A 57,259-nucleotide genomic window follows, 5' to 3' on the forward strand; every position below is an offset into this window, starting at 1 on the left:
TTGGACGTTCTTCTCACTTTATTTTAAGTCGTCTTGGACGTGGAAGTACGCTCCCAGGAAAACTTGCCCTTCAATTTGATAAAGATATTTTACAGCATCTAGCAAAAAACTATGAGATTGTCGTGGTAACTGGTACGAATGGTAAAACCTTGACAACAGCCCTTACTGTCGGGATTTTAAAAGAAGTCTATGGCCAAGTATTAACCAATCCAAGTGGCGCCAACATGATTTCAGGAATCACCACTACTTTTTTGAATGCAAAATCCTCTAAAACAGGTAAAAATATAGCCGTCCTAGAAATCGACGAAGCCAGTCTCTCGCGTATCTGTGACTACATCCAACCTAGTCTCTTTGTTATCACTAATATTTTCCGTGACCAGATGGACCGCTACGGTGAGATTTACACTACCTATAAGATGATTCTGGATGCCATCCGAAAGGTTCCTACTGCTACGGTTCTTCTTAATGGAGATAGTCCACTTTTCTACAAGCCAGCTATTCCTAATCCTATTCAATATTTTGGCTTTGACTTAGAAAAAGGGCCAGCTCAGTTGGCACACTACAATACCGAGGGTATCCTATGTCCTAATTGCCACAGCATTCTCAAGTATGAACTTAATACTTATGCTAACTTAGGGGCTTATATCTGCGAGAATTGCGGATGCAAACGCCCTGATTTAGACTATCGAGTGACAGAACTGGTCGAGTTAACCAACAATCGCTCTCGCTTTGTTATCGACGACCAAGAATACGGTATTCAAATCGGTGGACTCTACAATATCTACAATGCCCTTGCCGCTGTTGCTATTGCTCGCTTCCTTGGAGCTCAACCACAACTTATCAAGCAAGGATTTGATAAGAGCCGTGCTGTCTTTGGACGACAAGAAACTTTCCAAATCGGAGATAAGGAATGCACACTCGTCCTTATCAAGAACCCTGTAGGAGCTACTCAAGCGATAGAGATGATTAAATTGGCTCCATATCCGTTTAGTTTATCAGTTCTTCTCAATGCGTTCTATGCAGATGGTATTGATACCAGTTGGATTTGGGATGCTGACTTTGAACAAATTACTGATATGGACATTCCAGAAATCAATGCTGGAGGAGTTCGCCATTCTGAAATTGCTCGTCGTCTTCGTGTTACTGGTTATCCAGCTGATAAAATCACTGAAACGAGCAGCTTGGAACAAGTTCTTAAAACGATTGAAAATCAAGACTGCAAGCATGCCTATATCCTTGCGACATACACAGCTATGCTTGAATTTCGAGAATTACTAGCTAATCGTCAGATTGTTAGAAAGGAGATGAACTAATGGTTTATACTTCACTTTCATCAACAGACGGCAACTATCCATACCAACTAAATATAGCCCATCTCTATGGAAACCTTATGAATACATACGGAGATAATGGAAATATCCTCATGCTCAAGTATGTAGCTGAAAAGCTTGGTGCCCATGTTACAGTTGACATCGTTTCTCTCCATGATGATTTTGATGAGAACTACTATGATATTGCCTTCTTTGGTGGTGGTCAAGACTTTGAACAAAGCATCATTGCTGGTGATCTACCTGCTAAAAAAGATAATATTGATAACTTTATCCAAAATGATGGTGTCGTTCTTGCTATCTGTGGTGGTTTCCAACTATTAGGCCAATATTATATTGAAGCTTCTGGCAAGCGTATCGAAGGATTGGGTGTTATGGGACACTACACACTCAACCAAACCAATAACCGCTTCATCGGTGACATTAAAATTCATAATGAAGAATTCGATGAAACCTACTATGGATTTGAAAATCACCAAGGTCGCACCTTCCTCTCAGATGAGCAAAAACCACTCGGTCAGGTTGTATACGGAAATGGAAATAATGAAGAAAAAATCGGTGAAGGTGTTCACTATAAAAATGTTTTCGGTTCTTATTTCCACGGACCTATCTTATCTCGAAATGCAAATCTAGCCTATCGCTTGGTCACTACTGCCCTTAAGAAAAAATATGGTCAGGACATCGTTTTACCAACTTACGAGGATATTCTCAGCCAAGAAGTTGCTGAAGAATATGGCGATGTTAAGAGCAAGGCTGACTTTACTTAAAATTCTAATTCCAAGGAGCCTAGCTTTCTTGGAATTTTTTTGTATCCTTTTCTCCTTCTCCCTTGCTTTTTCTCCTATTTTTTGCCAAAATAGAGGGGTAGAAAGAAGGTAGCTTATGTCTAAATTACAACAAATCCTAACATATCTTGAAACAGAAAAACTAGACGTCGCTGTCGTATCTGACCCCGTCACTATCAATTATCTAACTGGATTCTACAGTGATCCACACGAACGTCAAATGTTCCTTTTTGTCCTTGCAGATCAGGAACCGCTTCTCTTCGTTCCAGCACTTGAGGTTGAACGTGCGACTAGCACTGTCTCTTTCCCAGTAGTTGGCTACGTGGACTCTGAAAACCCTTGGAAGAAAATCCAAAATGCCTTGCCGCAGCTTGATTTCAAACGTGTAGCAGTTGAGTTTGATAATCTCATCTTAACTAAATATCACGGTTTGAAAACTGTCTTTGAAAGTGCTGAGTTTGAGAACTTAACTCCATTGATCCAACGCATGCGCCTCATCAAATCAGCAGACGAAGTGCAAAAGATGATGGTTGCAGGTGTTTACGCCGACAAGTCTGTTAAAGTTGGTTTTGATAATATCTCTCTTGATAATACGGAAACTGATATCATTGCGCAGATTGACTTTGCTATGAAACGTGAAGGCTATGAAATGAGCTTTGATACCATGGTCTTGACTGGTGATAATGCTGCAAATCCACATGGTATTCCTGGAGCTAACAAGGTTGAAAACAATGCCCTTCTCCTCTTTGACCTCGGTGTGATGGTGAATGGTTATGCATCAGATATGACTCGTACAGTCGCTGTTGGTAAACCTGACCAGTTCAAGATAGATATTTACAACTTGACTCTAGAAGCTCAACAAGCTGCCCTTGACTTTATCAAACCTGGTGTAACAGCTCATGAGGTTGACCGTGCGGCTCGTGAGGTTATCGAAAAAGCCGGCTACGGTGAGTACTTCAATCACCGTCTCGGTCACGGTATCGGTATGGATGTCCACGAATTCCCTTCAATCATGGAAGGAAACGACATGGTCATCGAAGAGGGTATGTGCTTCTCAGTTGAACCTGGTATCTATATTCCTGGTAAAGTCGGTGTCCGCATCGAAGACTGTGGAGTTGTGACCAAAGATGGCTTTGACCTCTTTACAAGTACCAGCAAAGATTTGCTTTATTTTGATTAAATAGTATTTTATAAAAAATAAGATGGAAAAGTGAGACTTTTCCATCTTATTTTTTGATTTGATAATAAATTTTATCAGCTATATAACCTTTTCGTTCAACTGCATTTGGAATCGTCTTCCAAAAAGTCATTCCAGCATTTTCCATGACACAACCAGAGGCAGGATTTAAACTTGCATAGCAAGCATCTACCTGGTCAAAACCAATCTCATCCAAACAGTATGATAAAACAGCCTTCAAGGCTTCTGTCATGATCCCTCGTCCCCAATAGTCCATCCCTAAGATATATCCAATCTCACAGCTAGATTTTTCTTCATCCATACTGACCAGACTAATATCTCCAATGACATATTCTGAATTATCTTTGAGACAAATAGCCCATTTGTAATAGTTAGGATTGTCATAGGATGCTACCCAATTGCCAATAGAGTTTCGAGTCTGTTCAACATTCAGGTGTGGATCCCAAGTAACATAGGTTAGATTATCTAGACGAGAAGCCCAATTCTCAAACATAGCTTGAGCATCACCTTCACAAAAGCGTCTCAATATCAACCGTTCGGTATGTAGTGTCTTTGTACCAATAGACTTCATAATACAACCTCACTTTCCTATTTCATGTCAATATGAGAAAAAGGTCCCCCGGACCTTCCTCGTTCTCCTGTTTCTAGACTCGGGGTAAAAACCTCCCCCGGAGGTTTTTACTCCCAAAACGTATCAAACACTGTGATTGGTAGGTGACGTTTGTGTTGACCTTTATACCACCATTTTTCAATGATTGCTTGAGCTTCTGGACTGATCTGTTTACCTTCAAGATAGTCATCAATCTCTGCGTAAGTTACACCTAGTGCAACTTCATCTGCCAAGCCTGGTTTTTCTTCTTCCAGATCTGCGATTGGTACTTTTTCATAGAGTGCCGGATCAGCTCCAAGCTCAATCAATAGTTGTTTTCCTTGACGTTTGTTGAGACGATAAAGAGGAAGAATATCCGCTCCGCCGTCACCGAACTTAGTAAAGAAACCTGTGACATTTTCGGCGGCATGGTCAGTACCAATAACGGCTCCACTATAAGAACCTGCTATGGCATATTGAGCAATCATACGACTTCGAGCCTTGATATTTCCTTTGTTAAAGTCTGTCATCGAACTTCCAGTAACCTCTACTGCCGCTACCATCGCATCTACAGACTCTTTAATATTCACTACTAAACTGACATCTGGTTGGATGAAAGCCAAAGCTTTTTGAGCATCATCCTCGTCGGCTTGAATGCCATAAGGTAAGCGAACTGCGATAAATTTATAAGAATCATCACCGGTTTCAGCTCTCATTTCTTCCATAGCTAGTTGGGCAAGGCGACCAGCTAGAGTTGAGTCTTGTCCTCCAGAAATTCCCAATACAAAACTTTTAAGGAAAGGATGTTTTTTTAGGTATCTCTTTAGAAAATCGATCGAACGACGAATCTCCTCTTGCGGATCAATGACAGGTTTAACACCCAGTTGCTGGATAATACTTTCTTGTAGAGTCATTACTCTTCTCCTTGTCCTAATGCTGCCTTACGCATCTTGTCAATCAAGTCCATCTTGTCTTGCCAAATATCATGTGCTAAGTCTACTGGATAATGTTGTGGATTAAGAACACGTTTGTACTCGTCCCAGAGTTTATCAAATTCTTTACGAGCGTAGGCTTGAATTTCAGGTAAAGTCGGTAAATCATAAACTAGCTTACCATCCTTGAAAATATTAACCAAGAGAGGAACTGCATCGAAATTACGGACAGTTTTATTGATATAGGTATAGGTTGGGTGGAACATCTTGAGTTCAGTCATACTAGACACATCAACTCCGTTATAGGTGATATAATCACCCTCAGATTTTCCTTTTTCTCGACTGGTAATACGCCAAACTTGCTTCTTACCTGGGGTTGAAACTTTTTCAGCATTACTAGAGAGTTTGATGGTGTTACGCATGTGACCATCTTGATCCTCAATCGCCACAATCTTATATACTGCTCCAAGTGCAGGTTGATCATAGGCAGTGATTAGTTTAGTCCCAACACCCCAAACATCAATCTTAGCCCTCTGCATTTTAAGGTTAAGAATGGTATTTTCATCAAGGTCATTTGATGCATAGATTTTCGCATCAGGGAATCCTGCCTCGTCTAATTGATGACGAACCTTCTTAGAAATATAGGCGATATCTCCTGAATCGATACGGACACCCTTAAAGTTAATCTTATCTCCCAATTCTCTTGCAACCTGAATGGCAGCAGGAACACCGATACGAAGAGTATCATAAGTATCTACAAGAAATACACAATCACGATGCGTTGAGGCATAAGCTTTAAAGGCCTCATAATCATTACCATATACCTGTACCAAGGAATGAGCGTGAGTGCCTAGAACAGGAATTCCAAAGAGTTTACCTGCACGCACATTACTGGTTCCATTTGCACCACCGATTACAGCAGCACGCGTTCCCCAAATCGCTGCATCCATTTCTTGGGCACGACGTGTTCCAAATTCCATCAAAGGCTCATCTTCAATGACAGAACGAATACGAGCAGCCTTTGTCGCTATCAAAGTTTGAAAGTTGACGATGTTCAAGAGAGCTGTTTCAACCAATTGGCATTGGGCTAGAGGACCTTCTACCTGAACGATTGGCTCGTTGGCAAAAACCAAATCTCCTTCCCGAGCAGAACGAACCGTCAACTCCAATTTGAGATTACGGAGATAGTCTAAAAATGCACCATGATAACCAAGTGATTCTAGATAATCAATATCACTATCTGAAAAGCGTAAGTTTTCTAGGTATTTTACTATTCTCTCTAACCCTGCAAAAACAGCATAGCCGTTATTAAACGGTTGTTGGCGGAAATAAACCTCAAAAACAGCTTTCTTATTATGAATGCCTTGGTCAAAGTAGACCTGCATCATGTTAATCTGATACAAATCCGTGTGTAAAGTTAAGCTATCATCTTTGTACATATGAGTCCTTCTTTCCTGTTTCTAAAAAAGGAAACAGATTCTTTATAAATTAGTACCATTATAGCATAATTTAGGAGGTTTGGCTTAAGCTTAATAACCTTTTAGCTTCTTTCTAACTTATCTAAGTCTTCTTCATATTTTTTCTGGGCCCATTGACCATAACTTTTCAATCCTAAGTTCCCGATAAAGACCCAAGGAAGATAAAGGAGATATGTAATGACCCAAGCAGACAAATATTTAAAGTTTAGAGGATTATGCTCATAAATTTCTAAATTGAATTGATAGTTTTGTAGCATTAAAATAGTTGTGATGAGTAGTGTTACTAACAGGCATCCTAAAATTGTAAAATGAAAACGACTATAGTAGTTCACACCCAAATCTCGAGCACGGCCGAAAAAGTAAGAAGTTCCAATAATGATAATGATGAGAATCATTCTCGGATTAAAAAGACTTGGTGCTAATACTGCAATCATATAAGATAAAAGCAAGAAAGCTATAGAGATATAGAAACTTTCAGCCCCCGCTTTATTCATCAGTTGTTCTTCTCTTTCATCCAGTAATTGATAATAAAATAATCTATTTTTCATCTTCTTCCTCCCAAAATAATTGATCTAGAGTTTTCCCTAAACATCTGCAAATAGACTGACAAAGGGATAGACTAGGATTATATTTGCCAGCTTCTATCAAACCGATAGTCTGCCTAGTGACACCCACAGCTTCTGCCAAATCACCTTGTGTCATGTCAAGCTCCACTCGAGCTAACTTTAATTTTAAATTCTTAACCACTTGTTACCTCCTCTAAAATTTTAAAAAGTCGCGCTTCTTTTCTCAACTTTATTATATCATATATTTTACATTATGCAACATATATCTGTCATTTTGTTAATTTTTTTTAACAAAAATCTCTACCACTTACATGATAGAGAGTTCTGTGCTTACAAATCTTTTTGATAATAGTGTCTTTGTCCAGTGTATGGATAATCCTTCAATGTAAAAACTTCCTTATAGCCATGCTTTTGATAAAAGGCTGGTGCTTGAAACTGATAAGTATTGACAAAAGCAAAGCAACAGTTTCTCTTTTTAGCTTCACTTTCTGCTTGCTGCAATAGTTGAGAGCCGATTCCTTGTCCCCGCAAATTCTCTGTCACAAATAAATACTCTATTTCTAACCAATTCCCGAAAGTCTCTGCTACTAAGCCAGCCAGGAGTTGACCATTATCATCTTCGATATAAATATTAAGAGGCTCGCTTTCCACTGGTTCTCTCTTGGAACGATTATAAGAGCGAATCAAATTCCCTATTTCAAGTGCTTTCTGGGACACTTTATTTTCCAATCTTATCTTCATTAAAACCTCCTTAAGACACTTATAGCTTGATTATAAGCATATTTTGATAGACTGTCAAACTAAAAAACTCATCAACTACCTTGATGAGTTTTTTTAGTTCATAAATTTCCACTTAAACCGTTTTTTCAACTTTTAAGATTTTAACATCGTAGCTACCAACTGGTGTTTCAATAGTAGCTGTATCACCTTTTTTCTTACCAATCAAGGCTTGACCAATTGGGCTTTCATTTGAAACTTTTCCTGCAAAGGCATCTGCCCCAGCTGAACCAACGATGATGTATACTTCTTCATCTTCTTCGCCAATTTCTTGAATAGTAACTGTACGACCAATGGCAACCTCATCCTGAGCAACGGCATCGCTGTTGACAATTTCAGCATAACGGATTTTAGTTTCCAAACTAGAGATTTGACCTTCAACAAAGGCTTGCTCATCTTTTGCTGCTTCGTACTCACTGTTCTCTGACAAGTCACCATATGAGCGTGCAATCTTAATACGTTCAACAACTTCTGGACGACGAACAAGTTTCAACTCTTCTAATTCTTTTTCGAGTTTTTCTTTTTCTTCAATCGTCATTGGGTATGTTTTTTCTACCATTTTTCTCAACTTTCTTTTACTTATCTATAGTATTTTATTCGTTAAAGCAAAATTATGTGGAAAACCACATAATTTTAGTTTGCATTATTTGATTGTTTTAATTTACTGTTGATGTGCTCTTCAACGTTTTTATCATGCTCTTCTTTCGTTGCTGCAAAGTAGACTTTTCCATCTTGAACATTCGCAACAAAGAAGAGATTATCACTCTTAGTTTGATTGATACTTGATTCGATGGCATCCAAGCTTGGGCTATCAACTGGACCAGGCATTAGGCCAATATTCGTATAAACGTTATAAGGTGAGTTGATTTCTGTGTTAATAGCCACATCATCAGCAAGACTGATCTTTTGACCAAGTTTACCCTCTGCATAAAGGATAGCGATATTGCTTTGAAGTGGCATACCTAGATTCAAACGGTTATAGAAGACTCCAGCGATAAGCTTACGATCTTCCGTTTTTGCCCCTTCCTTCTCTACAAGTGAAGCAATAGTTAAGAGTTCATTTACTGTTAGGTTCTTTTCCTTGATAGTAGCATAATGTGGAGAGAGGTTTTTGTCCATTGTAGCAAGCATTTCATCAATCAAGCTTTCAATAGTTGTGCTCTCTTTAATTGTATATGTTGCTGGGAATAGATAACCTTCTAAGCGATAACGAACACCACTATCTTTTGCAGGTAAACTTTCAAGAAGTTTTGGATATTTTGCAACCTCTTGAGCAATAAAGTTTTCATCTTGAACTTTAGCCATAAAAGCTTCAGCAGTCAAAGCTTCTTTAAAGTCACCTTGTAGTTGACCAACAGCTTGGGAAATCTGTTCAAGAGTGTAGCCTTCAGGAATAGTTAGATTTGCAAAGATTACTTCTTGAGGCTCTGGAGTTCCTCCTACTTGTAATGCTTTAATCAGATCTTCAGTACTCATACTTTTCTGTAAATTAAAATAACCAGATTTTAAATCCGAATAATTTTTATATTTTACATATGCTGTAAAAAGTAAACCATGTTTAACCAAACCTGATTTCTCAAGTATTGAGCCAATTTCTTGACTATTAGCCCCATTTGGAATATAAACTTTTACAAATTGCTTAGAAGATGAATCTACAGGTTGCAATGCTGACTTAGCATAGCGGTATCCATAAAAACCACCTACTCCAAGAAGAGCGAGTAGAATTAGTAAAGTTACTAAAAATCGTACAAAACGAAACTTCTTCTTTTTCTTAGTTGGTTTCACAGATTCTCTACGACTGCGTCTAGGAATATCTGCTTCCTCTGAGCTTGAATCTTCTTGAACTGGAATCACAACCGTTTCTTCGTCAATATTAGACGCAAAAGTTTCTTCTTCATTTTCAAGTTGTGAATCAAGCTGAGTTTGGTATGACACCGCAACTCGAGTAGGTGTTGAGTGAATTTCCTCTTCCACAACATCTGGTTGATTATGTTCAACAGACTCAACTGAGTCTTCTTCGGTAGCAAACGAACGAGGTGGAACGCTTGGTGCATTAGCAATCAATTGATCCACTGCAGACACAGAATTAGCAATTAATTCTTCTTCTGCTGTTTTACTTTCCGGTTTTTCTTGTTCTGATGTATAAGTATTTGTTAAAGTTTCAAATAGGTCACTTGTAGGTTCTGAAATCCTATCTTCTTTTTTTAGTCGTTCTAAATCTCGCAAAATTTGCTCTTTAAAACTTAGCTTTTCTTCTTCTCTTGAATTTTCGCTCAAAGGTATTACCTCCTTGTTGATAATCCATAATATTATATCTTAAAAACCAAATAAAAGCAACTATAGTTGGCTGTCTAAAACTTTTTCTCATTTTGCCAGACCATATTATACCATTCTTCTCCTGCAAACTTAGATTCAGATTTTCCTTCATTGATAAATCCATGCTTTTCGTAGTAGCTAATAAGATAATCATGGCAAGTCAGATTGATACCTTGGCGCTCGTGCTCCAGAGCAATGTTCTTTAAAGCTGTCAATAATTTTCGGCCAAGACCTAGAGATTGAGCTTCCTTAGCAACAGACAAACAAGTAATTGAAATGTAGCCACCAGAATGATGACTGTGGTCTTCAATTTCTTCTGTAAAAGATTTATCTTGCAAATATCTATGTGGCACTACAGGTCCTTCAATATAGCCTAAAATATGGCCGTCTTTTTCAGCAACCAAAAAGCTTGTCTTAATTTCTCTTAAATGTGCTTCAAAAACAGTACGTGGAATCGCTTCTTCCACAGAGAAGTTTTCCAACTCAATTTCTTGAATACGATCAAGATCCGCCAGTCTTGCTTCTCTGATTATCATATTTCCTCCTGATAATACGGATTATCCCAATGCATATGAAAATAAGGATCACTGCTGTTTTCCGATTCAGCAAAGCCATGTTCGATAAATGCATTCATCTCAAAATAAGACAGCATTTTATCAGTGCAGGGAAGATAAAGTCCGGATTTATTGGTTAAACGACTACTCTCTTTCAAAGCTGCTAGTAAAAGTGTCCCAAATCCTTGCCCTCGATAATCAGGATGAATCACCAAACTTAAAATGATAATAGGCACTTTACTAACAGAATGAATGTAGTCTATATCAAAAGCTGAATCCTTCGAACTTGTTTCAGTTAAATCAGCTCCTATAATAAAACCAATCACCTGCTCCTCAAGGCTAGCTAAGAGAAAAGTACCCGCATGGTTGCGGATACGTTCTTCTATCATTTCTTTACTAATATTTCTGCAGGAGTCAGCATTCTTTTCTATAATCAAGTAGATTTGATCCAAATCAGATGCTTGAGCCTCCCGAATTGATATTGGAAATTCCATAGTTATTCCTTACTGAACATTACTTGTCAAATTTGACAAGAGACGTTCGAATGAGTATTCATATGATTGAATGTCACCTGCTCCCATAAAGACGTATACAGCATTGTCATGGTCTAAGAGAGGAGACACATTTTCAACAGTGATAACTTGATGTTTTTTATCAATCTTGGCTGCTAAATCTTCAACCTTAACATCACCATGGTCAACTTCACGCGCTGAACCATAAATCTGAGCTAGGTAGACTGCATCAGCTTGATTCAAGGCTTGTGCAAAATCATCCAACAAAGCAATTGTACGAGTAAAGGTATGCGGTTGGAAAATAGCAACGATTTCCTTGCTTGGGTATTTTTGACGCGCAGCATCTAGAGTTGCAATGATTTCAGTTGGGTGATGCGCAAAATCATCGATAATGACTGTATCGTTAACAATCTTTTCTGTAAAGCGACGCTTAACGCCTCCAAAAGTATTCAAGTGTTCACGCACTAAATTCAAGTCAAATCCAGCTGTGTAAAGTAAGCCAATCACTGCTGTAGCATTCATGATGTTATGGCGTCCAAAGGTTGGAATATGGAATTGACCAAGATTTTCTCCACGGAAATAGACTGTAAAAGTAGAACCCGTCGTTGAACGAAGTAAATCACTTGCTACAAAGTCATTGTTTTTCTCTTCAAAACCATAGTAATAAATCGGAACATTGGCAGTAATCTTACGTAACTCTTCATCCTCACCATAGACAAACAAACCTTTAGTAATTTGTTTTGCATAATCATTAAAGGCATTGAATACATCCTCTAGACTAGTAAAGTAGTCTGGATGATCAAAATCGATATTGGTAATGATGGAGTATTCTGGATGATAAGGCATGAAGTGACGCTCATATTCATCTGATTCAAAGACAAAGTACTTGGCATTTTCAGATCCACGACCTGTACCATCTCCGATTAAATAACTTGTATCAGTGATATGTGATAAAACATGTGATAGGATTCCCGTCGTAGAAGTTTTACCGTGGGCTCCGGCTACCCCCATGCTGACAAAGTCACGCATAAAGCTTCCAAGAAACTCATGGTAACGTTTATAGCTAAGGCCGTTTTGGTCTGCATAAGCGATTTCAACATTATTATCAGGACGAAAAGCGTTTCCAGCGATAATTTCTAAATCTCCCTGCAAATTCTTCTCATCAAAAGGAAGAATAGTAATCCCTGCTTGCTCCAATCCACGTTGTGTAAAATAGTACTTGTCAACATCAGACCCTTGAACCTTATGTCCCATTTGATGTAACATCAAGGCCAAAGCACTCATACCTGATCCTTTGATTCCGATAAAATGATAGGTTTTTGCCATCTTATTCCCCTTTATTATTCTGTTATATTTGTCAAGTTAAGTTCTTGAGCAACTTTTCGTTCTTTTTCAGTTTGATTTTCTTTTTTGTTATATATTTGGCTTTTCTTCAAGAAATCAAAATTGTTTTTCTTTGAACCTAGATTATCCTCTTTAGAAGACTTTTGTATCTGAACTATATTCTCAGCCAAAATGTAATGACTTTGAGTCAATTTTTTACTGTATTTTGTATATTCTCCTGGATTCTCCTTTTGGAAAGGAGCCGTAGGCTGCTTCGATGGTTTAGCAATCTTAGAACTTTTATGGCGTCTTACATGCGTAATATCTTGTGTCAGATAACTAGCTGAACGTTTTTTCTTCAAATCCGCTCTTGCTTCTTCGCGAGCCAATTCAGCATAACTTTTTTCTGTTTTTTCAGAAACTTGCCTATTATGTTGTTGATTCGAAGGTTTATCCTTAATAATTGGTGACCACTCTAAGTAATTCTTGTCTTGGTAGTCTCCCTTGATATTACTAATAAAGTCTGATTCATCATATAAGTTCATGACTGGCATCTCTGATAGCATGATCTCATCATCTGATATTATTGGAAACCGGTTTTGATTCATTTTTATTTCCTTTCAATACTCCATTATAGCGTAAAGTCCTGATTTTTCAAGTCTTGTCTTACGATATTCCTAAAATTTCCCTGATTTCATCAAGAGTCAGACTTGCACGAGACTCAGTTCCATCCAAGACCTCTGAGACTAGATTCTTTTTCTGTTCTTGTAGCTCCTGAATCTTCTCCTCGATAGTGCCACGTGTTATCAATCTATAAACCTCAACAATCTTTTCTTGGCCCATTCTGTGTGCTCTACCAATAGCTTGAGATTCGACTGCAGGATTCCACCATAAATCAACCAAAATGACCGTATCAGCTCCTGTTAAATTTAGACCAACTCCACCAGCTTTAAGTGAAATTAAGAAGACATCTTTCTCACCTTGATTAAAATTCTTGGTCATCTCTTGACGTTCCTTAGAAGGTGTAGAACCTGTTATCTTAAATGATGATAAACCTAAATCAGGCAGCTCTTTCTCTATAAGATCCAACATACCTCTAAATTGAGAAAAAATTAGAACTCTGTGGCCACTTTCAGAAATCTGTATCAGGAGATCACGCAAACTATCTAGCTTGCCACTGGCCCCTTCATAATCATCCATAAACAAGGCTGGTGTATCACAAATCTGACGCAGACGCATGATACCCGTTAAAATATCTACACGGTTTTTTTGAAATTCTGTCTCTGTCACTTGGACCAAGCGCTCCTTCATCTGTTGGAGTTGCGCTAGATATATGGCTTTTTGTTGGTCTTCAAGTTCATTTTTATAGACTACTTCTATCAAGTCAGGTAACTCTGATAGAACTTCTTCCTTCTTGCGTCGCATAACAAAAGGTTTAATAAATTGAGATACCTGCTCAGCAGATAATTTCATAAAATTATTTTTTTCTGGTAGTAAACCTGGCAAGACGATTTGGAAAATGGACCACAGTTCTCCAAGATGGTTTTCAATTGGGGTTCCTGAAAGAGCAAAGATTGATGGTACGACAAACTGTCTTAAAATTTTAGCAATCTTAGTTTGCGCATTCTTCATCACTTGCGCTTCATCTAAAAATAGAAAGTCAAAAGACATCTGCTTGTATATGTCACTATCCTGACGGAAAGTTGCATAACTAGTAACATATATCTGATGTTTTTCTGCCAAAAGTGATTCTCGATTCGGTTTAAGTCCGTGGACAACGACCAAGTCTAAATCTGGTGCAAATTTTTTGAATTCATCAGCCCAATTATAAATTAGACCAGAAGGAGCTAAAATTAAAATTCTACTATCTTTCTTAATCTGGCTACTAATAAAGGCGATACACTGCAAGGTTTTCCCTAAACCCATATCATCAGCTAAAACCCCTCCAAAACCATAGTGATGGAGCATCTGAAGCCATTGAACTCCCTTTTTCTGATAGTCTCTTAATTGAGCTTGAATTTCTATTTTTTGCATGGGAAACTCCTCTGGATGTTTCAAATCACGCGCTAAATCTCGAAATTCATCCGATAAAGAGATGTTCTCTTGATTTTTAAATAGCTGAGATATGGTATAAGCCAGAGACTTGCGTGCTCTAAAGGAACCATCTCCAATCTCATCGATACCCAGATCTTCTATTTCCTGACGAACTTTTTTGGTCTCCTCATCAAAAAAGAACAATTCATTAAATGAGTTAATGTAAAAATCTTGATGACTAGCCAAAGCTTTCATAGCCAAGTCAATATCTTCTTTAGTAATTGCTTGAAAATCAAAATGAATATCTAATAAATTTCCCTGTGAAGAAACCTGAATCTGAGGTTTTTGAACTCGATAAAGTTCTTGCAACTTCCCAGAAATAGAAACTTCTCCAAACGATTGAAAGTCAGGGATGACCTTATGAAAGAAAGTATAGATAGCCTCAGATTTAAGAGCTTGACGCCAAGATTGAAATTCTGCCTCAAATCCAGAGGATAGAGCTAGTTGAAAAATCTTTTGTTCTAACTGAATATCGCTTGCAAAGGGGAGGGATTCTAGTTCTCTACGAGAGGTTATAAGACAAGATTTATAGTCAAATGTCATATCCAATCGAATGGAACCATCTTCTTCTCTATCAAAGTAAAAAAAGGGTTGAAAAGTTCTGATTTGAAGACTCTCTGGAGCTACTACTTTCCCTATTTTGCGAAGTTGAACTAATTGAGCAGCAAAAAAGTCTCGATCACTTTTATCAAACTGCAGAACTTTTCTCCCCTGATTATTCATAGGTAATTTTACTATTTTATCCAATAAACTAGCTTGCTCTTTTGACAAAAGATAAAAAGTACCTTTATGAAACAGAACCTGACCTCTATAAAACGAATTACTTCGCTTTTCTTCAGTAATATCCATCTCATAATAATTTGGATTTTCCATAATGTTAAAGGAGATAAAACCTGATGCTCCATCAAAATATTGAAACAAGATATGATGATAAGCTGCGACCTGATGCTCAAACTGAAAATCGTCTAACTCCATTAACAGGTTTACACCTTGCTCAAAAAAGGTTAATGGAAAATAAAGATGGCGCCCTTGATTTTTGAAGAAAAGGTTAGCATCTGATTGGTCTTCTATTAATCCCTGTAGAAAAACCAAGAGATTTCGGCTACTATCATCAAACTGAGAAAGTTCTATAGCAGATTCATATGTTTTACCAATCATATACCCTTTATGATTTTCTATAACCTTTAAAAATAAAGGAATGTCACGTATGACATAATATTTTTCAAATGGAGAAAGCCCTATTTTTAAAGTCCAAATAATACGATTAGTCCCTGCCTCTACCTGTCCATGTACAGATATTTGATATTTTTTAGGCAAATTAGGAGTTTGGATCATATCCAAGAATTGCTTCCCAAAAGACACTTGAGTCTCAACTTCTTCTTGTTTTTCCTGTCCAGTCTCTAAATTGATATAAATTTTACGACCCTTTTCATCATTTTTAAGATAATGCTCCAAGGCCGCTAAATGAACACAGTAAGCTTTTTTTTGAAAAAAGTCACAGCCGCAGAAAACCAAATCATCATCTAAACTATAGCGAATTTCTTCCTCATCTACTCGAGCAAAAAGACGAGTGTTTTTTTCTTTGATGATTTGAACCTTTCCAGTTTCATAGAGTTCTATTCCTTCAGTACGAATCTTCCCCGGAATCAATTTAGCCATATTTTCCCCTTTACTTTATCTCTTTATTATACCATATTTCTCCCTATGAAAATAGCCTTCTAGGATACTTTAGTCCTAAAAGGCTAGTTTTTAAAGATTTGAAAAAGTAGAAATGATTCGTTGGCAAACTTCTTCTAGGACAGATGTCGGCATGGATATATTTAAGCGAGCGTGAAGAGTTCCTTCTTCACCAAAGTCCAAGCCTCTGTTCAGGATAACCTTTGCTTCATCTCTCAAGAGTTTTCTTAATTCTTCATCGCTAATATCATAGTCTGAAAAATCAAGCCAAATGAGATAGGTCCCTTGAGGTTTCATGACTTTAATTTTAGTTTCTTTGCCAAATACATCCACTACATAATTGATGTGTTTCTCAATCAGTTCTTTGAGTTCTGTCAACCAATCTTCACCATAGCGATAGGCAACTTCTGTTGCTAAGTATCCTAATCCTGATATTTCATGCTGGTTATTAGCAAGTTGACGTTTTTGGAATGCCATTTTTAACTTGGGATTCTCAATAACGACATAGGAATTTTTTGTTCCTGCAATATTAAAAGTTTTAGTGGCACTGCTCAGAATCAAAGAGAAATCTTTAAAAGCTGGATTAACAGTATTGAAAGAATGGTGTTTGTGACCAAATAGGGTTAAATCTTGATGAATTTCATCTGATACTAACAGGACCCCGTGTTTTTGACAAAGCTGTCCAATTTTCTCAAGAACTTCTTTTTCCCAAACACGTCCACCAGGATTGTGGGGATTGCAAAGTAGATAAAGTTTTACGGTATTCTCCACCAAATCTTTCTCCAATTGCTCAAAGTCAATCTCAAAGAGTCCATCTTTTTCCACTAGAGAGTTGATGACCAATTTTCGGTTGTTGAGCTTAATACTACGGGCAAAAGGTGGATATACTGGTGTGTTAATAAGCACGGCTTGACCTTCATTGGTATAAGCTTGAATGGCTGTTGAAATAGCTGGTACTACTCCCTCGATAAAGATCAGGGAATCCTTATCGAAAGTATAACCATGCTGTTTTTCCTCCCAATTTTGAACAGCTTCAATCAAGCCATCACTAGCATAGGTATAGCCATAGACTAATTGCTCAGCATAGTCATGGACAGTCTGACGAATCTCAGGTAACACTTCAAAGTCCATATCAGCAATCCAGGCTGGCAATACATCTCGGTCAATCTCTGCTTCTTTCCATTTATAGGTATGATGTCCAAAACGATTTGGCAGAGTTGTAAAATCATATTTTCCCATAGTCTTATCCTTCCAAGGCTTGACGCAAATCTTCTATCAAATCTCTAACATCCTCAATACCAATAGACAAGCGCAATAGGTCATCTGTCAAACCATAAGAGTGACGAACTTCTGCAGGAATATCTGCATGGGTTTGAGTAGTTGGGTATGTAATTAGACTTTCTACACCACCCAGGCTTTCAGCAAAAGAGAATACTTTCAATGTATTTAAGATATGAGGGATACGCTTCTCATCCGCTACTTTAAAGGAAATCATCCCTCCACGACCTGTATACAAGACTTCTTTGACTGCAGGTGAGTGTTCTAAAAAGGCTACGATTTCCTGAGCATTCGCTGTTGAGCGCTCCATACGAAGTGATAAGGTCTTGAGACCACGAATCAACTGATAGCTATCAAATGGTGACAAAACAGCACCTGTGGTATTGAGATTGTAGAAAAGTTTTTCATATAGTCCTAAACTATTAGTTACAACTACACCTGCCAAGACATCATTATGTCCTGCAAGGTATTTGGTTGCTGAATGAAGGACCATATCAGCTCCTTCTTCTATCGGGCGTTGGTAAATAGGGCTGTAGAAGGTATTATCCACCACAACTGTCGCCCCTTTAGCATGAGCTAATTTTGACAATTTTTCAATATCAAATTCCAACATCAAAGGGTTGGTTGGTGTTTCGATATAAAGTACATCCACATCCTTTTCTAGCTCGTCAATTAGCTCTTCTTCTGTGTTGGCATAGGTAAAGTGGAAACGTCCTTCTTGCTCCACTTGATTGAACCATCGGAAAGAACCACCGTAAAGGTCACGGACAGCCAAAACTTTGCTTCCTACTGGAAAAATGCTAAAGGCTAACACAATCGCAGACATGCCTGAACTAGTCGCTAAAGCATACTTGGCTGATTCAATAGCTGCCAAGACTTCCTCTGCCTTGCTACGAGTTGGGTTTTTGGTGCGGGTATAGTCAAATCCAGTTGATTGACCAAATTCTGGGTGCTGATAAGTCGTTGAAAAGTGGATTGGTGTAACCAAAGCACCTGTCGTTTTATCTGATTTAATACCTGCTTGGGCTAAAATTGTGTTGATGTGAAATGATTTGCTCATACTTTACCTCCAAATCTATAGTAACTATTGTACCACTTATTTTGGATCCTTCGTTTTCTTGTTTTCAAGAGCTAGTTATAGTTTAAAACTATATGAAAAACGATAACCTCATCAAAGGTTACCGTTTTTAAATTTAGAGTCATTATTTAACGTGTTTAGCTAATTCTTCTTGGGCTTTTTTATTAGATTCTTCTTTTTCTTTCAGCCATTTTTGTCTAGCTTCTTCATACTCCGCCGTTGTGACAACCTTATCTTGCAACTTAACGTATTTGTATGATTCAACACCCTTGTTTCCTGCTTGAGAGAAGGCAGCAGAGAATGGTACAGTTCTTCTCAATCCAGGAGTTCCACCTTGAGAAACGTTTGGAAGAGCAAGCGCACTGTCAACTAACCAGGCTTGAGCTTCAGCGTACTTATCATAACGTTTGTTCAAATCTTGTTCAGTATTAGCTTCTTCTAACATCTTAGTATAGACATCCAAATCAACCGCAGTTGCTTTAGCATTGGTTTCACCAGGTTCTAGACCAAGGTTTTGCAATGAGCCACCACTTGTTAAACTTAGAGTATCAAGGTAGGTTGATGGATCTTGATAGTCAGGTCCCCAACCACCGTTATAGAGGTCATAGTCTTTTTGCGCTGCCGTATTTGCTAGATAACCAATACTATCCATTTCTTCTGTAGTCAGCATTTGAATATCGATAACGACATTATCTGCACCTAGAACAGATTCAATAGACTGTTTGAAAGAGCTTGCCTCTTGGACACCCTTCTTAAAGGTTTGGTCAACTGGTAAATCCAAGTGAATTGGGAATTGAACACCTTTGGCTTCAAGTTCTTTCTTAGCTTGAGCAAAGACTTCCTTAGCTTTATCAGCATTGTAGTAGGCATCTTGCGCATCATCAAAATTCATATTTTCCCATACTTTTCCGTAGTTAACCATCTTAGAAGCAACTACATCACCAAAGTCTTTTCCTTCAAGAGTTACAAATGTTGGTGGAACGAGCAAGTTTCTGACAATCTTAGTTGCTCCATCTTCCCCTTGAGATTGGGCACCATAAGCAGTACGGTCATAGGCAAAGTTGATAGCTTGACGGAATGATTTATTCAAAACTGCTTCTTGCTGAGCTGTTTTTTCAGCATCACTTGTTTTTGAAGTGTGGTTATATGATTTTCTATCTAGATTAAAGTTATAATAGTAGGATGTCGCATTTTGCATGCTATAAATAATATTATCTTTATACTTCTCTTTTACACCTGAGAAGCTTGAGCTATTTGGATAGAGACGGGCAAAGCTATAAACTCCCTCGCTAAAGCTACGAACTAGAGAATCTTGGTCACTTCCATCGTAGTAAGTCAACTTCACTTCGTCTACGAATACATTTTTAGCATCCCAGTAATTTGGATTTTTCTTGTATTCCATGACAGATTTAGAAGTGAAAGACTTGAGAATAAATGGTCCATTATACAAAAGATTTGCTGGATCCACTTTACCAAAGTCGTCCCCCTGAGAATTCAAGAAATCAGCATTAACTGGGAATAGAATGGTTGCAGTTGTTTTTGAGTTCCAATAAGGTTCTGGTTTTGTCAAGGTATATTGAACTGTTTGGTCATCAATAGCCTTAACTCCAACTGTTGAAAAGTCTGTTGTTTTTCCGTTGATATAATCATCCAAACCTGCTACAGAATCTTGTACGAGATACAAAGCTTCAGATTTTTTATCCGCAGCATATTTCAACCCTGTCACAAAATCTTGCGCAGTAACTGGAGCATACTCTTCACCTTCAGATGTATACCATTTAGCATCCTTACGAAGTTTATAAGTATATGTCAAACCATCTTGGGATACAGTCCAATCTTCTGCCAATGAAGGAATATAATTTCCATACTGGTCATTTTCCATCAAACCATCCACTAAGTTTGTAGCAACATCACCAGTAGTTGCACGGTTTTCTAAGAGATAGTTCAAACTAGAAGGATCGCTTGCGTATACATAGTTGTATACTTTAGAAGAGCTAGTCGAATTACCACAAGCTCCCAAAAGCAAACCAGCACTTAAGACGACGCCTGCTAACGTCAGGTATTTTGCCTTAGACTTTTTCATAAACAGAACCTCCAAATTTAAATATTTGTATCATTATACAGCTAATGTTTTTTTTAGTCAAGTAATTATGTTTAAAATTTTATTTTTTTCTACATTTTTTATATTTTTTTGTATTTTTTCAAGAAAAAAAGAACAATTTAGACTTTTTTACATAAAAAGTTCAAATTGTTCGTTTTATTTATAAACTGTTATGATAATTTTAAACGTGCACGTAAGCGATCTGCTTTAGCTGATCCAATGACCTTATCCAAAAGTCGCGTACGTAGACTCAGGACACCATAGACGCCTCCTCCCATAAGACCAATGATAGCAACATAGACGAAGCTCCATAGACGTCCGGTTGGTTGGAAGAAAAATCCTATTATCCATTGTATGAAACCAACTAGCAGGAACATCACTACGGTTAGGATAGAAATTAAGATAGTTCGTTTTAGAACAATATTTCGACGGATACCCGTCACCTGGCAAATATCACGGTACATTAAAACATTTGGAATAATCAATCCGATTGTTGTAGATATTAGCGGACCGTAACTGTGGAATAGAGCAATGGCTGGAAATTGTAGAACAATCTTCGCAATTGAGCCATAAACAAAATACAAGACTGCCTTACGGTTACGGAACATAGCCTGAAGCATTGGTGACAAGACCATGTACAAGCCTAGAATTGTTGATTGCAAGACCGCAAAGATAAATAAGCCCATAGCCAAGCCATCTGGCTTACCATAAAAGACTGTATAGAGTGGTTCACCTACCATGACTACTCCAACCGTTGCTGGTAAGAGGAATAGGAAGAGCATGGTGATACTATCTTGAACTAGACGAGAAGCTGCTGGCAAATCCCCCTTGACATAGTTCTCCGTCAAGAGAGGCAGACCAACGCTACCAATCGAAACTCCAACCGAAATCAAAATCATAGTGATTTTATTAGGATTGGCAGAGAAATAAGAAAACATGACAACTAAGTCTTCATTACTATAGTTGGTAAACCACTTCATGCTATTGATAAAGGTCATTTGGTCCAAGATTTGGAAAAGCTGAATAGCCGAACCAGTCAAGATAAAAGGAATAGCTTCCTTAATCGTATCAACCAAAAGACTCTTACTATCAATCTTATCTCGTGTTTCAAAAACTTTTTGGAGCAATCCTTCCTTATAAAGGAAATAAAGCAAGACTGCAAAACTAGCTACCATTCCCACAAAAGCAGCAAAAGTAGATTGAGTAACTGCTGATAGATAATCTTTTGAACCGAGCTTCATGATGATAAAGGTTGCTAAGAGCATCCAAATAACACGGATAACCTGCTCAGCAATTTGACTCATGGCATAAGGTTTAAGATTATTCAACCCTTGGAAAAATCCACGGATAACACTCATAGACGGGAAAATCAAGACAGCCCAAGATAGGCTCTGCATAATTGGGATTAACTCACTTCCAACACCTGAAAGGTCTGCTAACCACGGAGCCATGAAATATAAGATTAGGGCAAAGAAAACACCTAATCCTGTCATGAAGCCTAAGAAACTACGAATTAAGGCAAAACTATGCTCTTCCTCATTCATGGTATTATACTTAGCGACTTGCTTTGCGACTGCAACAGGAATACCCGCAGTCGAGATCAATAAGAACCATGCATAAATATTATAACCCATGGTGAAGAGCCCATTTGCCTTAGCGGCATATGTCCCCATCCAAATATACCAAGGAATAATGTAAATAGCCCCGAGCAGGCGGCTGATAAAATTACTAGCCGTTAGCCAAGCAGTCCCTCGCAACATCTGGGCTTGCTGATGATTATTTTCGTTAGACATAGCTTCCTCATTCATTTTTAATCACTAGGAAAAGTTCCTTATCTTCCATTATAAACTTTTCCTTGTTACTTGTAAAATTCAGACTTTCAGTTTACAATAGAAAGTATGATAAAGATTGAAACTATATTAGATATTTTAAAGAAAGATGATCTCTTCCGTGAGATCATCGACCAAGGACATTACCACTACAACTACAGCGATGTTGTTTTTGACAGCATCAGTTACGATAGCCGAACAATCAAAGAAAATACTCTATTTTTTGCAAAAGGAGCTGCCTTTAAAAAAGAATATCTGTTTTCAGCTATCGCACAAGGGCTTGGTTGGTACGTAGCTGAGCAGGACTATGAAGTTGGTATTCCTGTTATTGTTGTTAACAATATCAAAAAGGCCATGAGTTTGATTGCCATGGAATTTTATGGCAACCCTCAGGAGAAACTTAAAATCCTTGCTTTCACTGGCACTAAAGGAAAAACAACAGCGGCTTACTTTGCCTATCATATCTTGTCCCAACGCTACCCAACTGCCCTCTTGTCGACAATGAATACAACTTTAGATGGCAAGACTTTCTTCAAATCTTCCTTCTCAACACCTGAAAATATCGACCTCTTTGATATGATGGCTCAAGCGGTTAAAAATGGTAGAACTCATCTAGTAATGGAAGTTTCCAGCCAAGCCTATCTGGTAAATCGAGTGTATGGGTTAACTTTCGACGTGGGAGTTTTTCTCAACATCACACCAGACCATATTGGTCCTATTGAGCATCCAACCTTTGAAGACTACTTCTACCACAAGCGTCTCTTGATGAAAAATAGCCGAGCAGTTGTCATTAATAGTGATATGGACCACTTCTCTGTTCTAAAAGAACAAGTTGAAAATCAAGAACATGATTTCTACGGTAGCCAATCAAGTAATCAAATTGAAAACTCTAAAGCCTTTAGCTTCTCCTCTACTGGTAAATTAGCTGGAGACTATGACATCCAGTTGATTGGGCACTTCAACCAAGAAAATGCAGTCGCTGCTGGACTTGCTTGTCTTCGTCTAGGTGCTAGTCTTGAAGACATCAAAAAAGGGATTGCGACTACTCGCGTACCTGGTCGTATGGAAGTTCTCACACAGAAAAATGGCGCAAAAGTTTTCATCGACTACGCCCACAATGGTGACAGTCTTAAAAAACTTATTTCTGTTGTTGAAACTCATCAAACTGGAAAGATTGCTTTAGTTCTTGGTTCAACTGGAAACAAGGGAGAAAGTCGTCGTAAGGACTTTGGACTTCTCCTCAATCAACATCCTGAAATTCAAGTCTTTCTAACAGCTGATGATCCAAACTATGAAGATCCGATGGCCATTGCAGATGAAATCAGTAGCTATATCCATCATCCTGTTGAAAAGATTGTCGATCGTGAGCAAGCTATCAAGGCTGCTATGTCTGTTACAAGTCAAGAACTGGACGCTGTGATTATCGCTGGTAAAGGAGCTGATTGCTACCAAATCATCCAAGGTAAGAAAGAAGACTATCCTGGAGATGCTGCTGTTGCAGAACGTTATCTATAGTATATTTAAAGAAGGCTAGGAAAATTCCTAGCCTTTATTTTTTTATAAAGATGAAGCGTTCTTTATCAAATTCTACAGCCAACTCATATTTCCCATCTTCATTTTGAATGATGTAGCCCAATGAAACTAAACTATCAACAAAGATATCACGACGTTTCTGCATGAGCTGGTCTTTTTTTAGAAATTTAAGCAAAAAGGTTGTCATATATTTGAGAGCATACTCAGGGTTGACATCACCCAAAACAGCATAGAGTTTCTGCTGATCTTCTGTCAGCGGATACTGGTGCTTAACCTTATAAAAGTAATTAGACAAGGTCATCTTTTCCCGAGCAAAATCCGTATACTCTTCTAGGATAGCTGCATTGGTTTGATTGCGCAATTCAGTCAGAAAATCTTTCTCCAATATTTCTTGATAGATGGGACTATCATCTCTTACAAAGACTTCTTGATCCAATTCAAGAGATTCCGTAGACTCTAGAAAGGGAAGATTAAGATAATAGCGTTTGTTCTCTCGTAAAACCAAGCCAGCCTTAATATATTCTTCCATCAGCTTATCCACTGGTTGATCTGGAAATTGGGCCTTGATTTGCCGCAGAATCACATCGTCGTGCTGATCAAGATAGTCAACCAAATCTCTAAAGAATGGTTGTCGCGTCAAACGAGATGGATTAAAAATCTGAATCATAAAGATTCCTTTCTTTACAAACTAAAAGTGGTGATGCTGCTAATTGACTCGGGTTAGTGCCAGGCTGATTCAAAGGTACAGGGAGTCCTAGCTCTCTATAATATTGACTCCAGAAATCACTGATTTCCTGTGTATCATCCCCAAACTTCATAGAAATGGTCTCAAAAATAGGTAGAATGTCTGCAATAAATTGAGAGCAATAGAAACCATCACCATCTGGGTAAAAGGAAACATTATAGGGTGCACCTAAGTGGCTCTCTGCCCGCTTTTTGACTTCTGTACAATCAATCTCCGCATAGTGATAAAGGTCATAGACTTTTCCAGCTACAAAGAAATCTTCAGAAGCCTGGGCAATGACACCGCCTTCAGTTGTTGCATGATAGATGAAACCGTCTAAAAAAATGGCCACATGGCTATAGTTGCCAGTAGATTCCTGGATGGCTTTCCCTATATCCGAACTATCTTTCACAAAGATTAAATCACCATTTTCTAACATACTTCTCTCCTAGCAAAAAAGGAGTCGAAACTCCTTTTTATTACAATGGGTATCCCCATTTTCATTTTAGAATTATGCATTAAAGCTTTCAGTCAATTGTGGTACCACTTGTTTCTTACGTGAAACAGCACCTGGAAGGAAAGCGTGGTTGTTTTCAAGTTTGAAGTTGAAAGCTGCTTCTACCTTGTCCATATTAGCACCAAGAGCCAAAATTTCTGAGTTTGAGTTGACGATGTCTGTAATCATCAAGACAAAGTCAGAGTATCCGTTAGCTGCATTTGCGGCTTGTATAGCTGCTTCGATTTCAGCTTGGCGTTCCAATACTTCAGCAATATCAACTGTATTCACTTGAGCCACACGGATATTGTTTCCGTTGAGTTCAAATGTCTTAGCATCAATATCAATCAATTCTTCTGCTGACTTGCTTGCCAAGTTTGTACCAGCCTTGAGCATAGCAAGACCGTATTCTTCCAAGTTCACACCAGCCAATTCAGCCAATTCAAGAGCAATGACTTTATCTGATGGGTGAGTGGTTGGAGATTTCAAAAGAAGAGTATCTGAAATCAAACCTGATAGCATCAAACCTGCGATTTCTTTTGGAACAGCTACACCGTGTTCTTTGAACATGCGGTAAACGATAGATGATGCTGACCCAACTGGTTCCAAACGCATGTAAAGTGGGCTGGCAGTTTCAAAGTTAGCCACACGGTGATGATCCACCACACCATAAACTTCAACTTCAGCAATATCTGAAATAGATTGTTGGAATTCATTGTGGTCAGTCAAAATGACTTGCTCTGCACCTTCTGCTTTAGCAGATTTAATCACGCGCGGTACTTCTACACCAAAATAATTTAATACAAAAGCTGTTTCTTCATTTGGAGTACCTAGAGCCACCGCTTCAGTATCCAAACCGTATGCTTCTTTTGCAAGATAAGCAAAAGCGACAGATGAACCAATGGCATCTGAGTCTGGATTTTGGTGACCAAATACTAGAATCTTAGACATGATAATACCTCGTTTCTTTATTCTCTTTATTGTAGCATTTTTTTCAATTTTTGACAAAAGTAAGAGGAGTCAAATGACTCCTCGCTACATGTCAAAAGTATTGAGTAAATTCTTATTTTGATACTCTTTGAGATAATGTTCTTTTTGTAAGCGTGTTTGACGTTTGAAAAGAGCTTCTGCAGACATGGCTTCTTCCTTACTATCAAAACCTTCTGCAAAGATGAGTTTTACTGGTAATCTAGCTCGTGTATACTTGGCACCTTTACCACTATTGTGGACAGCGATACGTCTCTTGATATCTGTTGTATAGCCTGTGTAGTAGGAACCATCACAACACTCAACCACATACATATAAGCCTTATGAACCATAATAAATCTCTTGAATTTCTGGTGTATAGGAGCCGTCATCATTATGAACGATTAACGGTGGTAAAACCTTAAAACCACTAGTGGAACCGTCTTTGATAGCCTCAATCAAAAGCATATTGGCTTCCTTCTCCCGTTTAGGGTAAACAAATTGTAGGCGCTTTGGAGCTAGATTATGTTGTTGGAGTGTAGCTAAAATATCTAATAATCTATCTGGACGATGAACCATTGCGAAACGCCCGTTTGATTTGAGAATACTTTGAGCACTACGACAGATTTCCTTGAGATTGGTCGTAATTTCATGCCGAGCTAAAAGGTAATGTTCGCTTTCGTTCAGATTAGAATTTGGATCTACCTTAAAATAAGGCGGATTGCACAAAATCAAATCAACCTTACTCCCCTGAATGTGGCTAGGCATATTTTTCAAATCATCACAAATAACCTGCATCTGCTCTTCTAAGCCATTTAATCGGACTGAGCGTTCTGCCATATCTGCCAGGCGTTCCTGGATTTCCACAGAGAGAATTTTAGCTTTGGTACGACTACTGGCAAAAAATCCAACAGCTCCATTACCTGCACAAAAATCCACAATCAAGCCATTTTTAGGAAAGCGAGGAAAACGTGACAAAAGTACACTATCCACCGAATAGCTGAAAACCTCTCTATTTTGAATAATCTTGATATCTGTAGAGAAGAGTTGGTTAATCCGCTCTCCTGATTTTAATAATTGTTCTTCGTTCATACTTCTATTGCCACAAATTTAATAACATCAAAGATGGTTAGAAATTTATCAATTACTGTTTTTCTTTAAATGCTCCAAGGCTTCTCGAGTCCAAACAGGCATCATGCGACCAAGCGGTGCAAAACCATGTTTGATGCGATCATTCGAAAAACGTCTTCGTCTAGGAAGTTGATGTTTTTCTTCTTCCAAGGTACGAATGGAAAGGCTAGCCTTTCCTGAATATTCGTCAAAATCTACTACTTGTACCTGGACTTCATCACCGATTTTTAAAACTTCATAGATATTTTCGATAAATCCTGTCCGAATCTCTGAAATATGGATCAGTCCAGTCACTCCTGTTTCTAACTCAACAAAAGCTCCATAGGGCTGAATCCCAGTAATACGGCCATTTAGCTTATCACCTATTTTCATTTTAGTCCTCAATTTCAATAGTTTCAATTACGACATCTTCAACTGGCTTGTCCATTGCACCTGTTTCGACACCTGCAATTGCATCAAGAACTTCATAAGAAGCTTCATCCGCAAGTTGACCGAATACTGTGTGACGGCGGTCTAGATGAGGAGTCCCACCTTGTTCAGCATAAATTTCCGCAATTGGTTCTGGCCAGCCACCGCGAGCAATTTCTTTCTTAGAATATGGCAAGTGTTGGTTCTGTACGATAAAGAACTGGCTACCATTTGTATTTGGCCCAGCATTAGCCATAGAAAGGGCTCCACGGACATTGTAAAGTTCTTCTGAAAACTCATCCTCAAAAGACTCTCCATAGATAGACTCTCCACCCATACCAGTTCCAGTTGGATCTCCACCTTGAATCATAAAATCTTTAATAATACGATGGAAAATCACACCATCATAATAACCATCTTTTGATAGAGCAATAAAGTTGGCTACTGTTTTTGGTGCGTGATCAGGGAAAAGTTTAATGCGCATATCTCCATGGTTTGTTTTAATGGTCGCTAAAGGACCTTCTACTGCTTCAATGTCTACTTGTGGAAAATGTAATTCTTTTTCTACCATACCAAATCCTTCTAAGGCATCAAAGATGCCATCTTCTTCTAATGTTTTTGTAATATAATCTGCTTTTTCTTTGATTTTGTCATGAGAAACACCCATAGCGACACTAATGCCTGCATAATCAAAGAGTTCTAAATCGTTAAGACCGTCCCCAAAAACCATAACGTTTTCAGGTTTTAAACCTAATTGGTCAACCACCTTGGCAACTCCAGCTGCTTTTGAACCGGAAATCGGCACAACATCTGATGAATGTTCATGCCAGCGTACCATACGTAAAGTCGATGTTAAACTTTCAGGCAAAGTCAAGTCATCTCCCTGATCCTCAAAGGTCCACATCTGATAAATATCTTCTTTTTGATAAAAATCAGGGTCCACCTCTAAATCAGGATAAATTGGATCAATCGCCTGGCTAATCATTTCTGTTCGTCTTGATAGTTTAGCAGCATGACTACCAACTAGACCATATTCAATCCCCACTTCCTTAGTCCAAGCAATATACTCTTCTACCTTATCCTTAGCAATTTTGTTACTATAAATGACATTACCCTTTTTGTCCTCAATATAAGCACCATTCAAGGTCACAAAGAAATCAGGTTTGAGGGCTTTAATCTCTGGTACGACGCCGAAAATACCTCGCCCAGTCGCAATTCCTGTCAAGATTCCCCTCTCGCGTAATTGTTGAAACACTGTTGGAATAGTACTTGGAATAAAGCCAGTCTTTGAATTTCGTAACGTATCATCTATATCAAAAAAGATAATCTTAATCTTCTTAGCCTTGTATCTTAACTTGGCATCCATTATAATACCTCCTTCAATTCACTCTTTCCATTATACCATAAAGTAGAGAATTCCCCTATCTTCAAAGAAATTTGCTACCTCTTATTCGAATTCCTTAGATAAGTACAAAACTAAATCATCATTGTTTTGACTAGTAGCGTTCATTTCCAAGGGTTGATTTCTATACCAAACACCCGTCCCATCTGGAATATAGCCTCGTTTGATGTACAATCTTTGGGCGGGTCCATATCCTGAGTGGAGCCCAACACCAAGCGTCACCTTATCCGATACGAGTTTAACTCGTTTTTCCGCTTCTTCCATCAAGAGATTTCCAATACCTTGATTTTGAAAAGGCTCAAAGACATTGAAATCTGATAATTCTGGATAGATTTCTGCAAAAGGACCATGTTTAGCAGAGGGCAAAATGGTAATGTAGCCCGCTACAGCACTCTCAACCTCTGCAACTAAGACTTCTCTCTCCCCACTTTCTTGCTCCTTAAAGTATCGAGTTAAATTCTCCTCTCTACCAGGCCAACCCTGATTGATAAAACCTTGGGACAGGTGTTGGATATCCGATTCAATCATTTTTCTAATAATAGCGTTTCCCTTCATAAGATACTCCTTTAAAAATTCCTACTATCATTATAGCACCTTTATAGAGAAAAAAAAGAAACATCCGGTCCTTGGCTCGCTGAACTCATGAAAAAGAGGTACCCCGGACCTCAACTCGCTCTCTCATTTCAATGCTCGTTAAAAAAAGACCCACCAGGGTCTTTTTTTTAATCTTCGTTTACGAAAGGCATCAAAGCCATTACGCGAGCGCGTTTGATAGCTGTTGTTACTTTACGTTGGTTTTTAGCTGAAGTTCCAGTTACACGACGTGGAAGGATTTTTCCACGTTCTGAAATGAAACGGCTAAGAAGCTCAGTATCTTTGTAATCAACATATTCAATTTTGTTTGCTGCGATGTAATCAACTTTTTTACGGCGTTTGAATCCGCCACGACGTTGTTGAGCCATGTTTTTTCTCCTTTATAGTATTAATTGTCCATTAGAATGGTAAATCATCATCTGAGATATCCAAAGGATTTGTTGCTCCGAATGGATTTTCATCACGTGAAAAGTCAGGTACTGAATTTGTAGGTGCTGCGTGATTAGCAGTTGGTGCAGAATAAGCTCCACCACTTTGTCCTTCACGAGCACTACGGCTTTCCAACATTTGGAAATTCTCAGCTACGACTTCTGTCACGTAGACACGTTGTCCTTGCTGGTTATCGTAACTACGAGTCTGAATACGACCTGTAATCCCGACAAGAGAGCCTTTTTTAGCCCAGTTAGCAAGATTTTCAGCCTGTTGGCGCCACATAACGACATTGATAAAATCAGCCTCACGTTCGCCATTTTGACTCTTGAATGTACGGTTTACTGCAAGAGTAAAAGTCGCAACTGCTACATTTGATGGGGTATAACGTAACTCAGCGTCACGTGTCATACGCCCTACAAGTACAACATTGTTAATCATAATTTACCTTCTTACGCGTCAAGTTTGACGATCATGTGACGAAGAATGTCAGCGTTGATTTTTGAAAGACGGTCAAACTCTTTAAGAGCTGCATCGTCGTTTGCTTCAACGTTAACGATGTGGTAAAGTCCTTCACGGAAATCTTGGATTTCGTATGCAAGACGACGTTTTTCCCATGCTTTTGATTCAACAACAGTTGCACCGTTGTCAGTCAAGATAGAGTCAAAACGTGCTACCAAAGCGTTTTTCGCTTCTTCTTCAATGTTTGGACGAATGATATAAAGAATTTCGTATTTAGCCATTGATATGTTCCTCCTTTTGGTCTAATGACCCCAAGACTTAGCAAGGGGTAAGTGAGGTTTGCTCACAATAAACTATTATACTAGAAAAAAATTTTTTTGGCAAGTAAAAAAGGTGTTTCTAATTCATTTTTTAAAGCTTTTTTGCAGAAGTTCGAGCAATTTCCTCTACTTGAATATTTTCTGCTTCAAATTTTTCTTTTAGGAATGGAAGATCAACTATTCCATCGATTTGGACCTCAATAATAATTTTACCGTCCTTGCGAGGAAGGTTAATCGTATGTGAGATATTAAGATTTTCTTCAACGATCAAAGAAACAATCTTGCTTAGAACTCCGACCTCATTTTCAGTGATAAAACGAACACGAATTCCTTCTTCTCCATAACCTGAAACCTCTAGAAAAGCTCTGAAAACATCGCGATCTGTAATTACACCATAGAGCTGATCGTTATCCATAACTGGAAGGATACCAATTTTATTTTTAAGCATGAGATAGGTTGCATCTTCTAGGCTAGCGTAACCTGAAACAGTTATAACATCACGAATCATGACATCTTTTACCTTTGTTTTATTAAGTAGGTAATTCATCTCATAGATAGAAAGACTTGTAGCTTTAGATGGACTAGCTTCAGCAATAGTGCCTTCTGTAACCAATCCCACTAATCTATCATTTTCAATAACAGGAAGACGGTGCAAACCTTGTTCACGCATTAAGTCAGCCGCATGAGCTATTGTTGTATCTGGACTGATATAGACTACCTTACGTGTCATAAAATCTTTAACTGCCATAAGACTTCTCCTTTATATTTATAGTTTTATTATACACCTTTTAAAGAAAGCAATCAAACGCTTTCAATTCTTTTTCAAGATTCAGAAAACTCTGATGACCTTACAAAAAAGAGCTCTTAAAATGAGCTCTATGAATGAAAGAAATAACTCTTCATTCGTTTTTAATTTTTTCTGGTGAGATATAGGATTAGAGGCATTCTATATCCGCCGACTAAAAAGGTCCCCGGACTAGATGTTAATTGCTACCGCAATTTTTATCCGCCGACTAAAACAATCCACTGGATTGTTTTAGCCACCTAGATATGCTTTTCTGACTTCGTCTGAGGCTGCGAGTTCTTTTCCTGTTCCTGATAGGACAATCTTACCTGTTTCTAGTACATATCCTCTATCTGCAATAGCAAGTGCTTTATTAGCATTTTGCTCAATCAAGAGAACGGTTGTCCCTTGCTTTTGAATATCTTGAATTATATCAAAAATTTCTTGGATAAAAATCGGCGCAAGTCCCATTGATGGTTCATCCAAAAGAAGGAGTTTAGGTGTAGACATGAGTGCACGCCCCATGGCAAGCATCTGTTGCTCACCACCAGATAGGGTAGCAGCATCTTGATTTTTTCGCTCTTCCAAACGTGGGAAACGTGAAAAGACTTTCTTCAAATTCGCTTGATTCTCTTCACGATTTTTCTTAAGAAAGGCTCCCATCTCCAAGTTTTCCATAACAGTCAAACCTGAAAAGACATGACGTCCTTCTGGAACCTGAGAAAGACCTGATGCAACAATTTTCTGAGCAGGCATCTTTTGAATTTCTTGCCCTAAAAACTCAATTTTCCCAGAGCTTGGACGGACCAAGCCTGAAAGGGTACGAAGAATGGTTGTTTTACCAGCTCCATTTGCTCCGATAAGGGATACTACTTCTCCTTCGTTTACTTCAAAACTCACATCACGAACAGCTTGGATCATGCCATAATGCACTGATAGATTTTCAACTTTTAACATAGACATTAGGCTTCACCTCCTAGATAAGCTTCGATAACTCGTTTATTGGCCTTGATTTCACTAGGCGTTCCGTGAGCAATCAAGCGACCATACTCAAGCACATAGATACGTTCAGTAACGTCCATTACTAAGTTCATATCATGCTCAATCAGCATAATCGTAATGTTAAATTCATCCTTAATACGACGAATCAACTCTGTCAATTCGGCTGTTTCCTGTGGGTTCATACCCGCTGCAGGCTCATCCAAAAATAGAATTTTCGGTTCTGTAGCGAGGGCACGAACGATTTCCAAACGGCGTTGTTGACCATAAGCTAAGTTTTTAGCTAAAGTATCAGTATCCCCATCCAAATCAAAGATTTTAAGTAAATCGATTGCCTTAGCTTTTAATTCTTTTTCATTTTTATAAAATGTTGGCAGACGCAAGAAACTAGCAAAAACATGCTTTTTATGGTGATTGCCAAATGCAATAAGAACATTATCCAAAACAGTTAAATCTTTAAAAAGTCGAATGTTTTGGAAAGTACGCCCTAGGCCAAGAGAGGCAATTTTGTATGGTTGCTTACCATTTAACAAGTGACCATCTAATGTAATTGTTCCTTCACTTGGTTCATAAACACCTGTTAAAAGGTTGAAAAGAGTTGTTTTCCCAGCTCCATTTGGTCCAATCAAGCCAACAAGTTCACCTTCATTCAATTCTAGAGTTACATCTCCAACAGCTGTTAGACCACCAAAATGCTTGGTTAACTGTTTTACTTCAAGTAATGCCATTAGTTTTGTTCCTCCTTCTTAGTTTTTTTAAAGAGACGAGATAGACTTAATTCCCATGTTCCAAGAAGGCCACCTGGTCTGAAAATCATTACAAGCACCAAAGCCAAAGCATAGATGATCATACGAATACTTGCTACATCCTGGAGAATCATATTAATAATTCCCAATACAATAGCTGAAACAATAGCACCTGTAACAGAGCCCAAACCACCAAATACAACGATAATTAAGACGTTAATAGAGTTGATAAATGAATAATCCTTAGGAACTACTGATCCAATAAATCCTGCCTGAAGAGATCCCGCAATACTTGCAGTCATAGCTCCAAATACAAAAGCGATAATTTTAATTCTTGTTGTATTGACCCCAACTGATTCTGCTGCAATCTCATCTTCACGAACAGCTAGAGTTGAACGGCCAATTGGGCTACGAAGGAAGTTTAGGGTTGCTATCGTTGTAATAACCACAAAGAAGTAAACCATTTGCCAGTTGGTAAAGTTTGGAATACCAAGAATACCGGCTGCTCCATTGGTAATATCTCCACCATTGACGATAAAGATACGAATGATTTCAGCAACACCAAGTGTAGCAACTGCAAGATAGTCCCCCTTCAATCGAAGAGTTGGTATTCCAACGACTAAAGCCACTAATCCTGAGATAAGTGCCCCAAGAAGCATAGCTCCAAAGAAGGCTCCATAAGTAGGAGATTTAGAACCAATAATAGCTGCTGCATAGGCACCAATAGCCATAAATCCAGCATGACCTAGTGAAAATTGGCCAGAAAAACCAACAATCAGATTAAGTCCCACTGCAAGGATAATATTGATACCAATTTGTTGTAGGATTTGAATGTAAAAAAGATTTAGGACTCCAGCTGAAACAAGCAGGCTAATCAAGCCATATCCTGCCAACAAAAGGAGCAACCATAGAATATTAACTTTTAAATTATCTTTCATTGTTTACACCTTCTCTTTCACATTCTTACCAAGAATACCTGCAGGACGAACAATCAAGATCAAGAGCAAGATACCGTATACAATAGCATCACGGAAATCTGACATTCCAAATGCTGTTGCAAAAGTTTCTAATAATCCGATTACAAATCCTCCAAGAGCTGCACCTGGAATAATTCCAATACCACCTAAAACGGCAGCAACGAAAGATTTAATACCTGGAGTCATCCCCATCAATGGTTCCAATGAATTATAGTAAAGTGCAATAAGGACACCAGCAGCACCAGCTAGAGCTGAACCCAAAGCAAAAGTAAAGCTGATAGTACGGTTTACGTTGATTCCCATCAACTGAGCCGCATCACTATCAACTGAAACGGCACGCATTGCCTTCCCCATCTTGGTCTTTTGTACAATTAATTGCAGAAGAACCATCAATACAAGAGAAACAGTCAAAATTAACAATTGGATATTTGTTAGACTAATTGGTCCTAAATCATAACGTACTGTTTGAATGGCTTGAGGAAAGGCACGTGTATTGGCACCAACGAAATAGACCATCCCGTACTCAAGCAGGAAAGATACCCCAATCGCTGTAATCAAAACTGAGATACGAGTTGAATTTCGTAAAGGACGATAAGCTAGAAACTCAATAACAACACCAAGAATAGCTGTACCGACCATAGATAGAAGTAGGGCAACAAAGAAATTTAATTGTAGGTAATTAATCAAGAAATAGCCCATGAAAGCCCCCATCATATAAATATCACCATGGGCGAAGTTGATGAGCTTGATAATTCCATAAACCATGGTATATCCGAGGGCTAATAATGCATAAACACTACCCAGGATTAAACCATTAACAAGTTGTTGGAGCATGTAGTTCACTCTTTCTAATATTATTTTTGTATATAAAATTGCTTCTAAAATACCGAAACAGGGAGTGAGTAAAAAGCTCATTCCCCATTCTCGTTATCTTTAATTTATGGTTTTACGACTTCTGCCGCTTCAACTTTACCATTATTCATAGTCATCATGAATGCAGTTTTAACAGTGTTGTGATCTGCATCGAAACTTGTTTGTCCTGTTACACCCTCAAAGTTTTGAGTTTTAGCAAGATTATCTTTAATTTCTACAGATGTTTTAGCACCTTTTGCTGCATTTGCTACAAGGTAAACTGAGTCATATGCAAGAGCTGCAAAAGTTGAAGGCTCTTCATTGTATTTCGCACGGTATGCTTCTAGGAAGGCTTTTGCCTTATCAGAAACATCAACTGTTGATGAGAAACCAGAGATGAAGTAAATGTTTGATGCTCTTTCTGCTGTTGCTTGTTGAACAAACTCATCACCATTAAATCCATCACCACCGATGATTGGTTTATCAATACCCATACCACGAGCTTGGTTTACAATTTTACCTGCTTCAGTGTAGTAACCTGGTAATACGATTGCATCAAATTCTTTATCTTTGATTTTTGTAAGAGCTGCTTGGAAGTCTGTATCTCCTGATACAAATGTTTCATCAGCTACGATTTCACCTTTAAATGATTCACGGAAAGCTTTTGCAATACCTTTAGCATAATCACTTGAGTTATCAGTATATAAAACAACTTTTTTAGCGTTCAATTTATTAGCTACATAGTTTGAGATGATTTTACCTTGGTAGCTATCTTGGAATGTTCCAATAAATAGGAAGTCTTGTCCTTTTGTCAAACCATCTTGAGTAGCACTTGGCGAGATTAATGGCACAGCAGCTTGAGTAGCGTTTGCCACTGCAGCAGCAGTTGCTCCAGAAGTCGCAGGACCTACGATAGCTGCTACTTTTGATTGAGTAACAAGGTTTGTAGAAACAGAAGCCGCTTCAGCAGTTTCAGATTTGTTATCTTTATCTACAACTTCGATTTGTTTTCCATCAACACCACCAGCAGCATTGATTTGATCAACTGCAAGTTGAGCACCCTTTTGTTCAGATGTACCGTAAGCAGCTACTGCTCCAGTCTCCTCAAAGTTGAAACCAATTTTAATAACTTTTTCATCTACTGGGTTACCAGTTGCATTCGATGCTCCTGATTTCACTTCACCACAAGCTGTTAAAACAGCTACACTTGCAAGTGCAACAAGCGATAATGCGAATTTTTTCTTCATAATTTGTCTCCTTCTTAAGTTCATTTTTAATGACATGTTAAGAATATACCGAATTATCAGAAAATTGTCAATACTTTTTTGTATTTTTTTAAATGATAACGTTTTCTTCCTTTCGATAAAGGTTTCCAACAAAAGGAGTTTCTAGTTCTTGAATGTGGCAAACTCTTACTTTTTTAATAAATTTTTCTTTTTCTAAACGTTCTACCAATTCAGCTACTTCTTCTGTTGGTACATAAAGCTGTATATAACGACGCTTTTTAGAATGGTAACAGATATCTCCAAAACTTTGGAGTTTTTTTACATCACGATTATAATAAAGATAGACAATCAGACCAGAACGATTCTCTTTTTCAAACATAATATAGCTTCCTTTTAAAAATCTTCCTTTTATTATATCAAAAAAAGCAAACTCAGTCGAGTTTACTTTTAAGGATTATTAGTTCAAAGAATTATTTGCCATAATCTCGTCAATGAAACCATATTCTAATGTTTCTTGAGCACTCATCCAGTAATCACGTTCAGCATCTCTATGAATTTGCTCAACAGATTTACCAGAATTATCTGCAAGAATTTGCTCCAAAGTCTTACGGGTTTTAAGTAAGTGTTCAGCGGCAATAGCCATATCAGTCTGCTGAGTACCGCCACCAGTTCCACCCATTGGCTGGTGAATCATATACTCTGCATTTGGAAGCATGAAACGTTTACCTTTAGCACCACTAGATGCAATGATAGTTCCCATTGATGCTGCCATCCCCATGACAATAGTTTGGACATCAGCCTTGATAAAGTTCATGGTGTCAACAATCGCCAAACCAGCTGATACAGAACCTCCAGGAGTGTTTACATAAAGGTAAATATCTTTTGTACTATCTTGCGCATCCAAGAAGAGCAATTGAGCAATGACTGAGTTTGCCATATTGTCTTCGACTGGTCCAGTCAACATGATAATGCGATCCTTAAGAAGTCGTGAGTAAATATCATACGAACGTTCTCCACGACTTGTTTGTTCAATAACTACAGGAATCATTCATTTCTCCTTTTGATCTTTTAAATTTAGTAGTTGTCTACTGACAATGAGGTTATTATACCTCGTTGGTCAAAAAAGGTCAATTTTTTGATGTGTATAATCCTCTTTTTGTGTCCTACTTAGTTCCGAACAAGCGGTCCCCAGCATCACCTAAGCCAGGAACAATATAACCATGTTCATTCAAGCGTTCATCCAAAGCTGCTGTAAAGATTTCTACATCAGGGTGTGCTGCTTGAAGTGCCTTCACACCTTCTGGAGCTGATACAAGGCAGACAAACTTGATGTTTGAAGCTCCACGTTTTTTGAGAGAGTCAACAGCCAAAATCGCTGATCCACCTGTTGCAAGCATAGGATCAACTACAAAAATTTGACGTTGGTCAATATCTTCAGGTAATTTTACCAAGTATTCTACTGGTTGAAGGGTTTCTTCGTCACGGTACATACCAATGTGACCAACTTTTGCTGCTGGAACCAAACTCAATAATCCATCAACCATCCCAATACCTGCACGCAAGATAGGTACGATTGCTAATTTTTTACCAGCCAATTGTTTTTGAACTGTTTTAGTGATCGGTGTTTCGATTTCTACATCTTCAAGTGGAAGATCACGAAGCACTTCATATCCCATCAACATTGCAATCTCATCTACTAGCTCACGAAAAGCCTTTGTAGATGTGTCAGTACGACGCAAGATTGACAGTTTGTGTTGGATCAGTGGATGATTAATAACTTCAATTTTTCCCATTTGTGAGTTCCTTCTTTCAATTTATTCTTCTAATTATATCAAAAAATGGTTCAAAAATCTTTTGAAACCATTCTTTTTTTGATTCTAAATCAAATTTACTTCCCTAATAGCTGACTGAACTGTTTCAAGCGGTAGATGGGTTAATTCCGTCTTTTTTTCTTGGTAAAGGTATTGGGCATAATCATCCATGCGGTATTGGTTGATATAAACAACACGTTCACAACCTACTTGAAGCAACTGTTTTGTACAGTTAAGACAAGGAAAATGCGTAACATAGGCAGTGAATCCTTTTGGAATACCTCGTTCAGCGCCTTGTAAAATAGCATTCACTTCTGCATGAAGTGTTCTAACACAATGTCCTTCTATCACAAGACAATCATGATCAATACAATGCTCAGTTCCTGAAACAGAGCCATTGTATCCAGTTGAAATCACTTTGTTGTCCTTCACAAGTACAACTCCAACTTTTGCTCGTTTACAAGTTGATCGATTGGCAATCAATAAGGCTTGAGCTGCAAAGTATTCGTCCCAGGCAAGTCTTTTATCTGACATCATTTATCTCCTAATCGTCTATTTTTTAAAAAATGGTAGGCGTAAATCTGCAATCTTTTCAGCGGGTACCTTCATCCCATCTTTAATCCATTTTATAAGGACTGAGACAATAGCCGAACTCCAGAAAGAATGAAGATAAGAGCTGACTCCTTTAGTTTTTCCATGGTGCTTTTCTAAAAAGTCCTGCATAGCTTGAACCAGTATCTTTTCTAAATGATAATCCAAAGCAAGTTGAATTACCTTAGCTTCTTTCTTAGCCTCATGAAAAAGATGGATCCACACTAAATGAAGATCATTCTTGACATCATAGTTCCCTAACTGTTCCATGATGTTATGTACGCTACGCTTGAATACACTTTCGAGAATGGCTTCTTTTGATTCATAATTTCGATAAAAAGCCGCTCTTGAAACCCCTGCTCGTTTAACTAATTCGGAAATACTAATCTTTGCTAACTCTTTTTTCTCAAGGAGTTGTATAAGGGCAGTTTCAATTGCTTCTCTGGTCAGTAAATTGGATTCTTGGTTTGCTTTTCTCAGATTATCAAGCGACGTTTCTGAAATTTTTCGTTCAGCCATGACACTTCCTTTCTACTTGTAACGACAGAGCGGTATTACTTTTGTTTCAAGAACTTTCATGATATAATTGTAAAAAAAGACAGAACCTTTGTCAATGTATAAGTGATAAAGATGGAGAATTTCTATGACATGGAAGATTGTAGCTGACTCTGGTTGTGATTATCGTCAACTGCCAAACCTTGCTATTGATACTGAGTTTATCAGTGTCCCACTAACCATTCAAGTGGCTAATCAGATTTTTATTGATGATGCTAATCTTAATATCGATCACATGATGGAAACCATGTATGCGACTTCTGAAGCTTCTAAATCAGCCTGTCCTAGTCCTGATGATTACTTACGTGCCTTCGAGGGAGCAAAACATATTTTTGTTGTGACTATTACAGGAACTCTGTCTGGTAGCCAAAACAGTGCTCAACTTGCAAAAAATATTTATCTTGAGGACCATCCCGATACTAAAATCCATGTGATTGACAGCCTTTCAGCTGGTGGAGAGGTTGATCTCTTAGTTGAAAAGCTAAACGACTTAATTGAACAGGGATTATCATTTGAAGAAGTTGTCCAAGCAATTACTGCTTACCAAGAAAAAACAAAACTTCTTTTTGTTCTTGCTAAAGTAGATAATCTGGTTAAAAATGGCCGTTTGAGCAAGCTTATCGGTGCGGTTGTCGGACTACTTAATATTCGAATGGTTGGAGAAGCAAGTGAAACAGGAACATTAGAACTCCTCCAAAAAGCTCGTGGTGCTAAAAAGTCCCTTCAAGCTGCATATGAAGAAATCATTAAAGCTGGCTACGCTGGTGGACGTATTGCCATGGCTCATCGTAGCAATGAAAAATTCTGCCAACAACTCTCAGAACTCTTGCGAGAAAAGTACCCGCAAGCTGAAATTAAGATTCTTCCAACTTCTGGACTTTGTAGTTTCTATGCAGAAGATGGCGGACTTCTCATGGGATATGAGATTGGTTAATCAGACAAGAGATGACTTATCATCTCTTGTTTTTTTATGGTACAATACTCTTATGAAACATTTTGATACTATTGTCATTGGAGGAGGTCCTGCTGGTATGATGGCTACGATTTCCAGTAGCTTTTATGGACAGAAAACCCTCCTTATCGAAAAAAATCGGAAACTCGGAAAAAAATTAGCTGGTACTGGTGGGGGGCGCTGTAACGTAACTAATAACGGAACTCTAGATGACCTACTAGCTGGCATTCCTGGAAATGGACGTTTTCTATACAGTGTCTTCTCCCAGTTTGATAACCATGATATCATCAACTTTTTCACAGAAAATGGTGTCAAACTCAAGGTTGAAGACCACGGACGTGTCTTCCCAGCCAGTGATAAATCTCGTACCATAATCGAAGCTCTGGAAAAGAAAATCACTGAACTTGGTGGGCAAATTGCTACTCAAACGGAGATTGTTTCTGTTAAAAAGATTGACGATCAGTTTGTCCTTAAGTCAGCAGACCAAACCTTCACTTGTGATAAACTCATTGTCACAACTGGTGGCAAATCCTATCCTTCTACTGGTTCAACTGGTTTTGGTCATGATATCGCTCGCCACTTTAAACATACCATTACCGAACTTGAAGCGGCCGAGAGTCCTTTGCTGACAGATTTTCCACACAAGGCTTTGCAGGGAATTTCACTAGACGATGTGACTCTAAGCTATAGCAAGCATGTCATTACTCATGACCTACTTTTTACCCACTTTGGTCTGTCAGGTCCTGCTGCTCTACGTATGTCAAGCTTTGTCAAGGGTGGTGAAATCCTCTCTTTAGATGTCTTGCCACAACTTACTGAAAGTGACTTAGTTAACTTTCTAGAAGAAAATCGTGAAAAATCCTTGAAAAATGCCTTGAAATCTTTATTGCCTGAACGCTTGGCAGATTTCTTCTCGCAAGGATACCCAGAAAAAGTCAAACAACTAACTGAAAAAGAACGGGACCAACTTCTCCAATCTATCAAGTCCCTCAAAATCCCGGTTACTGGCAAAATGTCATTGGCTAAATCCTTTGTAACTAAAGGTGGCGTTAGTCTCAAGGAAATCAATCCTAAAACTCTGGAAAGTAAGCTGGTACCTGGTCTTCACTTTGCAGGGGAGGTGCTAGATATCAATGCCCATACTGGTGGCTTTAACATTACTTCTGCCCTCTGTACCGGCTGGGTGGCGGGAAGTCTACATTATGATTAAAGATCAAAGGTGATATAAAATGAACAGACACGAAGCAGTCGAATTTGTCAACATGTGCATGATTAAAAATGGAGACAAGGTTCTTGTCCAAGACCGAGTTAGTCCTGACTGGCCTGGCATTACTTTTCCTGGTGGTCATGTTGAACGTGGCGAATCCTTTGTCGATGCCGTCATTCGTGAAGTGAAGGAAGAAACTGGTCTGACCATTTCTAAGCCTCAACTCTGTGGTATCAAAGATTGGTATGATGACGATGACTATCGTTATGTTATCCTCTTTTACAAAACAGAACACTTTACTGGTGAGCTCCAATCTTCAGACGAAGGGAAAGTCTGGTGGGAGGATCTTGAAAATCTACCTCATCTAAAACTATCTACTGAGGATATGTCTGACATGCTTCGTATTTTTTTGGAAGAGGACCTCAGTGAGTTCTTCTACTACAAGGACGGTGATGACTGGCTTTATGAGTTGAAGTAAAAAATAGGCTAGGAATTTCCTAGCCTATTTATTCTCCATTTGTCTGAACGTAAGCTGCAATCACATCTGATGTGTACTGGGCTGTTCCAGGTCCAAATTTATCAATATTTTCCTTGAACTCTGGGTTATAGACATAGCCTTGGCCGATATGACCGAAGACTTCCATAGAGCAGTCAAATCCATATGTACGAATAGCTTGTAAGAGTTTGGCTGCTTCCTCTTGGTTTTCGGCCGCTGTTGCAGGCAGACCAGCTTGAAGGTTTTGTGCCAAGGCTTGAAAAACTTGGTTGAAGGCGGCTGTGGCCTCGTCTTCACGACCCTTTTGTTGCTCGAGGGCTTGATCCATAACTTCTTGCCCATATTTCTCTATCGCTTCTTGGTGGTATTTTTGATTGTCTTGATAACTAAATCCCGTGAATTTTTCCTCAATGGTCATTTTTCTTTCTCCTTTTTGATCTTGAATAGTTTTTTGCAAGGTAGAAATCAAGGTATCTAGATGTTGCCTTTCTCGAGTTAGGTAATCCAACTGTCTTGCCAAATGTGGTAACAAGTCCGTCTTTTCTTCCTTCAATAGCTCTGCTATTTTTTCTAAAGAAAAGCCTAGATACTTGTAATAGAGGATAACCTGAAGTCGTTCTAAATCCTCTTGACTATAGGTTCGATAGCCATTTTCTGATTTTAACGGAACCAAGAGTCCTATCTTATCATAATGGTAGAGGGTCTTGACGGAGACACCTGAAAGTTGCGCAGCTTCTTTGATATGGTACATGATTTCCTCCTCACATGAATAGTATATCCCCTTACCTTAGGGTAGAGTCAAGTATTTTATCATATTTTTTATGAAAACATGAAAATCGCTTTCTTGACAGGCTTCAGAAAACATGATAGGATAATCAAGTCTATCAATCAAATAAAAGGCTCTTAAAGAGCAATTGAGAGAAGGCTATTTGACAACTCAAGTAGCCTTTTCTTATTTTAAAAATAGATTGGAGTTTTAACGATGTCTGAAAAATCGCAATGGGGCTCAAAACTAGGCTTCATCCTTGCATCTGCTGGTTCTGCTATTGGTCTTGGAGCTGTATGGAAGTTCCCTTACATGACTGCTGCCAATGGTGGTGGAGGATTTTTACTAGTCTTTCTCATCTCGACACTATTGATTGGATTTCCTCTCCTCTTGGCAGAGTTTGCCCTTGGTCGAAGCGCTGGAGTATCAGCAATCAAAACTTTTGGAAAGCTTGGAAACAATCAAAAGTACAACTTTATTGGTTGGATTGGTGCCTTTGCTCTTTTCATCCTTCTCTCATTTTATAGTGTAATTGGGGGTTGGATTCTAGCATACCTTGGTATCGAGATTGGAAGATTATTCCACCTAATCGAAAATGGAGATTATGCCCAGCAATTCTCTTCCATCATTTCTAATCCAGTTATTGCCTTAGGAGCCCAAGCTACCTTTATCTTCTTGAATATTTTCATCGTTTCAAACGGCGTTCAAAAAGGAATTGAAAGAGCATCTAAGGTTATGATGCCCCTACTTTTTATCATCTTTGTCATTATTATCGGGCGTTCTCTCAGCTTGCCAAATGCCATGGAAGGTGTGGTTTACTTCCTCAAACCGGACTTCTCAAAACTGACAAGTGCTGGACTACTCTACGCTCTGGGGCAGTCATTCTTTGCTTTATCTCTCGGTGTTACAGCCATGTTGACTTACGCTTCCTACCTAAACAAGAAGACCAAGCTGGTCCAATCAGGTATGTCCATCGTAGCCTTGAACATTTCAGTTTCTATCATGGCAGGACTTGCGATTTTCCCTGCTATGTCAGCCTTTAATATCCAATCCGAAGGTGGACCAAGTCTCCTCTTTATCGTGTTACCACAACTCTTTGACAATATGCCTTTTGGTACGATTTTCTATATTCTCTTTCTCTTGCTTTTCCTCTTTGCGACAATAACTTCTTCAGTCGTTATGCTTGAGATTAATGTTGGTAATATCACCAATCAGAACAATAATAAGCGCAATCAATGGAGTCTAATTTTAGGTATCATGACCTTTATCTTTGGTATTCCTTCAGCTCTTTCCTATGGTCTTATGGCAGACGTCCAAATCTTTGGAAAGACCTTCTTTGATTCCATGGATTTCCTGGTTTCCAATCTCCTTATGCCTTTTGGTGCCCTCTGCTTGTCTCTTTTTACAGGTTATATTTTCAAGAAAACATTAGCCATGGAGGAACTCCATCTTGATGAAAGACCATGGAAACAAGGACTTTTCCAAGTCTGGCTCTTCCTACTTCGCTACATCATCCCAATTATCATCATCGTGGTCTTTATCGCCCAATTTATGTAAATACAAAAAAGGACTTGAGAATCAATCTCAAGTCTTTTCTTTTTATGGATGGCTTACAATCAATTCTAAATCTGATCCTTCCAAAGTCCAAGCTTCAACATCACTTGGCAAGATAAAATGGCTACCTTTTTGGATAGGATAGTCTTTACCATCTACAGTTAATTTCCCTTGACCAGCCAAGACGCTAAATAAACTGTAGTCAGCTGTCTTTTCAAAGTCAACTTTTCCTGTGATTTCCCACTTGTAAACTGCGAAGAAATCATTAGACACAAGAAGAGTTGAACGCAGGTCATCTGCTTTAATAGTCACAGGTCGGCTGTTAGCAGGCTCACCAATATTTAAAACATCGATGGATTTTTCAAGGTGAAGCTCGCGCAAGTTGCCATTATCGTCCTTACGATCAAAGTCATAGACACGATAAGTTGTATCACTAGACTGTTGCGTTTCAAGGATCAAGATACCTGCTCCGATAGCATGCATAGTTCCACTTGGTACATAAAAGAAATCTCCAGCTTTTACAGGAACTTTTGTTAACAAGGAATCCCAGTTTTTATCTTCGATTTGCTGGCGGAGTTCTTCTTTTGACTTGGCATTGTGACCATAGATAATCTCTGAACCCTCATCTGCAGCGATGATGTACCAGCACTCTGTCTTTCCAAGTTCGCCTTCATGCTCTAGTCCATAAGCATCATCTGGGTGAACTTGAACACTGAGCCAGTCATTGGCATCAAGAATTTTGGTTAATAGTGGAAATACTGGTTCCGGACGGTTACCAAATAACTCACGGTGTTCCGCATACAAAGTAGCTAGATCGATTCCCTCAAAGCGACCATTGGCTACCTTAGACACACCATTTGGGTGAGCTGAGATTGCCCAGTATTCTCCGATTTTTTCGCTCGGAATGTCATAGCCAAACTCATCACGTAGTTTAGTCCCACCCCAAATTTTTTCTTGCATTACAGAATTTAAAAATAATGGTTCTGACATCTTGATCTCCTATCTGATTTTTCTCTCTTCATTATAGCAAAAAAAGAGTCCTGATAGAACTCTTTTTCATAGATTATAAAGTAGAGAGAAGATTTTATAAAAATAGTAACGATATGGATTTCATACTTTTGAAAAATCTACCAGAAACTATTAGTTAACAAGATTTGGAAGAATGAACACTATAAAGAAAGCTAGAGCAACCATCAGAAAAACGAGGAAATAAGCTAAACATTTAGTCACCCATGCATAACGACCTGGTTTTAAAGGTCTTTCTACATAAGAATGTTTTGGTTTTTTAGGATCATAATAAACAGTTACTTTCCCTCCAATTGGAAATCGTTCCATTAAAGGTGATTTTGTTAAAGTGATGAAACTATTCCTATAAATCTTGTATCTTAAAACCTGAGGAATTTCCCCATCTTCAAAATTATCCATTTTAACATCAGAGACGATCGAACCCAAAGGAGTACTGATTGTATTTGAAATCGCAGATAGAAATTTTGGACCTACAACCTTGTATTGGTTCCCGTCGACAGTGTACTCAACCACTGGGAGACTAATCCCGTTATAAAGAGCATAGGAATATCGGATAATAACTCCTTCCGTTCTTTCGGTGCATCTCGTGGCATTTCTGTAATTACTAAAGATAAAAATGTCGAACATGAAATAGGTGAAGGCAGCAAAGCCTAAACTCATTAATCCAAATAATAGAAAGAAAGTTGTTGGCATCTTTTTTCTCCTTCAAACATGATGATGACTCTATTTTAACAGAAAAGACACAAAAGAAAAAGACTGGATTGCTCCGATCTGTTTAGTCAATCAAATATTAGAAAATGAATACTCCTTTTCAATGAATCGATTGATGGTAAATAAGCTGTTAGAAATTATTGACAGTATCGAAATTTTCTAGTAAAATGAATTTTGTTAATACCTAAATGGTGTGTAATTTTCTATCAACATAGTCAGGAGAAAAGGAACTTATGCTAAAAAAATTTAATGAATTGTCACTGAAAGATAAGGCTTATCTAATTGGCGGTTTGATCTTATTAGTCATTGTGATCTCCTTTGGTCTGCTCAATCGTCAAACAGTAACTGTCAGTCTTGTCTTTACACAACTATCTGCTCCCTTGATTTTGGTGATTTTTACTTGTCTAGTAATCGGGATCATTGTTGGTAGTGCTATTGGTTTTAGCTATCACCATGGCAAGACTCAAGAGCTGAAAAGCCACATTGCTGAAGCAGAAACGACTATCCATAAAAAAGACAAGGAGCTTCTCCAGTACAAGGAACAGGTGCAACAATTAAAACAGGAAGCCAAACAATAAGTGTAGAAATCATAACCACCCGTCAGCGGGTGGTTTTTTGTCTCGCACCTAATGGAACGAGACGGACTGAAAATCGCATAACAGAAAAAAAACCGGATTGCTCCGATCTTTCAATAGTTCATATTCTCACATTCTGTTTTAAGAATAGTTAAGGTTATCTTCAAATGACTAAGCCCCTTATTTCATACGATAAAAATCAAGCACTAGACCAGCAGGACCTTTAACTAATAAGGACTCTGTTCCCCAATCCGTTTCACAAGGACCGTGTAAAATCTCGACACCTCTCTCTTTTAAACGTTGGTAATTCTGCTCTAGATCCTCAATCTCAATGTGAAGAATGATACCTGACTGAAAGTTTTCCAAAGGAACCAAATGATTTTGAGACAACATGAGACAGTGACTGCCAATCGTGAACTGAGCAAAACCATCATCAACATAGTCTGCCTTCTTATCCAAAATACGCTCCAAGCTAGCACAGACTTGGGGAACATCTGAAACAATAATATCTAGTTGATTTAAATTCATTTACTATCCTCCATAAAAAGACCGGATTACTCCGATCTTTTTAAGTTTCTCTCTATAAAATCAAAGAATATAATCTACAATATTTACATTTGATTTTCGACAAGCAGAATTATTTAATTGCGCGTGATTGCAATCCTTCTTCTTCCAAGAAGAGACGGAATGGTACAAGCTCTTCTGCTTCATATTTTTCCTTGAAGGCTTTGATTGCTTCTTCTGAGTGAAGTTTTGGATCCAATTCAAGTACTTCTACTGGAAGTGGACGGTGTTGAGTGATGCGAGCATCGATGACAACTGTCTTACCTTCTTTGTTCAATTTAACAGCTTCTGCAACAACTGCATCGATATCTTCGATACGATTTACAGTGAATCCTACAGCACCTTGCGCTTCAGCGATTTTAGCGTAGTCAGCATTTGTGAAGTCTACACCAAACAAGTGTTTGTTTGTGTCTTCGTATTTGTTCTTGATGAAGGCATACTCGTCGTTTGTGAAGACAACGTTGATTACTGGAAGGTTGTATTGAACGTTAGTGATCACGTCTGGGTAGCACATGTTGAATGCACCGTCACCCATGATGTTCCATACTTGGCGATCTGGATTGTCTTTCTTAGCGGCAATACCACCAGGAAGGGCGATACCCATTGTCGCAAAGAGTGGAGATGTACGCCACATGTTCTTAGGTGTCATGTGAAGGTGACGAGTTGATGTTTGAGTAGAGTTACCTACGTCGATTGAGTAGATTGCATCTTCATCAGCGTATTTGTTGATAGCGTTGTATACTTGGTACAATTGAAGCGCACCCTCAGTTTTACCTTCGAGTTTGTTCATGTAATCGCGCCAGTTTTGGTTGTTCTTAACATTTGCACGCCACCATGGAGTAGATTCAACTGGGTTTACTTTATCAAGGATAGCTTTCGCTGCTTGACCTGCATCACCAAGGATTGAAGCGTCAAGGGCGTGACGTTTACCAAGTTTGTATGGATCGATATCCACTTGGATGAATTTTTCAGTGTTTTTGAATGCTTCGTATACTTCAGCAAATGGGAAGTTTGAACCAAGGAAAAGAACTGTGTCTGCTTCAAAGACCACTTCGTTGGCTGGTTTCCAACCAACACGATAAGCAGAACCTGTCAAACCTTCGTAGTTCCATTCGAACGCTTCGAAGTTTTTACCAGTTGTGATGATTGGGGCTTTGATTTTACGTGACAACTCAGTAATAACTTCACCAGCTTTAACACCACCGTAACCAGCGTAGATAACTGGACGTTCAGCATTGTTCAAAATTTCAACAGCTTTGTCGATTTCAACTTCGTTCAAAGCAGGAGCGATGAATGAACGCTCGTATGAACCTGAACCGTAGTATGAGTTTTCGTCGATTTCTTGGAAACCAAAGTTTACTGGAATTTCAACGACAGCTGGACCTTTTTTAGAAACGGCAGCACGGCAAGCTTCGTCAATCACTTTTGGCAATTGCTCTGCGTAAGCTACACGTTTGTTGTAAACAGCGATACCATTGTACATTGGGTTTTGGTTCAATTCTTGGAAGGCATCCATGTTCAATTCGTTAACTGGACGTGATCCAAGGATAGCAAGGAATGGAGTGTTATCCATAGCTGCATCGTAAACACCGTTGATCAAGTGAGTTGCACCAGGTCCACCTGAACCAACTGCAACACCGATAGATCCGCCAAATTTAGCCTGCATAACCGCTGCAAGAGCACCTGTTTCTTCGTGGCGAACTTGCAAGAAACGGATATCTTTGTCTTCAGCCAAAGCGTCCATAAGTGAGCTGAGTGTTCCTGATGGGATACCGTAGATAGTGTCTACGCCCCATGTTTTCAATACGTTGAGCATTGCTGCTGATGCAGTAATTTTCCCTTGAGTCATAATGATAACTCTCCTTCAAAATAATTTCATATATTTACAAAAAACGCTTTTATATAGTAATTGAAAACGATTCTGTAAATTTACAATCCTAATTTATCACATTTGTTTTTAGATTTCTAAGTATATGCTCAGAATACTCCATTCTCTATTACAGTACAGTTTGAAAGCGTTTTGAAAATCTGTTTTAGAATAGCAAAAAAAGCGGTTAAGACCGCCTTTTTAATCTACTTTAGTAAAATTAAGCATGAGAGAGCTGATCAGAACAGAGACTGAACTAAAGGCCATGGCCAATCCTGCAAGTTCTGGATTGAGCACCAAACCAAGACTTGAAAAGACTCCTGCTGCAATCGGAATACCAATGAGGTTATAGATAGAAGCCCAGAAAAGATTGAGTAGAATACGATTAAATGTCTTCTTACTCATATCAAAAGCACGTGCCAATCCTAGTAAATTGTTGGTTGTAAGGACAAGATCCGCTGATTCGATAGCAATATCTGTACCAGAGCCCATGGCAATTCCGACATCGGCTACACTGAGGGCCGGTGCATCATTGATACCATCTCCAACAAAGGCTAATTTGCCATTCTTTTGAAGCTTGTGAATTTCATGTGCCTTTTCCTCTGGCAAGACATTTGCAATCACTTCTTCTATCCCAATTTGCTCTGCAATTGCATGGGCTACTCCAGCATTATCTCCAGTAAGCATGACCGTTCTAAGGCCACGTTTTTTCAATTTGGCAATAGCTTCTCGAGCATTTTCCTTAGGGACATCCTGCAAGGCAATTAAGCCTTTTAACTGACCATCTACAGATAGGAAGACAACTGTTTTTGCTTCTTTCTCAAGCAAATCAAATCGTTCTTGATAATCATGTGGAATAGCAAGGTCAGCTAAGAGCTTAGCATTCCCAAGCAAGACTTGCTTCCCATTAATAATCCCAGTCACACCTTTTCCATGCAAGGCTTGGAAGTTTTCCACTGGGTAAAGGCTAATTCCTATTTCAGATGCACGATTAACAATAGCTTGAGCTAGCGGGTGTTGAGATACATCTTCCAGTGAAGCAGCCAAACTTAGCACTTCTCTTTCATCACCAATAACATCTGTCACTACTGGCTTCCCTTCGGTCAAGGTTCCTGTCTTATCAAAAACAATCGTTTGGACTTTTTGGATTTCCTGTAAAACTGTACCATTTTTGAGAAGAATCCCCATCTTGGCACTTCGTCCTGTTCCAACCATGAGTGCTGTCGGTGTCGCAAGTCCTAGTGCACAAGGGCAGGCAATAATCAAAACAGCAACTCCGTAGAGAAGTGACGTCACAAAGCTTTCTCCTAGGAAAACAAACCAGATCCAAAAAGTAAGAAGTCCTAAAATGACAACTGCTGGTACAAAAATCCCTGAAATCTTGTCTGTCAAATCTTGAATAGGAGCACGACTCGTTTGCGCTTTTTTCACAAAGTCCACAATCTGAGCCAACATAGTCTCAGAACCCACTTTTTCAGCTCTAAAGATGATCGTACCACTATTATTGATAGTTGACCCAATAACAGCATCTCCAACTGATTTATCGACTGGAATACTTTCCCCAGTCACCATTGATTCATCAATACTCGTTTCACCTTCTAAGACAATCCCATCAACGGCAATTTTTTCACCTGGTCGAACGCGAATGAGATCCCCAACTTTGACTTGTTCTAGAGGTATTTGAACATAAACATCATCACGCAAAACCTCTGCTGTTTTTGCTTGTAGGTCTAATAATTTTTCGACTGCCTGCGAAGTATTTTTTCGCATTTTTTCCTCAAAAACTGCTCCCAAAAGAATGAAGAAGAGGATAAATGCAGCACTTTCAAAGTAAACGGGCAGACCAGTGAAGAGGGCAACTAAGCTATAGAAATAGGCCACTAGGGTTCCCAGAGCAACCAAGGTATCCATGTTGGAATTGTGCTTTTTAAAACTAGCCCAGGCGCTTCTGATATATGGAACTCCAGCTACCAGCATAATGGGGGTTGTGGCTAAAAAGGTGCCCCAACGCATGACTTGGTGACTAATTCCTCCTGTAGACATCCCAATCATAAGAATCACAAGAGGCACAGTAAAGATACTAGTAATCCAAAAACGTTGTAAAAGACTGAGAGAATTTTTGGTTTTTTCAACAACGGTGTAGGTTCCCTTTTGCATCTTCATGCCACAAGAAAACTCGTGCTCACCCAAGTCTTGAGGCGTAAAGCGAATGACTTTCTCCTCATCTACGCCGATTGGTTCTAGGATCCCTTCTTCTTCGAAGAGAACTTCTTTATAACAGTTTGATGGTGTCACACGATGAAAGGTGATCTCAGCAGGAATCCCTTTTTGCAGTTGAATGTGGGCTGGATGGTAGCCTTTGTCTGCCGTGATACGGATTTTTTGAACACCATTTTCAAGGCTTGCTTTTACAATTTCAGTCATAATATTCTCCTATTCTACAATCATCTTACCGTGCATCATATTCATGCCACAAGAGAAACCATATTCTCCGGCTTCTTTAGGAGTGATTTCCACCACATATTGGTCTCCCATCGGCAAATCAGCATGCACCCCAAAGTCTGGAAAAACGATTTGATCCAAGCAAGGTGAAGGATCTTTTCGATCGAAAATAATGCGAGCAGGTTGCGATTTTTTGAGGATGATGGTTCCTGGAGTATATCCTCCCATGACCTCCACTCGAATCTCCTGATAGCCATTTTTTTGCTGGGCTCTCTTAGCATCTTCTTGAGGTTTTTTGAAAAACCAAAAGAGGATAAAAGCAATCATTCCTAAAACAACAATAGATACAAATAGATTTAACATAGCGTCTCCTTTACATACAATTACATTTTACTTCTGTTACAGCACTTGCTTTTTTCTTTGAAATCACTTCTTCCAAGCCTTCTAAGTCGGCTAGGGTAAAGTCACATTCTTTGATCAAATCAGCAAGTAACTGCTTCATCCTGCGAGAACAAACCTTGTCTTTGATATCCTGGACAAGTAACTTCTTGCTATCTTCCTGTGTCAACAGGGCTGAATAGATAAAGGACTTGCCCTGCTTTTCCCGAGTCAAACATTCTTTTTCCACCAAGCGGGCTAAGAGTGTCTGAATCGTGGACTTAGACCAGCTAAACCTTTTCTCTAATACTTTTATGAGATCAGTACTAGTCTGCTCCCCCTGCATCCAGATAATCTTCATGACCTGCCATTCTGCATCCGAAATCTGCATTGTTATCTCCTCCAAAATCTACATTTGTCAATTACAATTATCAGTATACTCTTAAAATCTACATTTGTCAACTAAATTTCCTAAAAATTTTTAAAATAGTTTAAAATGTATTAAAATTTTTTCTTATATACTCGTTAAGTTCACTTTTTAAACTCTCTTTCATGTTTACAAAGACATAACTCAAAAACCTCCACTTGGAGTGGAGGTTTATTTTACTACTAATACAATTTTAAATCATGTGAATCAGCTGGGAAACTTGGATCATATGGATTGTGACGAAGCTTGAATCGTTTCACATCTTCAATTGTCTGTGTTCCAGATAACTGCATAACTGTCTTCAATTCATCATTCAAATGTTCAAAGACTTGGCGTACACCAACACTACCACCAAGGGCTAAACCATAAATGACAGGTCGTCCAATGGCTACTAAGTCAGCTCCAGAAGCCAAGGCTTTAAAGACGTGCTGACCACGACGAACACCAGAGTCAAAAACGATTGGCACACGTTTATTTACTGCTTCAGCCACTTCTTGTAGCGAGTCAAAAGCAGCCGGTCCACCATCAATTTGTCGACCACCGTGGTTGGTTACCCAAATACCTGAAGCTCCTGCATCCAGTGAGCGTTCAACGTCTTCTCGGCATTGTGGACCTTTGACATAAACAGGAAGTCCTGAGTATTCTGCGATAAACTCAACATCTCGTGGAGATAGGCGTTGTTTGGCTGATTTATAGACATAGTCCATTGACTTACCAGCACCTTGAGGTAGGTATTCTTCTACGATAGGCATGCCAACTGGGAACACAAAACCGTTGCGTTTGTCTACCTCACGGTTACCTCCTACTGTCGCATCAGCAGTCAAGACAATAGCCTTATAACCTTCTGCCTTGACGCGATCCATAATGTGACGGTTAATGCCATCATCTTTACTAAAGTAGAATTGGAACCAATGAGGTGTACCTTGAAGGGCTTGAGAAATTTCTGGCAGGTCAACTGTTGAGTAGGAGCTAGTTGTATAGAGTGAACCGAACTCGTGTACTCCACGCGCAGTCGCAACTTCTCCTTGCTCATTAGCTAGTTTATGAGCCGCAACAGGTGCCATAATGATTGGTGAAGATAGTTTTTCACCATCAAATTCAATCTCTGTGCTTGGATTTTCCACATCACATAAGGTTCGAGGAACAATGAGTTTGTGGTTAAAAGCTCGGATATTCTCTCTCAAAGTAAAAGTGTCCTCTGCACCACTCGCAATATACCCAAAAGAAGCTTTGGGAATAACTTGTTGGGCCATAGACTCCAAATCATAGGTATTTATAAAATCTACAGGTCCTTCTGCATTGCTTGTTTTATATGACATCAATAGTCCTCCTTAAACGTAAACGTTTACTTTTGTTTACTAGAATAGTTTAAACCTTTTTCATGATGTTTTCAAAAAATTTGTCTGTACTTTTCATCATAAAGGTAAACAGATTAAGAACTAGAAGTTAAAGATGATACAGATTCACTCCGCCTATCCTACCCTAAACAGAGACTATGGTTATAAACCTTCCATTAAATAAAAAAACTCAGGTAGTTCTAAGAATACCTGAGTGTTTTATCATAAATTTTATAATTTGCTTTTAAATGCCATAATTTTTAAAATTTAATTATTGGTAATTTTTTACAGTATACAAAATTTATCGTATATGTTTTTTTGAAAATTGATAATTTTTATAAGTACCGATAATACTTCCTACACTTAAACCAAATAGAATAAAGATAAAAATCGCAAACCCATCACCGATTGCTTTAATATTAAATAGATGATTAAATAGTAAAAATAGAGGTACAACAATAGGGAGCAACACACTACTTACAGCTGCACGTCGCATCTCCTTTGTCTCTCCTGTAATAAACCAAGTAAAAGGTAAAAATCTCATCCAATTTAGATATTCTTTTTGTTGCATTTTTTCTTCAAACAAATGAGTAAATAGGGCATAAAATGGTAATGCGATGTAATAAGTTACTTTAACCAAGAAGTACATTGCACCAATAAATACTGCAACTCCCCACCACATTCCTTCTATTGCTTCTTCGTAATCTCGTTGATATTTTGGTTTTCTAGACATAATAGTTCTCCTTTAGTTTTTTATCCATTATTTCATTAAGTTTGTAAATGTATTGATCGTTGTCAATTTATTATTGTAACTAACTTGTCTTTGTAACTCTTGAAACTGTTGTCTTAATTGCTCATTTCTCTTCAATTCTTCATATAAGTTTTGAGCTTGTCCTATATCATAGGCTCTTCCTTGATCTATCAAATTAATCATATATATAAAAGCACTATAATGGACATCCAAGCCAGCTTGTTGTCTTGCTGTAACAAATGGAAGACAATTTATTTTTCCTATAAAATAATCTCTAGCATTAGTAACTTCATTTTGTAGCTGTCGAATTTGTTCAGCTTTTGGCTTATCCTTCTTTACTCGTTGAAAAGCAAAATAAATTGGAGACCAAAGAATAACCCACATAGCTATCCAAACAGTATATTCAAACGGTCCACTTAAAAAACCCAAGCCAGAGCTACTAAATTCACCAAGTCTTTCTTTGTAGGCTACTAGAAACAAAGATCCTAATATCCTAACAACCCATCCAAATCCACTAAGTTTAACATTAATCAAATCAACATATTTACTATCTAAATTATAGAAATACTGCGTTGCTATTTCAATACGTTTTGACCAAATTGCAGCATCAATGAGCAATTCTCTACTTCGTTCAGGCTCTTCAAGAGTTGAAACATGTTCTTGAATTACCGTCTGGTATGGTTGGGGATTAGCAATTGGGTAGTATTTATAAGTTTTACCTTCTTTAGTAATGATTTCCATTGAATGGTATTCCCCATTATCAAATACTTCTGACCAACGTTTATTAGGTAACCTACCTCTCGCATATGCATCCCAAATTGTCCAATCATTAAAACTTGCTGATTTAAACTCTTCAGGAATAATCCCTAAAAAATAATCTAATTCCTTCTCATCCTGAGATATAGCCCTATTCATATATATTTCTCCTTCCATACCTATTTTAACATATTGTGGTTATATACACAATATGAAGAAGTGCTTTTTTTACTTATAATTAAGTTAAAGGAGTTGATAACGATTATCAGTTTTAACCCCCTTTGGGCTACGATGAAGAAAAAAGAAATTTCTCAATATAGATTATTAAAATCAGGGATTGACAACAAAACTCTAGATAGTTTGAAGAAAAATAAAAACATAACTTTACTGACACTAGAAAAGCTATGTTGTATTTTAGATTGTCTTCCAAATGATATCGTAGAATTTATCGAAGAAACTCCTGACTACAATCAAAATCAATAATGGCATCTTGGTTAGTTAAAAGATTTAATGTAACTAAACAACTAAATAGAGTTATTTAACCAATAATTGTGATAAACTCTTTATTAAATTATTCTAGAAAAAACACATAAAATATAGATTTGAATTATCTTATTTTATGTGTTTTTTTATTTTAGATATAATATTTAAGTTCAAATTAGAGTTTAAGTCTCTATAATTTCAATATATTAAACTTTTTGCCAATTTTCTTGGTCTTCTTTAAAGCGTTTTAAGAGGTCAAGTCCTTCTGGTGTGATGTAACCTTCTTCTTGGGCTAGGTGGATAAGCTCACTGTAGTTTGAAAGTGTCACCAGTTTGACACCAGCATCCGCAAAGTTTTTATCTGCTTTTGGTAATTGATAGCTGAAAATTGCTACAACACCAAGTACATCAGCTCCTTCACGTTTGGCAGCAGCTACGGCTTCAAGAACTGATCCCCCTGTTGAAATCAAATCTTCAACAACGACCATTTTTTGGCCTTGGGCTACACGACCTTCGATTTGGTTTCCAGCCCCATGGTTTTTTGGTTTGCTACGGATGTAAGCAAATGGCAGATTCATCTTATCAGCGATGATGGCACCGTGTGGGATACCCGCAGTCGCTATTCCTGCAATCACTTCAACTTCTGGGAATTCTGCCTTGATGGCTTCTACAAAACCATTTTCAATCAAGGTACGTGTCTCTGGGTAGGCAAGTGTTACACGATTGTCCGTATAAATCGGTGACTTGATACCTGATGCCCAAGTAAAAGGTTCTTCTGGTTTGAGGTAAACAGCTTGAATTTTCAATAGATGGCTAGCAATGTCTTTAGCAAGTGTCATGGGATTCTCCTTTGTATTTTAAACTATATTCTTATTTCCAGTCTCGTGTCCACTCATCCTTTATGGCATGATAAGCTGCTACTGGATCAGTGGCTTGAGTGATTGGTCTTCCAACTACGATAAAGTCACTGCCTATTTGATAGGCATCAGCAGGTGTCATGACACGTTTTTGGTCTCCAAGAGCAGCTCCTGATGGACGGATTCCAGGTGTCAAACAGATAAAGTCTTGACTGGTAGCTTCCTTGATGAGTTTGACTTCCTGAGCTGAACAAACAACTCCATCCAAGCCTGCTTCAGCAGTCTTTTTGGCATAATGAATGACAGATTCTTGAAGACTGGTTTGGATATTTTGAAAGTCTCTCATTTGCTCTTCAGAAGTTGAAGTCAACTGTGTAACAGCAATCAACTTTGCCTGATTTCCAAGTCCTTCACGCGCCGACTTCATCATTTCAACACCACCAGCTGCGTGGACATTGGTCATATCAACTCCTAAATCAGATAAAACTCTCATAGCCGATTTTACTGTGTTAGGAATATCATGAAGTTTTAAATCTAAAAAGACACTATGCCCCAATTTCTTCAGATATCGTACAACCTCAGGACCAGCTGAGTAGTATAGTTCCATTCCAACTTTCAAATACAGTTTTTCCTCACTAGGAAAGAGTTCCAAAAAATCTTGAACTTCTTTAAAACTTGGAAAATCCAG

General features: G+C 38.4%; 62 protein-coding genes (2 of these 62 only partly in view). 10 read left to right on the top strand and 52 right to left on the bottom strand.

The annotated features are described in order from the left end of the window. From murT to PAN07_RS05185, 3 genes are all read left to right on the top strand, one after another. Window positions 1-1,313, top strand: partial view of a lipid II isoglutaminyl synthase subunit MurT gene (gene murT, locus PAN07_RS05175; RefSeq protein WP_269797367.1) — the 3' portion only. The gene continues 31 nt to the left of window position 1, outside the view; 1,313 of the gene's 1,344 nt are visible here — the last part of the coding sequence; its start codon lies beyond the left edge, outside the window; its stop codon occupies window positions 1,311-1,313. After that, window positions 1,313-2,095, top strand: coding sequence for a lipid II isoglutaminyl synthase subunit GatD (gatD, locus tag PAN07_RS05180; protein WP_269797368.1), 783 nt, complete (start codon window positions 1,313-1,315; stop codon window positions 2,093-2,095). The genes murT and gatD overlap by 1 nt, the downstream gene beginning before the upstream one ends. A gap of 115 nt (window positions 2,096-2,210) precedes the next feature. Further along, window positions 2,211-3,293: a Xaa-Pro peptidase family protein gene (locus PAN07_RS05185; protein ID WP_269797369.1), complete on the top strand. Its 1,083-nt coding sequence runs from the start codon at window positions 2,211-2,213 to the stop codon at window positions 3,291-3,293. Window positions 3,294-3,339: 46 nt separating this feature from the next. Here the strand turns inward: PAN07_RS05185 and PAN07_RS05190 are convergent, their stop codons facing one another. From PAN07_RS05190 to PAN07_RS05270, 17 genes are all read right to left on the bottom strand, one after another. Next, complete coding sequence (locus PAN07_RS05190; RefSeq protein ID WP_269797370.1) at window positions 3,340-3,882, bottom strand: GNAT family N-acetyltransferase; 543 nt, start codon at window positions 3,880-3,882, stop codon at window positions 3,340-3,342. A 107-nt stretch (window positions 3,883-3,989) separates the two neighbouring features. Next, window positions 3,990-4,814 (bottom strand): ammonia-dependent NAD(+) synthetase, encoded by an 825-nt coding sequence (nadE, locus tag PAN07_RS05195; protein WP_269797371.1) that lies wholly within the window; start codon window positions 4,812-4,814, stop codon window positions 3,990-3,992. Then, entirely contained in the window at window positions 4,814-6,271 is a 1,458-nt protein-coding gene (locus PAN07_RS05200; RefSeq protein WP_269797372.1) for a nicotinate phosphoribosyltransferase, read from the bottom strand. Before PAN07_RS05200 ends, nadE begins: the two co-directional genes overlap by 1 nt. Window positions 6,272-6,372: 101 nt before the next feature. After that, complete coding sequence (locus PAN07_RS05205) at window positions 6,373-6,858, bottom strand: DUF6773 family protein (protein ID WP_269797373.1); 486 nt, start codon at window positions 6,856-6,858, stop codon at window positions 6,373-6,375. Continuing rightward, window positions 6,848-7,057: a helix-turn-helix transcriptional regulator gene (locus PAN07_RS05210; RefSeq protein ID WP_006151491.1), complete on the bottom strand. Its 210-nt coding sequence runs from the start codon at window positions 7,055-7,057 to the stop codon at window positions 6,848-6,850. The genes PAN07_RS05205 and PAN07_RS05210 overlap by 11 nt, the downstream gene beginning before the upstream one ends. A gap of 149 nt (window positions 7,058-7,206) precedes the next feature. Further along, entirely contained in the window at window positions 7,207-7,617 is a 411-nt protein-coding gene (locus tag PAN07_RS05215) for a GNAT family N-acetyltransferase (protein WP_269797374.1), read from the bottom strand. Window positions 7,618-7,729: 112 nt separating this feature from the next. After that, window positions 7,730-8,212: a transcription elongation factor GreA gene (gene greA / locus PAN07_RS05220; protein WP_269797375.1), complete on the bottom strand. Its 483-nt coding sequence runs from the start codon at window positions 8,210-8,212 to the stop codon at window positions 7,730-7,732. A 74-nt stretch (window positions 8,213-8,286) separates the two neighbouring features. Next, on the bottom strand, window positions 8,287-9,936 hold the full coding sequence (gene mltG, locus PAN07_RS05225) for an endolytic transglycosylase MltG (protein WP_269797479.1): 1,650 nt from the start codon (window positions 9,934-9,936) through the stop codon (window positions 8,287-8,289). Between the two features lie 68 nt (window positions 9,937-10,004). After that, window positions 10,005-10,505, bottom strand: coding sequence for an N-acetyltransferase (locus PAN07_RS05230; protein WP_269797376.1), 501 nt, complete (start codon window positions 10,503-10,505; stop codon window positions 10,005-10,007). Further along, a complete protein-coding gene (locus PAN07_RS05235) occupies window positions 10,502-11,017 on the bottom strand; it encodes a GNAT family N-acetyltransferase (RefSeq protein ID WP_269797377.1) in 516 nt (171 codons plus the stop codon). Before PAN07_RS05235 ends, PAN07_RS05230 begins: the two co-directional genes overlap by 4 nt. Window positions 11,018-11,026: 9 nt before the next feature. Continuing rightward, window positions 11,027-12,361, bottom strand: a complete 1,335-nt coding sequence (gene murC / locus PAN07_RS05240) for a UDP-N-acetylmuramate--L-alanine ligase (protein ID WP_269797378.1) — start codon at window positions 12,359-12,361, stop codon at window positions 11,027-11,029. Window positions 12,362-12,375: 14 nt separating this feature from the next. Beyond that, on the bottom strand, window positions 12,376-12,966 hold the full coding sequence (locus PAN07_RS05245; RefSeq protein WP_269797379.1) for a cystathionine gamma-synthase: 591 nt from the start codon (window positions 12,964-12,966) through the stop codon (window positions 12,376-12,378). A gap of 58 nt (window positions 12,967-13,024) precedes the next feature. Then, window positions 13,025-16,111 (bottom strand): DEAD/DEAH box helicase, encoded by a 3,087-nt coding sequence (locus tag PAN07_RS05250; RefSeq protein WP_269797380.1) that lies wholly within the window; start codon window positions 16,109-16,111, stop codon window positions 13,025-13,027. Window positions 16,112-16,201: 90 nt separating this feature from the next. Further along, a complete protein-coding gene (locus PAN07_RS05255) occupies window positions 16,202-17,368 on the bottom strand; it encodes a MalY/PatB family protein (RefSeq protein ID WP_269797381.1) in 1,167 nt (388 codons plus the stop codon). Window positions 17,369-17,372: 4 nt separating this feature from the next. Next, window positions 17,373-18,467: a cystathionine gamma-synthase gene (locus tag PAN07_RS05260; protein WP_269797382.1), complete on the bottom strand. Its 1,095-nt coding sequence runs from the start codon at window positions 18,465-18,467 to the stop codon at window positions 17,373-17,375. A 142-nt stretch (window positions 18,468-18,609) separates the two neighbouring features. Then, window positions 18,610-20,568: a peptide ABC transporter substrate-binding protein gene (locus PAN07_RS05265; RefSeq protein WP_269797383.1), complete on the bottom strand. Its 1,959-nt coding sequence runs from the start codon at window positions 20,566-20,568 to the stop codon at window positions 18,610-18,612. A 188-nt stretch (window positions 20,569-20,756) separates the two neighbouring features. Next, window positions 20,757-22,379, bottom strand: a complete 1,623-nt coding sequence (locus tag PAN07_RS05270; protein WP_269797384.1) for a polysaccharide biosynthesis protein — start codon at window positions 22,377-22,379, stop codon at window positions 20,757-20,759. 105 nt (window positions 22,380-22,484) lie between these two features. Here PAN07_RS05270 and PAN07_RS05275 point away from each other — a divergent pair, with 105 nt between their 5' ends. Beyond that, entirely contained in the window at window positions 22,485-23,930 is a 1,446-nt protein-coding gene (locus PAN07_RS05275) for a UDP-N-acetylmuramoyl-L-alanyl-D-glutamate--L-lysine ligase (protein WP_269797385.1), read from the top strand. A 34-nt stretch (window positions 23,931-23,964) separates the two neighbouring features. Here the strand turns inward: PAN07_RS05275 and PAN07_RS05280 are convergent, their stop codons facing one another. From PAN07_RS05280 to PAN07_RS05385, 22 genes are all read right to left on the bottom strand, one after another. After that, complete coding sequence (locus tag PAN07_RS05280) at window positions 23,965-24,615, bottom strand: DUF1803 domain-containing protein (RefSeq protein WP_269797386.1); 651 nt, start codon at window positions 24,613-24,615, stop codon at window positions 23,965-23,967. Further along, window positions 24,599-25,111: a YiiX/YebB-like N1pC/P60 family cysteine hydrolase gene (locus PAN07_RS05285; protein WP_269797387.1), complete on the bottom strand. Its 513-nt coding sequence runs from the start codon at window positions 25,109-25,111 to the stop codon at window positions 24,599-24,601. The genes PAN07_RS05280 and PAN07_RS05285 overlap by 17 nt, the downstream gene beginning before the upstream one ends. Window positions 25,112-25,183: 72 nt before the next feature. After that, window positions 25,184-26,119 carry a manganese-dependent inorganic pyrophosphatase gene (locus tag PAN07_RS05290; RefSeq protein WP_269797388.1) on the bottom strand — a complete coding sequence of 312 codons (936 nt, stop codon included), beginning with the start codon at window positions 26,117-26,119 and terminating at the stop codon, window positions 25,184-25,186. An 84-nt stretch (window positions 26,120-26,203) separates the two neighbouring features. Continuing rightward, window positions 26,204-26,488, bottom strand: coding sequence for a GIY-YIG nuclease family protein (locus PAN07_RS05295; protein ID WP_269797389.1), 285 nt, complete (start codon window positions 26,486-26,488; stop codon window positions 26,204-26,206). Further along, window positions 26,478-27,227 carry a tRNA1(Val) (adenine(37)-N6)-methyltransferase gene (locus PAN07_RS05300; protein ID WP_269797390.1) on the bottom strand — a complete coding sequence of 250 codons (750 nt, stop codon included), beginning with the start codon at window positions 27,225-27,227 and terminating at the stop codon, window positions 26,478-26,480. The genes PAN07_RS05295 and PAN07_RS05300 overlap by 11 nt, the downstream gene beginning before the upstream one ends. A gap of 48 nt (window positions 27,228-27,275) precedes the next feature. Beyond that, window positions 27,276-27,638 carry a S1 RNA-binding domain-containing protein gene (locus tag PAN07_RS05305; RefSeq protein WP_254726241.1) on the bottom strand — a complete coding sequence of 121 codons (363 nt, stop codon included), beginning with the start codon at window positions 27,636-27,638 and terminating at the stop codon, window positions 27,276-27,278. A gap of 1 nt (window position 27,639) precedes the next feature. Further along, window positions 27,640-29,040, bottom strand: coding sequence for a bifunctional Cof-type HAD-IIB family hydrolase/peptidylprolyl isomerase (locus PAN07_RS05310; RefSeq protein ID WP_269797391.1), 1,401 nt, complete (start codon window positions 29,038-29,040; stop codon window positions 27,640-27,642). A gap of 81 nt (window positions 29,041-29,121) precedes the next feature. After that, window positions 29,122-29,631: a GNAT family N-acetyltransferase gene (locus tag PAN07_RS05315; RefSeq protein WP_269797392.1), complete on the bottom strand. Its 510-nt coding sequence runs from the start codon at window positions 29,629-29,631 to the stop codon at window positions 29,122-29,124. A gap of 167 nt (window positions 29,632-29,798) precedes the next feature. Further along, entirely contained in the window at window positions 29,799-30,038 is a 240-nt protein-coding gene (gene rpsR / locus PAN07_RS05320) for a 30S ribosomal protein S18 (RefSeq protein WP_003080521.1), read from the bottom strand. Window positions 30,039-30,069: 31 nt separating this feature from the next. Further along, window positions 30,070-30,540: a single-stranded DNA-binding protein SsbA gene (gene ssbA, locus PAN07_RS05325; RefSeq protein ID WP_269797393.1), complete on the bottom strand. Its 471-nt coding sequence runs from the start codon at window positions 30,538-30,540 to the stop codon at window positions 30,070-30,072. An 11-nt stretch (window positions 30,541-30,551) separates the two neighbouring features. Further along, the gene (gene rpsF, locus PAN07_RS05330; RefSeq protein WP_075566882.1) at window positions 30,552-30,842 is read right to left on the bottom strand and encodes a 30S ribosomal protein S6; all 291 of its coding nucleotides are present in this window, start codon (window positions 30,840-30,842) and stop codon (window positions 30,552-30,554) included. Window positions 30,843-30,972: 130 nt separating this feature from the next. Then, the gene (locus PAN07_RS05335) at window positions 30,973-31,629 is read right to left on the bottom strand and encodes a CBS domain-containing protein (protein ID WP_269797394.1); all 657 of its coding nucleotides are present in this window, start codon (window positions 31,627-31,629) and stop codon (window positions 30,973-30,975) included. A gap of 288 nt (window positions 31,630-31,917) precedes the next feature. Further along, window positions 31,918-32,628, bottom strand: a complete 711-nt coding sequence (locus PAN07_RS05340) for an ABC transporter ATP-binding protein (protein WP_075228228.1) — start codon at window positions 32,626-32,628, stop codon at window positions 31,918-31,920. Further along, window positions 32,628-33,392, bottom strand: a complete 765-nt coding sequence (locus PAN07_RS05345; protein WP_269797395.1) for an ABC transporter ATP-binding protein — start codon at window positions 33,390-33,392, stop codon at window positions 32,628-32,630. The genes PAN07_RS05340 and PAN07_RS05345 overlap by 1 nt, the downstream gene beginning before the upstream one ends. Then, window positions 33,392-34,348: a branched-chain amino acid ABC transporter permease gene (locus PAN07_RS05350; protein WP_269797396.1), complete on the bottom strand. Its 957-nt coding sequence runs from the start codon at window positions 34,346-34,348 to the stop codon at window positions 33,392-33,394. The genes PAN07_RS05345 and PAN07_RS05350 overlap by 1 nt, the downstream gene beginning before the upstream one ends. Before the next feature lie 3 nt (window positions 34,349-34,351). Further along, window positions 34,352-35,221 carry a branched-chain amino acid ABC transporter permease gene (locus PAN07_RS05355; protein WP_269797397.1) on the bottom strand — a complete coding sequence of 290 codons (870 nt, stop codon included), beginning with the start codon at window positions 35,219-35,221 and terminating at the stop codon, window positions 34,352-34,354. Window positions 35,222-35,325: 104 nt separating this feature from the next. Then, entirely contained in the window at window positions 35,326-36,486 is a 1,161-nt protein-coding gene (locus PAN07_RS05360) for an ABC transporter substrate-binding protein (protein ID WP_269797398.1), read from the bottom strand. An 88-nt stretch (window positions 36,487-36,574) separates the two neighbouring features. Next, window positions 36,575-36,844, bottom strand: a complete 270-nt coding sequence (locus PAN07_RS05365) for a YlbG family protein (protein ID WP_075566868.1) — start codon at window positions 36,842-36,844, stop codon at window positions 36,575-36,577. Between the two features lie 78 nt (window positions 36,845-36,922). Beyond that, window positions 36,923-37,513 (bottom strand): ATP-dependent Clp protease proteolytic subunit ClpP, encoded by a 591-nt coding sequence (clpP, locus tag PAN07_RS05370; RefSeq protein ID WP_142557883.1) that lies wholly within the window; start codon window positions 37,511-37,513, stop codon window positions 36,923-36,925. A gap of 115 nt (window positions 37,514-37,628) precedes the next feature. Next, the gene (gene upp, locus PAN07_RS05375) at window positions 37,629-38,258 is read right to left on the bottom strand and encodes a uracil phosphoribosyltransferase (protein WP_269797399.1); all 630 of its coding nucleotides are present in this window, start codon (window positions 38,256-38,258) and stop codon (window positions 37,629-37,631) included. A gap of 84 nt (window positions 38,259-38,342) precedes the next feature. Then, window positions 38,343-38,810 carry a cytidine/deoxycytidylate deaminase family protein gene (locus PAN07_RS05380; protein ID WP_269797400.1) on the bottom strand — a complete coding sequence of 156 codons (468 nt, stop codon included), beginning with the start codon at window positions 38,808-38,810 and terminating at the stop codon, window positions 38,343-38,345. Window positions 38,811-38,828: 18 nt separating this feature from the next. Further along, on the bottom strand, window positions 38,829-39,386 hold the full coding sequence (locus PAN07_RS05385) for a TetR/AcrR family transcriptional regulator (RefSeq protein WP_269797401.1): 558 nt from the start codon (window positions 39,384-39,386) through the stop codon (window positions 38,829-38,831). Window positions 39,387-39,510: 124 nt separating this feature from the next. Here PAN07_RS05385 and PAN07_RS05390 point away from each other — a divergent pair, with 124 nt between their 5' ends. The 3 genes from PAN07_RS05390 to PAN07_RS05400 are packed head-to-tail and all read left to right on the top strand — an operon-like array spanning window position 39,511 to window position 42,059. Further along, window positions 39,511-40,356 carry a DegV family protein gene (locus PAN07_RS05390; RefSeq protein ID WP_269797402.1) on the top strand — a complete coding sequence of 282 codons (846 nt, stop codon included), beginning with the start codon at window positions 39,511-39,513 and terminating at the stop codon, window positions 40,354-40,356. A gap of 52 nt (window positions 40,357-40,408) precedes the next feature. Beyond that, window positions 40,409-41,584, top strand: a complete 1,176-nt coding sequence (locus PAN07_RS05395) for an NAD(P)/FAD-dependent oxidoreductase (RefSeq protein ID WP_269797403.1) — start codon at window positions 40,409-40,411, stop codon at window positions 41,582-41,584. A gap of 19 nt (window positions 41,585-41,603) precedes the next feature. After that, the gene (locus PAN07_RS05400) at window positions 41,604-42,059 is read left to right on the top strand and encodes an 8-oxo-dGTP diphosphatase (RefSeq protein ID WP_269797404.1); all 456 of its coding nucleotides are present in this window, start codon (window positions 41,604-41,606) and stop codon (window positions 42,057-42,059) included. A 28-nt stretch (window positions 42,060-42,087) separates the two neighbouring features. On the opposite strand, the gene PAN07_RS05405 is transcribed toward PAN07_RS05400, so the two are convergent. Next, window positions 42,088-42,828 (bottom strand): MerR family transcriptional regulator, encoded by a 741-nt coding sequence (locus PAN07_RS05405; RefSeq protein WP_269797405.1) that lies wholly within the window; start codon window positions 42,826-42,828, stop codon window positions 42,088-42,090. A gap of 231 nt (window positions 42,829-43,059) precedes the next feature. Here PAN07_RS05405 and PAN07_RS05410 point away from each other — a divergent pair, with 231 nt between their 5' ends. After that, window positions 43,060-44,400, top strand: coding sequence for a sodium-dependent transporter (locus PAN07_RS05410; protein ID WP_269797406.1), 1,341 nt, complete (start codon window positions 43,060-43,062; stop codon window positions 44,398-44,400). A gap of 42 nt (window positions 44,401-44,442) precedes the next feature. On the opposite strand, the gene manA is transcribed toward PAN07_RS05410, so the two are convergent. Beyond that, window positions 44,443-45,387: a mannose-6-phosphate isomerase, class I gene (gene manA / locus PAN07_RS05415; protein ID WP_269797407.1), complete on the bottom strand. Its 945-nt coding sequence runs from the start codon at window positions 45,385-45,387 to the stop codon at window positions 44,443-44,445. A gap of 150 nt (window positions 45,388-45,537) precedes the next feature. Next, entirely contained in the window at window positions 45,538-46,116 is a 579-nt protein-coding gene (locus PAN07_RS05420; RefSeq protein WP_269797408.1) for a DUF3592 domain-containing protein, read from the bottom strand. 251 nt (window positions 46,117-46,367) lie between these two features. Between PAN07_RS05420 and PAN07_RS05425 the strand changes: the two genes are divergently transcribed. Then, on the top strand, window positions 46,368-46,712 hold the full coding sequence (locus PAN07_RS05425) for a lipopolysaccharide assembly protein LapA domain-containing protein (RefSeq protein ID WP_269797409.1): 345 nt from the start codon (window positions 46,368-46,370) through the stop codon (window positions 46,710-46,712). Between the two features lie 177 nt (window positions 46,713-46,889). Here the strand turns inward: PAN07_RS05425 and PAN07_RS05430 are convergent, their stop codons facing one another. From PAN07_RS05430 to PAN07_RS05465, 8 genes are all read right to left on the bottom strand, one after another. Continuing rightward, window positions 46,890-47,237 (bottom strand): VOC family protein, encoded by a 348-nt coding sequence (locus tag PAN07_RS05430; protein WP_269797410.1) that lies wholly within the window; start codon window positions 47,235-47,237, stop codon window positions 46,890-46,892. Window positions 47,238-47,346: 109 nt separating this feature from the next. Next, window positions 47,347-49,122, bottom strand: a complete 1,776-nt coding sequence (spxB, locus tag PAN07_RS05435; protein WP_269797411.1) for a pyruvate oxidase — start codon at window positions 49,120-49,122, stop codon at window positions 47,347-47,349. 219 nt (window positions 49,123-49,341) lie between these two features. Further along, on the bottom strand, window positions 49,342-51,564 hold the full coding sequence (locus PAN07_RS05440; RefSeq protein WP_269797412.1) for a heavy metal translocating P-type ATPase: 2,223 nt from the start codon (window positions 51,562-51,564) through the stop codon (window positions 49,342-49,344). Between the two features lie 9 nt (window positions 51,565-51,573). Beyond that, complete coding sequence (locus PAN07_RS05445) at window positions 51,574-51,945, bottom strand: cupredoxin domain-containing protein (RefSeq protein WP_269797413.1); 372 nt, start codon at window positions 51,943-51,945, stop codon at window positions 51,574-51,576. A 10-nt stretch (window positions 51,946-51,955) separates the two neighbouring features. After that, window positions 51,956-52,351, bottom strand: a complete 396-nt coding sequence (locus PAN07_RS05450) for a CopY/TcrY family copper transport repressor (RefSeq protein WP_269797414.1) — start codon at window positions 52,349-52,351, stop codon at window positions 51,956-51,958. A 218-nt stretch (window positions 52,352-52,569) separates the two neighbouring features. Beyond that, complete coding sequence (gene lctO, locus PAN07_RS05455; RefSeq protein WP_269797415.1) at window positions 52,570-53,706, bottom strand: L-lactate oxidase; 1,137 nt, start codon at window positions 53,704-53,706, stop codon at window positions 52,570-52,572. A 319-nt stretch (window positions 53,707-54,025) separates the two neighbouring features. Next, window positions 54,026-54,457, bottom strand: a complete 432-nt coding sequence (locus tag PAN07_RS05460) for a hypothetical protein (RefSeq protein WP_269797416.1) — start codon at window positions 54,455-54,457, stop codon at window positions 54,026-54,028. A gap of 27 nt (window positions 54,458-54,484) precedes the next feature. Continuing rightward, window positions 54,485-55,390 (bottom strand): hypothetical protein, encoded by a 906-nt coding sequence (locus PAN07_RS05465; RefSeq protein WP_269797417.1) that lies wholly within the window; start codon window positions 55,388-55,390, stop codon window positions 54,485-54,487. Between the two features lie 132 nt (window positions 55,391-55,522). On the opposite strand from PAN07_RS05465, the gene PAN07_RS05470 reads away from it, so the two are divergent. Next, entirely contained in the window at window positions 55,523-55,714 is a 192-nt protein-coding gene (locus tag PAN07_RS05470) for a helix-turn-helix domain-containing protein (RefSeq protein WP_006155562.1), read from the top strand. A gap of 206 nt (window positions 55,715-55,920) precedes the next feature. Here the strand turns inward: PAN07_RS05470 and pyrE are convergent, their stop codons facing one another. Then, complete coding sequence (pyrE, locus tag PAN07_RS05475; protein WP_269797418.1) at window positions 55,921-56,553, bottom strand: orotate phosphoribosyltransferase; 633 nt, start codon at window positions 56,551-56,553, stop codon at window positions 55,921-55,923. Between the two features lie 31 nt (window positions 56,554-56,584). After that, window positions 56,585-57,259, bottom strand: partial view of an orotidine-5'-phosphate decarboxylase gene (gene pyrF, locus PAN07_RS05480; RefSeq protein WP_269797419.1) — the 3' portion only. It continues 27 nt past the right edge of the window; the window shows 675 of its 702 coding nt (coding positions 28-702); the start codon falls outside the window, past its right edge — the gene reads right to left on this strand; its stop codon occupies window positions 56,585-56,587.

This window comes from Streptococcus sp. SM5 (genome assembly GCF_027497975.1).

Coding starts and splice junctions, on each gene's coding strand:
- gatD (WP_269797368.1), top strand. CDS start 1,313: ATGGTTTATACTTCACTTTCATCAACAGACGGCAACTATCCATACCAA.
- PAN07_RS05185 (WP_269797369.1), top strand. CDS start 2,211: ATGTCTAAATTACAACAAATCCTAACATATCTTGAAACAGAAAAACTA.
- PAN07_RS05190 (WP_269797370.1), bottom strand. CDS start 3,882: ATGAAGTCTATTGGTACAAAGACACTACATACCGAACGGTTGATATTG.
- nadE (WP_269797371.1), bottom strand. CDS start 4,814: ATGACTCTACAAGAAAGTATTATCCAGCAACTGGGTGTTAAACCTGTC.
- PAN07_RS05200 (WP_269797372.1), bottom strand. CDS start 6,271: ATGTACAAAGATGATAGCTTAACTTTACACACGGATTTGTATCAGATT.
- PAN07_RS05205 (WP_269797373.1), bottom strand. CDS start 6,858: ATGAAAAATAGATTATTTTATTATCAATTACTGGATGAAAGAGAAGAA.
- PAN07_RS05215 (WP_269797374.1), bottom strand. CDS start 7,617: ATGAAGATAAGATTGGAAAATAAAGTGTCCCAGAAAGCACTTGAAATA.
- greA (WP_269797375.1), bottom strand. CDS start 8,212: ATGGTAGAAAAAACATACCCAATGACGATTGAAGAAAAAGAAAAACTC.
- PAN07_RS05230 (WP_269797376.1), bottom strand. CDS start 10,505: ATGATAATCAGAGAAGCAAGACTGGCGGATCTTGATCGTATTCAAGAA.
- PAN07_RS05235 (WP_269797377.1), bottom strand. CDS start 11,017: ATGGAATTTCCAATATCAATTCGGGAGGCTCAAGCATCTGATTTGGAT.
- murC (WP_269797378.1), bottom strand. CDS start 12,361: ATGGCAAAAACCTATCATTTTATCGGAATCAAAGGATCAGGTATGAGT.
- PAN07_RS05245 (WP_269797379.1), bottom strand. CDS start 12,966: ATGAATCAAAACCGGTTTCCAATAATATCAGATGATGAGATCATGCTA.
- PAN07_RS05250 (WP_269797380.1), bottom strand. CDS start 16,111: ATGGCTAAATTGATTCCGGGGAAGATTCGTACTGAAGGAATAGAACTC.
- PAN07_RS05255 (WP_269797381.1), bottom strand. CDS start 17,368: ATGGGAAAATATGATTTTACAACTCTGCCAAATCGTTTTGGACATCAT.
- PAN07_RS05260 (WP_269797382.1), bottom strand. CDS start 18,467: ATGAGCAAATCATTTCACATCAACACAATTTTAGCCCAAGCAGGTATT.
- PAN07_RS05265 (WP_269797383.1), bottom strand. CDS start 20,568: ATGAAAAAGTCTAAGGCAAAATACCTGACGTTAGCAGGCGTCGTCTTA.
- PAN07_RS05270 (WP_269797384.1), bottom strand. CDS start 22,379: ATGTCTAACGAAAATAATCATCAGCAAGCCCAGATGTTGCGAGGGACT.
- PAN07_RS05275 (WP_269797385.1), top strand. CDS start 22,485: ATGATAAAGATTGAAACTATATTAGATATTTTAAAGAAAGATGATCTC.
- PAN07_RS05280 (WP_269797386.1), bottom strand. CDS start 24,615: ATGATTCAGATTTTTAATCCATCTCGTTTGACGCGACAACCATTCTTT.
- PAN07_RS05285 (WP_269797387.1), bottom strand. CDS start 25,111: ATGTTAGAAAATGGTGATTTAATCTTTGTGAAAGATAGTTCGGATATA.
- PAN07_RS05290 (WP_269797388.1), bottom strand. CDS start 26,119: ATGTCTAAGATTCTAGTATTTGGTCACCAAAATCCAGACTCAGATGCC.
- PAN07_RS05295 (WP_269797389.1), bottom strand. CDS start 26,488: ATGGTTCATAAGGCTTATATGTATGTGGTTGAGTGTTGTGATGGTTCC.
- PAN07_RS05300 (WP_269797390.1), bottom strand. CDS start 27,227: ATGAACGAAGAACAATTATTAAAATCAGGAGAGCGGATTAACCAACTC.
- PAN07_RS05305 (WP_254726241.1), bottom strand. CDS start 27,638: ATGAAAATAGGTGATAAGCTAAATGGCCGTATTACTGGGATTCAGCCC.
- PAN07_RS05310 (WP_269797391.1), bottom strand. CDS start 29,040: ATGGATGCCAAGTTAAGATACAAGGCTAAGAAGATTAAGATTATCTTT.
- PAN07_RS05315 (WP_269797392.1), bottom strand. CDS start 29,631: ATGAAGGGAAACGCTATTATTAGAAAAATGATTGAATCGGATATCCAA.
- rpsR (WP_003080521.1), bottom strand. CDS start 30,038: ATGGCTCAACAACGTCGTGGCGGATTCAAACGCCGTAAAAAAGTTGAT.
- ssbA (WP_269797393.1), bottom strand. CDS start 30,540: ATGATTAACAATGTTGTACTTGTAGGGCGTATGACACGTGACGCTGAG.
- rpsF (WP_075566882.1), bottom strand. CDS start 30,842: ATGGCTAAATACGAAATTCTTTATATCATTCGTCCAAACATTGAAGAA.
- PAN07_RS05335 (WP_269797394.1), bottom strand. CDS start 31,629: ATGGCAGTTAAAGATTTTATGACACGTAAGGTAGTCTATATCAGTCCA.
- PAN07_RS05340 (WP_075228228.1), bottom strand. CDS start 32,628: ATGTCTATGTTAAAAGTTGAAAATCTATCAGTGCATTATGGCATGATC.
- PAN07_RS05345 (WP_269797395.1), bottom strand. CDS start 33,392: ATGGCATTACTTGAAGTAAAACAGTTAACCAAGCATTTTGGTGGTCTA.
- PAN07_RS05350 (WP_269797396.1), bottom strand. CDS start 34,348: ATGAAAGATAATTTAAAAGTTAATATTCTATGGTTGCTCCTTTTGTTG.
- PAN07_RS05355 (WP_269797397.1), bottom strand. CDS start 35,221: ATGCTCCAACAACTTGTTAATGGTTTAATCCTGGGTAGTGTTTATGCA.
- PAN07_RS05360 (WP_269797398.1), bottom strand. CDS start 36,486: ATGAAGAAAAAATTCGCATTATCGCTTGTTGCACTTGCAAGTGTAGCT.
- PAN07_RS05365 (WP_075566868.1), bottom strand. CDS start 36,844: ATGTTTGAAAAAGAGAATCGTTCTGGTCTGATTGTCTATCTTTATTAT.
- clpP (WP_142557883.1), bottom strand. CDS start 37,513: ATGATTCCTGTAGTTATTGAACAAACAAGTCGTGGAGAACGTTCGTAT.
- upp (WP_269797399.1), bottom strand. CDS start 38,258: ATGGGAAAAATTGAAGTTATTAATCATCCACTGATCCAACACAAACTG.
- PAN07_RS05380 (WP_269797400.1), bottom strand. CDS start 38,810: ATGTCAGATAAAAGACTTGCCTGGGACGAATACTTTGCAGCTCAAGCC.
- PAN07_RS05385 (WP_269797401.1), bottom strand. CDS start 39,386: ATGGCTGAACGAAAAATTTCAGAAACGTCGCTTGATAATCTGAGAAAA.
- PAN07_RS05390 (WP_269797402.1), top strand. CDS start 39,511: ATGACATGGAAGATTGTAGCTGACTCTGGTTGTGATTATCGTCAACTG.
- PAN07_RS05395 (WP_269797403.1), top strand. CDS start 40,409: ATGAAACATTTTGATACTATTGTCATTGGAGGAGGTCCTGCTGGTATG.
- PAN07_RS05400 (WP_269797404.1), top strand. CDS start 41,604: ATGAACAGACACGAAGCAGTCGAATTTGTCAACATGTGCATGATTAAA.
- PAN07_RS05405 (WP_269797405.1), bottom strand. CDS start 42,828: ATGTACCATATCAAAGAAGCTGCGCAACTTTCAGGTGTCTCCGTCAAG.
- PAN07_RS05410 (WP_269797406.1), top strand. CDS start 43,060: ATGTCTGAAAAATCGCAATGGGGCTCAAAACTAGGCTTCATCCTTGCA.
- manA (WP_269797407.1), bottom strand. CDS start 45,387: ATGTCAGAACCATTATTTTTAAATTCTGTAATGCAAGAAAAAATTTGG.
- PAN07_RS05420 (WP_269797408.1), bottom strand. CDS start 46,116: ATGCCAACAACTTTCTTTCTATTATTTGGATTAATGAGTTTAGGCTTT.
- PAN07_RS05425 (WP_269797409.1), top strand. CDS start 46,368: ATGCTAAAAAAATTTAATGAATTGTCACTGAAAGATAAGGCTTATCTA.
- PAN07_RS05430 (WP_269797410.1), bottom strand. CDS start 47,237: ATGAATTTAAATCAACTAGATATTATTGTTTCAGATGTTCCCCAAGTC.
- spxB (WP_269797411.1), bottom strand. CDS start 49,122: ATGACTCAAGGGAAAATTACTGCATCAGCAGCAATGCTCAACGTATTG.
- PAN07_RS05440 (WP_269797412.1), bottom strand. CDS start 51,564: ATGACTGAAATTGTAAAAGCAAGCCTTGAAAATGGTGTTCAAAAAATC.
- PAN07_RS05445 (WP_269797413.1), bottom strand. CDS start 51,945: ATGTTAAATCTATTTGTATCTATTGTTGTTTTAGGAATGATTGCTTTT.
- PAN07_RS05450 (WP_269797414.1), bottom strand. CDS start 52,351: ATGCAGATTTCGGATGCAGAATGGCAGGTCATGAAGATTATCTGGATG.
- lctO (WP_269797415.1), bottom strand. CDS start 53,706: ATGTCATATAAAACAAGCAATGCAGAAGGACCTGTAGATTTTATAAAT.
- PAN07_RS05460 (WP_269797416.1), bottom strand. CDS start 54,457: ATGTCTAGAAAACCAAAATATCAACGAGATTACGAAGAAGCAATAGAA.
- PAN07_RS05465 (WP_269797417.1), bottom strand. CDS start 55,390: ATGAATAGGGCTATATCTCAGGATGAGAAGGAATTAGATTATTTTTTA.
- PAN07_RS05470 (WP_006155562.1), top strand. CDS start 55,523: ATGAAGAAAAAAGAAATTTCTCAATATAGATTATTAAAATCAGGGATT.
- pyrE (WP_269797418.1), bottom strand. CDS start 56,553: ATGACACTTGCTAAAGACATTGCTAGCCATCTATTGAAAATTCAAGCT.